62 protein-coding genes, 1 tRNA gene and 1 pseudogene (2 of these 64 only partly in view) are annotated in these 54,433 nt (G+C 60.1%); 40 read left to right on the top strand and 24 right to left on the bottom strand.

What is annotated here, in order from left to right; translation table 11 throughout:
* From HX875_RS04050 to HX875_RS04095, 10 genes are all read left to right on the top strand, one after another.
* Positions 1–75, top strand: the 3' end of a protein-coding gene (locus tag HX875_RS04050; RefSeq protein ID WP_177041849.1) for a phage tail sheath subtilisin-like domain-containing protein. It extends 1,089 nt beyond the left edge of the window; the window shows 75 of its 1,164 coding nt (coding positions 1,090–1,164); the start codon falls outside the window, past its left edge; it ends in the stop codon at positions 73–75.
* A gap of 18 nt (positions 76–93) precedes the next feature.
* Positions 94–597: a phage major tail tube protein gene (locus HX875_RS04055; protein WP_177041966.1), complete on the top strand. Its 504-nt coding sequence runs from the start codon at positions 94–96 to the stop codon at positions 595–597.
* Positions 598–608: 11 nt separating this feature from the next.
* Positions 609–914, top strand: a complete 306-nt coding sequence (locus tag HX875_RS04060; protein ID WP_177041850.1) for a phage tail assembly protein — start codon at positions 609–611, stop codon at positions 912–914.
* A gap of 142 nt (positions 915–1,056) precedes the next feature.
* The gene (locus tag HX875_RS04065) at positions 1,057–3,558 is read left to right on the top strand and encodes a phage tail tape measure protein (protein ID WP_177041852.1); all 2,502 of its coding nucleotides are present in this window, start codon (positions 1,057–1,059) and stop codon (positions 3,556–3,558) included.
* A 12-nt stretch (positions 3,559–3,570) separates the two neighbouring features.
* Positions 3,571–4,416 (top strand): phage tail protein, encoded by an 846-nt coding sequence (locus HX875_RS04070; RefSeq protein WP_177041854.1) that lies wholly within the window; start codon positions 3,571–3,573, stop codon positions 4,414–4,416.
* The gene (locus HX875_RS04075) at positions 4,391–4,597 is read left to right on the top strand and encodes a tail protein X (RefSeq protein ID WP_177041855.1); all 207 of its coding nucleotides are present in this window, start codon (positions 4,391–4,393) and stop codon (positions 4,595–4,597) included. Before HX875_RS04070 ends, HX875_RS04075 begins: the two co-directional genes overlap by 26 nt.
* Before the next feature lie 82 nt (positions 4,598–4,679).
* Positions 4,680–5,723 (top strand): phage late control D family protein, encoded by a 1,044-nt coding sequence (locus HX875_RS04080; RefSeq protein WP_177041856.1) that lies wholly within the window; start codon positions 4,680–4,682, stop codon positions 5,721–5,723.
* 73 nt (positions 5,724–5,796) lie between these two features.
* Positions 5,797–6,444 (top strand): glycoside hydrolase family 19 protein, encoded by a 648-nt coding sequence (locus HX875_RS04085; protein WP_177041857.1) that lies wholly within the window; start codon positions 5,797–5,799, stop codon positions 6,442–6,444.
* Positions 6,441–6,959, top strand: a complete 519-nt coding sequence (locus HX875_RS04090; RefSeq protein WP_177041858.1) for a lysis system i-spanin subunit Rz — start codon at positions 6,441–6,443, stop codon at positions 6,957–6,959. The genes HX875_RS04085 and HX875_RS04090 overlap by 4 nt, the downstream gene beginning before the upstream one ends.
* A gap of 67 nt (positions 6,960–7,026) precedes the next feature.
* Positions 7,027–7,821 (top strand): DNA adenine methylase, encoded by a 795-nt coding sequence (locus HX875_RS04095; RefSeq protein ID WP_177041859.1) that lies wholly within the window; start codon positions 7,027–7,029, stop codon positions 7,819–7,821.
* On the opposite strand, the gene HX875_RS04100 is transcribed toward HX875_RS04095, so the two are convergent.
* From HX875_RS04100 to HX875_RS04130, 7 genes are all read right to left on the bottom strand, one after another.
* Positions 7,818–8,498 carry an SOS response-associated peptidase family protein gene (locus tag HX875_RS04100; protein WP_177041860.1) on the bottom strand — a complete coding sequence of 227 codons (681 nt, stop codon included), beginning with the start codon at positions 8,496–8,498 and terminating at the stop codon, positions 7,818–7,820. The genes HX875_RS04095 and HX875_RS04100 overlap by 4 nt on opposite strands.
* A gap of 27 nt (positions 8,499–8,525) precedes the next feature.
* Entirely contained in the window at positions 8,526–8,864 is a 339-nt protein-coding gene (locus tag HX875_RS04105) for a hypothetical protein (RefSeq protein ID WP_177041861.1), read from the bottom strand.
* Between the two features lie 92 nt (positions 8,865–8,956).
* The gene (locus HX875_RS04110) at positions 8,957–9,166 is read right to left on the bottom strand and encodes a hypothetical protein (RefSeq protein ID WP_177041863.1); all 210 of its coding nucleotides are present in this window, start codon (positions 9,164–9,166) and stop codon (positions 8,957–8,959) included.
* Positions 9,167–9,260: 94 nt separating this feature from the next.
* A complete protein-coding gene (locus HX875_RS04115; protein WP_177041865.1) occupies positions 9,261–9,806 on the bottom strand; it encodes an arsinothricin resistance N-acetyltransferase ArsN1 family B in 546 nt (181 codons plus the stop codon).
* Between the two features lie 259 nt (positions 9,807–10,065).
* Positions 10,066–11,556 carry a DUF1254 domain-containing protein gene (locus tag HX875_RS04120; protein ID WP_177041867.1) on the bottom strand — a complete coding sequence of 497 codons (1,491 nt, stop codon included), beginning with the start codon at positions 11,554–11,556 and terminating at the stop codon, positions 10,066–10,068.
* A gap of 19 nt (positions 11,557–11,575) precedes the next feature.
* Positions 11,576–13,039 (bottom strand): DUF1254 domain-containing protein, encoded by a 1,464-nt coding sequence (locus HX875_RS04125; RefSeq protein ID WP_177041869.1) that lies wholly within the window; start codon positions 13,037–13,039, stop codon positions 11,576–11,578.
* Positions 13,040–13,258: 219 nt separating this feature from the next.
* Positions 13,259–14,800, bottom strand: a complete 1,542-nt coding sequence (locus tag HX875_RS04130; protein ID WP_177041871.1) for an AAA family ATPase — start codon at positions 14,798–14,800, stop codon at positions 13,259–13,261.
* Between the two features lie 587 nt (positions 14,801–15,387).
* Between HX875_RS04130 and HX875_RS04135 the strand changes: the two genes are divergently transcribed.
* The gene (locus HX875_RS04135) at positions 15,388–15,567 is read left to right on the top strand and encodes a hypothetical protein (protein WP_177041873.1); all 180 of its coding nucleotides are present in this window, start codon (positions 15,388–15,390) and stop codon (positions 15,565–15,567) included.
* 269 nt (positions 15,568–15,836) lie between these two features.
* On the opposite strand, the gene HX875_RS04140 is transcribed toward HX875_RS04135, so the two are convergent.
* The 4 genes from HX875_RS04140 to HX875_RS04155 form a co-directional block, all read right to left on the bottom strand.
* Entirely contained in the window at positions 15,837–16,217 is a 381-nt protein-coding gene (locus HX875_RS04140) for a DUF1090 family protein (RefSeq protein ID WP_177041875.1), read from the bottom strand.
* A 248-nt stretch (positions 16,218–16,465) separates the two neighbouring features.
* A complete protein-coding gene (locus HX875_RS04145; RefSeq protein ID WP_177041877.1) occupies positions 16,466–16,771 on the bottom strand; it encodes a DUF6124 family protein in 306 nt (101 codons plus the stop codon).
* Between the two features lie 326 nt (positions 16,772–17,097).
* On the bottom strand, positions 17,098–17,418 hold the full coding sequence (locus tag HX875_RS04150; protein WP_177041879.1) for a hypothetical protein: 321 nt from the start codon (positions 17,416–17,418) through the stop codon (positions 17,098–17,100).
* A gap of 6 nt (positions 17,419–17,424) precedes the next feature.
* A complete protein-coding gene (locus HX875_RS04155; RefSeq protein WP_218171866.1) occupies positions 17,425–18,336 on the bottom strand; it encodes a glycoside hydrolase family 6 protein in 912 nt (303 codons plus the stop codon).
* A 144-nt stretch (positions 18,337–18,480) separates the two neighbouring features.
* On the opposite strand from HX875_RS04155, the pseudogene HX875_RS04160 reads away from it, so the two are divergent.
* From HX875_RS04160 to HX875_RS04190, 7 genes and pseudogenes are all read left to right on the top strand, one after another.
* A pseudogene (locus tag HX875_RS04160) lies at positions 18,481–18,600 on the top strand (DUF1993 family protein); the annotation flags it as partial.
* Between the two features lie 133 nt (positions 18,601–18,733).
* Positions 18,734–19,342 carry a LysE family translocator gene (locus HX875_RS04165; protein WP_177041883.1) on the top strand — a complete coding sequence of 203 codons (609 nt, stop codon included), beginning with the start codon at positions 18,734–18,736 and terminating at the stop codon, positions 19,340–19,342.
* 844 nt (positions 19,343–20,186) lie between these two features.
* Positions 20,187–20,273, top strand: a tRNA-Leu gene (locus HX875_RS04170).
* A gap of 314 nt (positions 20,274–20,587) precedes the next feature.
* Positions 20,588–22,690, top strand: a complete 2,103-nt coding sequence (locus tag HX875_RS04175) for a TonB-dependent siderophore receptor (protein WP_256348031.1) — start codon at positions 20,588–20,590, stop codon at positions 22,688–22,690.
* Between the two features lie 94 nt (positions 22,691–22,784).
* Positions 22,785–23,936, top strand: coding sequence for a PepSY-associated TM helix domain-containing protein (locus HX875_RS04180; RefSeq protein ID WP_177041885.1), 1,152 nt, complete (start codon positions 22,785–22,787; stop codon positions 23,934–23,936).
* Positions 23,933–24,109, top strand: coding sequence for a hypothetical protein (locus HX875_RS04185; protein ID WP_177041887.1), 177 nt, complete (start codon positions 23,933–23,935; stop codon positions 24,107–24,109). The genes HX875_RS04180 and HX875_RS04185 overlap by 4 nt, the downstream gene beginning before the upstream one ends.
* A gap of 52 nt (positions 24,110–24,161) precedes the next feature.
* Positions 24,162–24,623 (top strand): anti-virulence regulator CigR family protein, encoded by a 462-nt coding sequence (locus HX875_RS04190; protein WP_177041889.1) that lies wholly within the window; start codon positions 24,162–24,164, stop codon positions 24,621–24,623.
* Positions 24,624–24,718: 95 nt separating this feature from the next.
* Here the strand turns inward: HX875_RS04190 and HX875_RS04195 are convergent, their stop codons facing one another.
* On the bottom strand, positions 24,719–25,729 hold the full coding sequence (locus HX875_RS04195) for a zinc-dependent alcohol dehydrogenase family protein (protein ID WP_177041891.1): 1,011 nt from the start codon (positions 25,727–25,729) through the stop codon (positions 24,719–24,721).
* Positions 25,730–25,912: 183 nt separating this feature from the next.
* Between HX875_RS04195 and HX875_RS04200 the strand changes: the two genes are divergently transcribed.
* The 4 genes from HX875_RS04200 (at position 25,913) to HX875_RS04215 (ending at position 28,442) form a co-directional block, all read left to right on the top strand.
* Positions 25,913–26,812, top strand: a complete 900-nt coding sequence (locus HX875_RS04200; RefSeq protein ID WP_177041972.1) for a LysR family transcriptional regulator — start codon at positions 25,913–25,915, stop codon at positions 26,810–26,812.
* A gap of 278 nt (positions 26,813–27,090) precedes the next feature.
* The gene (locus tag HX875_RS04205; RefSeq protein ID WP_177041974.1) at positions 27,091–27,408 is read left to right on the top strand and encodes a hypothetical protein; all 318 of its coding nucleotides are present in this window, start codon (positions 27,091–27,093) and stop codon (positions 27,406–27,408) included.
* A gap of 344 nt (positions 27,409–27,752) precedes the next feature.
* Positions 27,753–28,169, top strand: coding sequence for an NAD(+)--rifampin ADP-ribosyltransferase (arr, locus tag HX875_RS04210; protein WP_177041892.1), 417 nt, complete (start codon positions 27,753–27,755; stop codon positions 28,167–28,169).
* Positions 28,170–28,241: 72 nt separating this feature from the next.
* Positions 28,242–28,442, top strand: coding sequence for a DUF1737 domain-containing protein (locus tag HX875_RS04215; protein WP_177041894.1), 201 nt, complete (start codon positions 28,242–28,244; stop codon positions 28,440–28,442).
* On the opposite strand, the gene HX875_RS04220 is transcribed toward HX875_RS04215, so the two are convergent.
* From HX875_RS04220 to HX875_RS04235, 4 genes are all read right to left on the bottom strand, one after another.
* Positions 28,426–28,959, bottom strand: coding sequence for a DUF2569 domain-containing protein (locus HX875_RS04220; RefSeq protein WP_371321470.1), 534 nt, complete (start codon positions 28,957–28,959; stop codon positions 28,426–28,428). The genes HX875_RS04215 and HX875_RS04220 overlap by 17 nt on opposite strands.
* Before the next feature lie 154 nt (positions 28,960–29,113).
* Positions 29,114–30,040, bottom strand: a complete 927-nt coding sequence (locus HX875_RS04225; RefSeq protein ID WP_177041896.1) for a sugar ABC transporter substrate-binding protein — start codon at positions 30,038–30,040, stop codon at positions 29,114–29,116.
* Positions 30,041–30,076: 36 nt separating this feature from the next.
* Entirely contained in the window at positions 30,077–30,865 is a 789-nt protein-coding gene (locus tag HX875_RS04230) for a TIM barrel protein (RefSeq protein ID WP_177041898.1), read from the bottom strand.
* Positions 30,862–31,884 (bottom strand): Gfo/Idh/MocA family oxidoreductase, encoded by a 1,023-nt coding sequence (locus HX875_RS04235; RefSeq protein WP_177041900.1) that lies wholly within the window; start codon positions 31,882–31,884, stop codon positions 30,862–30,864. The genes HX875_RS04230 and HX875_RS04235 overlap by 4 nt, the downstream gene beginning before the upstream one ends.
* A 199-nt stretch (positions 31,885–32,083) precedes the next feature.
* Here HX875_RS04235 and HX875_RS04240 point away from each other — a divergent pair, with 199 nt between their 5' ends.
* The gene (locus HX875_RS04240; RefSeq protein WP_177041977.1) at positions 32,084–34,075 is read left to right on the top strand and encodes a sigma-54 interaction domain-containing protein; all 1,992 of its coding nucleotides are present in this window, start codon (positions 32,084–32,086) and stop codon (positions 34,073–34,075) included.
* On the opposite strand, the gene HX875_RS04245 is transcribed toward HX875_RS04240, so the two are convergent.
* Positions 34,055–35,104 (bottom strand): LacI family DNA-binding transcriptional regulator, encoded by a 1,050-nt coding sequence (locus tag HX875_RS04245; RefSeq protein ID WP_177041902.1) that lies wholly within the window; start codon positions 35,102–35,104, stop codon positions 34,055–34,057. The genes HX875_RS04240 and HX875_RS04245 overlap by 21 nt on opposite strands.
* A 184-nt stretch (positions 35,105–35,288) precedes the next feature.
* Between HX875_RS04245 and HX875_RS04250 the strand changes: the two genes are divergently transcribed.
* From HX875_RS04250 to HX875_RS04275, 6 genes are all read left to right on the top strand, one after another.
* A complete protein-coding gene (locus HX875_RS04250; protein ID WP_177041904.1) occupies positions 35,289–36,389 on the top strand; it encodes a fatty acid desaturase family protein in 1,101 nt (366 codons plus the stop codon).
* Positions 36,390–36,430: 41 nt separating this feature from the next.
* The gene (locus HX875_RS04255) at positions 36,431–36,751 is read left to right on the top strand and encodes a MocE family 2Fe-2S type ferredoxin (RefSeq protein ID WP_177041907.1); all 321 of its coding nucleotides are present in this window, start codon (positions 36,431–36,433) and stop codon (positions 36,749–36,751) included.
* Between the two features lie 18 nt (positions 36,752–36,769).
* The gene (locus HX875_RS04260) at positions 36,770–38,011 is read left to right on the top strand and encodes an NAD(P)/FAD-dependent oxidoreductase (protein WP_177041909.1); all 1,242 of its coding nucleotides are present in this window, start codon (positions 36,770–36,772) and stop codon (positions 38,009–38,011) included.
* Between the two features lies 1 nt (position 38,012).
* The gene (locus tag HX875_RS04265; RefSeq protein ID WP_177041911.1) at positions 38,013–38,861 is read left to right on the top strand and encodes a sugar phosphate isomerase/epimerase family protein; all 849 of its coding nucleotides are present in this window, start codon (positions 38,013–38,015) and stop codon (positions 38,859–38,861) included.
* A gap of 103 nt (positions 38,862–38,964) precedes the next feature.
* Entirely contained in the window at positions 38,965–39,387 is a 423-nt protein-coding gene (locus HX875_RS04270) for a hypothetical protein (protein ID WP_177041913.1), read from the top strand.
* Positions 39,388–39,450: 63 nt separating this feature from the next.
* Positions 39,451–39,870, top strand: coding sequence for a TonB family protein (locus HX875_RS04275; RefSeq protein WP_177041916.1), 420 nt, complete (start codon positions 39,451–39,453; stop codon positions 39,868–39,870).
* 129 nt (positions 39,871–39,999) lie between these two features.
* On the opposite strand, the gene deoC is transcribed toward HX875_RS04275, so the two are convergent.
* Positions 40,000–40,680, bottom strand: coding sequence for a deoxyribose-phosphate aldolase (deoC, locus tag HX875_RS04280; RefSeq protein WP_177041918.1), 681 nt, complete (start codon positions 40,678–40,680; stop codon positions 40,000–40,002).
* A gap of 143 nt (positions 40,681–40,823) precedes the next feature.
* Here deoC and deoR point away from each other — a divergent pair, with 143 nt between their 5' ends.
* From deoR to HX875_RS04325, 9 genes are all read left to right on the top strand, one after another.
* On the top strand, positions 40,824–41,582 hold the full coding sequence (gene deoR / locus HX875_RS04285; RefSeq protein WP_177041920.1) for a DNA-binding transcriptional repressor DeoR: 759 nt from the start codon (positions 40,824–40,826) through the stop codon (positions 41,580–41,582).
* Between the two features lie 171 nt (positions 41,583–41,753).
* Entirely contained in the window at positions 41,754–42,728 is a 975-nt protein-coding gene (locus HX875_RS04290; protein WP_177041922.1) for a substrate-binding domain-containing protein, read from the top strand.
* Positions 42,729–42,823: 95 nt separating this feature from the next.
* Positions 42,824–43,840: a galactitol-1-phosphate 5-dehydrogenase gene (locus tag HX875_RS04295; RefSeq protein ID WP_371321471.1), complete on the top strand. Its 1,017-nt coding sequence runs from the start codon at positions 42,824–42,826 to the stop codon at positions 43,838–43,840.
* A gap of 99 nt (positions 43,841–43,939) precedes the next feature.
* Positions 43,940–45,460: an FGGY-family carbohydrate kinase gene (locus HX875_RS04300; RefSeq protein ID WP_177041925.1), complete on the top strand. Its 1,521-nt coding sequence runs from the start codon at positions 43,940–43,942 to the stop codon at positions 45,458–45,460.
* A complete protein-coding gene (locus tag HX875_RS04305; protein WP_177041927.1) occupies positions 45,457–46,443 on the top strand; it encodes a sugar-binding transcriptional regulator in 987 nt (328 codons plus the stop codon). Before HX875_RS04300 ends, HX875_RS04305 begins: the two co-directional genes overlap by 4 nt.
* Positions 46,436–47,932: a sugar ABC transporter ATP-binding protein gene (locus HX875_RS04310; protein ID WP_177041928.1), complete on the top strand. Its 1,497-nt coding sequence runs from the start codon at positions 46,436–46,438 to the stop codon at positions 47,930–47,932. Before HX875_RS04305 ends, HX875_RS04310 begins: the two co-directional genes overlap by 8 nt.
* Positions 47,929–48,957: an ABC transporter permease gene (locus HX875_RS04315; RefSeq protein ID WP_177041930.1), complete on the top strand. Its 1,029-nt coding sequence runs from the start codon at positions 47,929–47,931 to the stop codon at positions 48,955–48,957. The genes HX875_RS04310 and HX875_RS04315 overlap by 4 nt, the downstream gene beginning before the upstream one ends.
* 10 nt (positions 48,958–48,967) lie before the next feature.
* Entirely contained in the window at positions 48,968–49,651 is a 684-nt protein-coding gene (locus tag HX875_RS04320) for an HAD-IA family hydrolase (protein ID WP_177041932.1), read from the top strand.
* Between the two features lie 87 nt (positions 49,652–49,738).
* Positions 49,739–49,930, top strand: coding sequence for a DUF2188 domain-containing protein (locus HX875_RS04325; RefSeq protein WP_177041934.1), 192 nt, complete (start codon positions 49,739–49,741; stop codon positions 49,928–49,930).
* Positions 49,931–50,083: 153 nt separating this feature from the next.
* Here HX875_RS04325 and HX875_RS04330 read toward each other — a convergent pair whose 3' ends face one another.
* Entirely contained in the window at positions 50,084–50,368 is a 285-nt protein-coding gene (locus tag HX875_RS04330; RefSeq protein WP_177041935.1) for a hypothetical protein, read from the bottom strand.
* 232 nt (positions 50,369–50,600) lie between these two features.
* Between HX875_RS04330 and HX875_RS04335 the strand changes: the two genes are divergently transcribed.
* Positions 50,601–51,056 carry a GFA family protein gene (locus HX875_RS04335; protein WP_177041937.1) on the top strand — a complete coding sequence of 152 codons (456 nt, stop codon included), beginning with the start codon at positions 50,601–50,603 and terminating at the stop codon, positions 51,054–51,056.
* A 1-nt stretch (position 51,057) separates the two neighbouring features.
* On the opposite strand, the gene HX875_RS04340 is transcribed toward HX875_RS04335, so the two are convergent.
* A complete protein-coding gene (locus HX875_RS04340; protein ID WP_177041939.1) occupies positions 51,058–51,585 on the bottom strand; it encodes a DinB family protein in 528 nt (175 codons plus the stop codon).
* 124 nt (positions 51,586–51,709) lie between these two features.
* Between HX875_RS04340 and HX875_RS04345 the strand changes: the two genes are divergently transcribed.
* On the top strand, positions 51,710–52,429 hold the full coding sequence (locus HX875_RS04345; protein ID WP_177041941.1) for a tellurite resistance TerB family protein: 720 nt from the start codon (positions 51,710–51,712) through the stop codon (positions 52,427–52,429).
* Positions 52,430–52,606: 177 nt separating this feature from the next.
* On the opposite strand, the gene HX875_RS04350 is transcribed toward HX875_RS04345, so the two are convergent.
* The 4 genes from HX875_RS04350 to mgtA all read right to left on the bottom strand — a co-directional run.
* Positions 52,607–53,410: a hypothetical protein gene (locus HX875_RS04350; RefSeq protein WP_177041943.1), complete on the bottom strand. Its 804-nt coding sequence runs from the start codon at positions 53,408–53,410 to the stop codon at positions 52,607–52,609.
* Between the two features lie 144 nt (positions 53,411–53,554).
* Entirely contained in the window at positions 53,555–53,902 is a 348-nt protein-coding gene (locus HX875_RS04355; protein WP_177041945.1) for a DUF2493 domain-containing protein, read from the bottom strand.
* Between the two features lie 31 nt (positions 53,903–53,933).
* A complete protein-coding gene (locus HX875_RS04360) occupies positions 53,934–54,137 on the bottom strand; it encodes a hypothetical protein (RefSeq protein ID WP_256348032.1) in 204 nt (67 codons plus the stop codon).
* Between the two features lie 59 nt (positions 54,138–54,196).
* Positions 54,197–54,433, bottom strand: the 3' portion of a protein-coding gene (mgtA, locus tag HX875_RS04365; protein ID WP_177041946.1) for a magnesium-translocating P-type ATPase. It continues 2,478 nt past the right edge of the window; only the last 237 of its 2,715 coding nucleotides appear in the window; the start codon falls outside the window, past its right edge — the gene reads right to left on this strand; the stop codon is at positions 54,197–54,199.

Raw genomic sequence — 54,433 nt, forward strand, 5'->3', positions numbered from 1 at the left:
CCGGCAGAAAACCCGACATTCCTCGTTGAAGTCACTAACCAGTGGCTCACCGAAGTCCTGGAAAACAAAGCCTAAGGAGGCTTCGCAATGTCCATGATTCCCCAAACGCTGTTCATGATGAACATGTTTATTGACGGCATGAACTTCGCCGGTGACGTGCCTACCTTGAGCTTGCCCAAGCTGAAAATCAAAACCGCCGAGTACCAGGCCGGCGGCATGGATGCCCCGATTGATATGGACCAGGGCATGGAAAAACTGGAGGCGTCCTTCAGCACCAAGGGCGTGCGCCGCGACGCGATGAAGTTCTTTGGCCTGGCTGATCAGACCGCGTTCAACTCGGTGTTCCGTGGCTCGTTCAAAGGCCAGAAAGGGGCCACCACTGCGGTGGTCGCCACCCTTCGCGGCATGCTCTCCGAGCTGGATCCGGGGGAATGGAAGCCGGGCGGCGATGCTGAGTTCAAGTATGCCGTCAGCGTCAGCTACTACAAGCTGGAAGTCGGCGGTGTGCTGATGTTCGAAATCGATCCGGTCAACGCAGTACGCGTCATCAACGGCGTTGACCAACTCGCTGGTGTTCGCCGCGACCTCGGCCTTTAAGGAAATTACCCATGGCTCAAGACGTAAACAAAATCCCTGAATGGCTGACCGTCAGCGCTGACTCGGCAACCATCAAGCTGTCCAAGATCGTCAAGGTCAATCAGGTCGAAACTGATCAGTTGACCATGCGCTCCCCAACGGTCCGTGAGGTTCGCCATGCAACCAAAGCGGCCCCGGATGATGAAGAACAAAGCGAAATGATCCTGTTCGCCAGCCTCACGGATGCGGGCACCAACGATCTGGGGGAACTGAGCGTGCGTGACTACAAACGCCTTCAGGCTGCCTATTTTCGCCTGGTGCGCGAGGACCGGGTTTAACGAAGAAATACAGAGAAAGCTGGCTCAGCGGCTGGCCCGGGAAATGTCTTTCTCGGCCAGCGAGATTGAGGCCATGTCTTTCTCAACGATGATCTGGTGGCTCAAGGAGTGAGCCGCCTGGACCTTTTCGGAGTGACCCCCCATGGCGAACAACCTGGCGCTTGGCGTAGTCATCGGCGGCGCTATCAGTTCAACCGTTGGCGCGGCCTTCAAGGACGTTGAAGGGCGCATCAAGAAACTCAGTGATCAGGGCACGAAAGCCCGGGTACTGCAAAACACCATTGGCGACACCATCCGCTTGCGGGATGAGTGGAAAAAAGCCCATGACACCGGATCTGCCTCGGCAGACGGTCTGCTCAAGAAACTGGAATCCAACCTCAGAACCTTGAAGGATCAGGGCGTTGAGGTCAGCAAGCTGCGCAACGAGTACCAGAAACTTGGCCAGGTGGCCCGTGGTGCTGAGCTGAAGGCCCTGGGTCATACGCAAATCAAGCAAGGCAAGGATGGACTAAAGGGCTCGCTTGGCCAGGCTACGGCGCTGTCAGCGGCGATTGCCATTCCCACCAAGATATCCGGTGACTATCAGGCGCAAATGCGCCAGATGTCGCTGTGGGCGCATACGGCCGGCACCGAAGACGAAGGCAAGATGGCCGAGATGGTTTCGACCATCGCGGACGACAAGGGTATGAGTCGGCAACTGCTGGCCCAGGCGGTCGGTGGGCTGATCGAAAAGGGCGTTGAGTGGCAGGAGGCCAGCGAATACGCCGGGCAAATTGCCGACCTGATCGACGGCCAGGGTATGGAAGCCGAGACCATCGCGACTTTGATTAACTCGTTCAAGGAGGCCGGGGTTAAGAAAGAGGACATGGCCGGCATGCTGGGCCAGGTGGCGGCAGCGGGGGATATCGGGGCCTTCGGTCCGAAGGACATGGCACGGTACCTGCCCGCCATGCTCGGCAACATCAAGCGCCTGGGCATGGAAGGCCCGGAGGCGGTGCGGTTCCTCGGTGCCAGCTTGCAGTCGCAGTACTCGCAAACGCAGGATTCGGCGGCCGCTGCGACCAACATGAACAACCTGCTGAGTGCGGTGATCAGCAGCACCAGCCAGGAACGTTTTGCCAAGGAAGGGTACGACCTGGCCGGCTCGATCATCGCCGCGACCAAAAGCGGTAAGGCGGCCAACCCGGTCGACGCATTCATCATGCTCAGCCAGGAAATGATTAAGCGTCAGGATCCAGCGAAGGCCAAAAAGATCGAAGCCCTCAAGGCCAAGATCAAGGCAGCAGCCGACGGCAGCGCCGAGGAACAGCAGGCCATGGTGGCCCTGACTGAAGCGGCGGGCCTGGCCAACATCGTCAGCGATCAGAGCGCCAGTGCGGGCTTGCTCGCGCAAATCAAATACGGCGACAAGATCAAGGCCGACATGGTCGCGATCAAGGAAACGGACGGTAAGACCAAGATCGAGGCGGACGCCGCCAAGGCTCGCGAAACGTCCAACCGCAAATGGTCGGCGGCAACGGCGGGCATGGAGGCATCCATGATCAGCCTCGGGGATGGACTGCGGCCGTTGACCGATAAGGTCGCGGATGGCTTGGGCAAGGTTGGCTATGCGCTGGCTGAGTTGGCCAACAAGTACCAGCCGGTGACGGCGGTGATTGCCGGCGTAGCGGCCGGCGCTGTCACATTGGGTGCCGCGCTGAGTGCGCTGAAGATCGGCAAAGGCCTGCTGAACGTTGGCCGTGGTTCGCTGATGGGCAATCCGAACATCCCTCAAAAGGTGATCGTGACCAACCTGCCTGCCGGCGGCCTGGGCGGCATCGATGGCGGTGGTGCAGACGGCGGAAAGGGACGGAAGGGCGGCAAGTCGGATGGCAAAGGCGGGACGATGCTGAAGGGCATCGGCGCCTTGGCGGTCGTTGAGGCAGGTTTCAAGGTCAAAGACACCTACGACAACGCCACGACCCGGGATGAAAAGGCAGAAGGCTACGGCGAAGCCGCCGGGGGCTTGGCGGGCACGCTCGCGGGTGCTGCGGCAGGTGCGGCCATTGGCTCGGTGATACCGGTGATCGGTACTGTGGTCGGCGGGTTGCTGGGCGCTTACCTGGGCGGAATGGGCGGTGATGCGCTCGGCGGGTACCTGGGGAAAGCGGCATTTGGTGGTGACGACGGGCTGAAGAAAATGCCCGACGCGGGTCCGCTGATGATGGCCAATGCTGGGCAGGATATCCCGCCGGTGCTGGGCGATATCGCGGCATCGTTTGCGCCGAAGGACAAGGGGCTTGGGCCGCTCAAGATGGCGGCTGATAGCAGCGGCGCCGGCGCGGCACCCTCGGGGCCGTTGTTGATGCCCGCGGCCGTCAAGGCGCCGGGGCCGGTTGGTGGTGATGTGGTGCGTTCGCTGGCTTCGCCGCCGGCATCGAGCGCGCCCGCTGCGGTTTCGCTCATGGCGGTACCGGTCAAGCCGCCGGCGCCGAAGATTGAGCAGAAGGTCGATATCAGCGCGCCTATTCAGGTGACGGTGCAAGGGGATGTGAAGGATCCGGCGCAACTGGCCCGCGAGCTTCGACCGTACATCGAGCAGCAACAGCGGGAAATCACCCAGCAACTGGAGAGCCGCAAGCTCTACGACGACGCGCATCTTTGACCAGGGGGAACTATGGGCTACATGGAGCAGTTGCAATCAAGCGTGAAGTCCTTGGCGGCGGCGGGTGAGACCGGCCGCCGTAGCCTGGATGGGATGATTGCGCCGGTGGACGGTGCAATCAGTGAACTCAGCGGTGCGGCCTCGGAGCTGGAGGGCTTGCCCTTTGTGGGGCCGGCCGTTGGCGAAAAGCTGCAGCGTGTTATGCGTGGCGTAACGGCGGCCCAGGCGAAGGTTGGCCAGGTGGTGTCGGTGTACAGCTCGGCAACCCGGGCAGCGTCTCAGATTGATGAGCGCTTGGGTGCGCTGAAGGAGCAGGCCGGCCGGGCGGCAACGGCAATCAACAACATCGCCGGCAAGGTCAGCCCCTCGCTGTCGGGCATCGTTCCAACCGGGGCCTTTGCTGCGGATGCCACACCGGCGCCGGAGGCGGTGAAACCCTTCCCGCACCTGATGATCATGCAGCCGCGTGATCCTAAGCAGCAGCCGTACTTCTTCAATCTGGACACGGCGGCCTTTGATGAGCTGCGGCGTTCGTCTGCCTTTCGCTGGGCCTCCCAGGAGCGGCTGACGCGTCGACCGGCGCAACAGGCTGTCGGTATGGGTGACGAGAAGCTGACGCTGAAGGGCGCCATCTTTCCGGGCTTCAGGGGTGGCATCAAGCAACTGGATACCCTGCGCAGTCTGGGCGCCAAGTTGCAGCCCCTGACACTGACCACCGGTTACGGCGACGTGCTGGGCACCTGGTGCATGACCAGCGTTGAAGAAGAACAAAGCGCGCTGCTGGCAGGCGGTATCCCGCGTAAGCAAGGCTTTACCCTGGAGTTTGTACGCTATGGCGACGACATGCAGAACGTCTGACGGGGATCTGTTGGACACCATCTGTCACAACTACTACGGGCACCTGGGCGGCACGGTGGAGGCCGTGCTCGATGCCAATCAGGGCCTGGCTGATGAGGCCCAGCCGTACCGGGCAGGCGTAGTGATTGTCCTGCCGGACATGCCGGCACCGACTGAAGAACTTGTGATGCTTTGGGATTAGCCAGGCCTGGCTGTCCTTTCTTTCCGTTACGCGTAACGGCCGCCAACATTCCCCCGCGTTGGCGGGGTAACCGGGTGAACCTATGACCCCTCGCTTTCGCGTCGTTGCAGACGGTAAAGACATTACCGCGCTGATCAATGACCGCCTGTTGCTGCTGAAAACCACTGACAAGCCCGGCATGGAGTCGGACGACTTTGAGTTGCGCATCGATGACCGTGACAGCGCCGTGGCGCTGCCCAAGCGCGGGGCCGGCATTGAGATTTACATGGGCTACGCCGAAACGTCCATGGTGCGCCTGGGCCGTTACATGGTGGATGAGGTCGAGATATCCGGCCCGCCTGACACCATCGTAATTCGCGGCAAGGCCGGCGATATGCGCGGCTCAGGTAAGACGGTGCGCAGCGGTAGCTGGGAAGACGTGCCGCTGTCCAGGATCGTGGCCGACGTGGCTGCCCGCAACGGCTGGACGCCGGTATGCAACGTGTCCACGAACGTGCCCCGGGCTGACCAGCTCAGCGAGTCGGACTTTAACTTCATCACGCGCATTGCCAGGCAGCACGACTGCACGGCCAAGGTGGCTGATGGGAAGTTGATCGTGATGACGCGCGACGGCGGTACCAGCGCGAGCGGCAAGGCCTTTGGCGCCGTCACCATCACGCGCGCGGACGTCAGCCGGTGGCAGTTCCGTTTAGGCGATCGCAACACGCACAAGGCGGTGGCCACCAAGCATCAGGACAAGAAAACCGGTGAGCTGAAGCTGATCAGCCTGGACAACACCGATGCGCCCGACGGGCTGCCGGCGGTGCACACCGATCGCCATATCTACCCCAACAAAACCGCAGCGGAACAGGCCGCCAAGGCTCGCTTGACCGCCTTTAATCGATCCTCGGCGGGCGTTCGTCTGGAAATGCCCGGGCGTACCGACCTTTTTGCCGAGCGGTCGGTAAACGCCACGGGCTTCAAGGCGGGCATTGATGGTGAGTACCTGGTCGACTCGGTGGAGCAGGTATTCACCCAGGCGGGTTGGTCGACCACCGTTGAGTGCAATGGCGGCAAGAAAGGCAAGGCCAAAGCCAAAAGCAAGAAGACGAAGCAAACCAAGGAGGTCAAGGTTCTAGAGCTTTGACGTCACTCCCAGGAACACCCGTTTAACCACTCTGACCGCCGCCGATTGGCGGCTTTTTTTGCCTGGAGAAAACATGTCTATCACCCTGCAACAGTTGCTGTTGATCCTCCCGAACGCTGGCCGTCAAGCCGGACTTTTTGTCGCTGTGTTGAATACTGCAATGAGCAAGTACGGCATCGTTACGCCCAAGCGTATCGCGGCCTTCATCGCCCAAATCGGGCACGAATCCGGCCATTTGACGCGCCTGGTCGAGAGCCTGAACTACAGGGCGGACCGGATCATTGCCTTGGGTAATGCCGCAAGCCCGGGTTCCCGCTGGCGGTCCCTGGTACCGCGTGCCGCTGAGCTGGCGGGAAGCTCCGCGCGTATGGGGAATGCCGTCTATGGCGGCCGTATGGGCAACGGCCCGGAGGCGTCTGGAGAGGGCTATATCTATCGGGGGCGCGGCCTGATCCAAATCACCGGCAAGGTCAACTATCGTGCGTGCGGTGAAGCCCTGGGCATCGACCTGATCAATCACCCCGAGCTGTTGGAACAGCCGCAATACGCCGCGCTGTCGGCGGCCTGGTACTGGTCCGTAAACGGGCTCAACACCCTGGCCGACGCTGGCGAGATCCAGAACATCGGCAGCCTCATTAACACGGGCAGCAAGGGCAAAATGCCGAATGGCGCAGCCGATCGCCTGGCGCTGTATCAGGCGGCATTGCGGGTGCTGGCATGACGCCCGTGCAAAAGCTTGCCGGGCTGGCTGCCTTGATCCTGCTTGCCATGGCCACGAGCTTCGGCGCTGCCTGGCAGGTGCAGGACTGGCGCCTTGGAAAGGTGCTGGTAGAGCAGGGCGCCCAGTTCCAGACGGACCTGACCGCGATCGGCAATGCCGCTGCAGCTCAGGCCCATAGCGAGCAAGACAAGCGCTTGGCCACCGAGCAGCAACTGGCAACCTCCGACCAACAACACACCAAGGAATTATTCGATGCCCAGCGCAACCAGGCTCTGCTGCGTGACCGCCTTGCTACTGCTGATGTGCGGCTGTCAGTCCTTCTCGACGCCACGGATTCAGGCAGTGGCTGCGACGTGCCTGACACCGCCAGTACCGTCGGCGTGGTTCATGCACTCCGTAGAGCCCAACTTGACCCAGCGCATGCTCAACGAATTATCGCCATCACCGACGCCGGCGACCAAGGATTGATCGCACTGCGGGCGTGCCAGGCGTATGTCAGGACCATTGCGCCCTGACCTACATTTCAGGTCGCAAAAATTAGCACCACCCCAATGAACACTCACCTTGCAAAGGATTGCAAAAATGACAAACCCAATCGTTCCATGGATGGGTGGCAAGCGCCGCCTGGCCGACCGTCTGATTCCTCTCTTCCCTCCACATGAATGCTACGTTGAAGTTTTCGCTGGCGGCGCGGCGCTCTACTTCATGCGGCCCCAGGCTGCACCAGTTGAAGTCCTCAACGATATCAATGGCGACCTAGTGACGTTGTATCGGGTGGTGCAAAACCACCTGGAAGAATTCGTGCGCCAGTTCAAATGGGCGCTTAGTTCCCGACAGGTGTTCGAGTGGCAAAAGATGACCCGCCCCGAAACCCTCACCGACATCCAGCGCGCCGCCCGGTTTTTCTACCTGCAGCACCACGCCTTTGCCGGCAAGGTTACGGGGCAGACGTTTGGCACCGCGACCACTGGCCCGGCAATCAATCTGCTGCGGATTGAAGAGAACCTTTCCGCAGCGTGGCAACGCCTGTCCGGCACCTACGTTGAAAACCTGCCTTGGTTGGACTGTGCCGAGCGCTACGACCGTGCGCACACCTTTCACTATATGGATCCGCCTTACTGGCAGACCGCTGGCTATGGAGTCGACTTCCCTTTTGAAAACTATGAGCGGATGGCCGATTTCATGCGCAGATGCAAAGGGAGGGTTATGGTAAGCATCAACGACCACCCTGACATTCGGCGGGTGTTTGAAGGGTTTCACTTCGAAACGCTGGATATTCGGTACAGCACCACCAATCAGCGCCAGGGAAAAGCCGAGGTCAGCGGAGAGCTTGTGATTATGAATTGGAAACCCTCTGACCTCGGCGGCCTGTTCTAGGGCGCAGGCTGTATCAGGTTGGCCCCCTTGTTCCGCACATTGCCCACGGCCGTATCGACCTTGAACCATTCGAAGGCCTCTGCCGGCTCGCCCTGGTGCAGCACCATCTGCTCGGCGCGCTCCTTTGGCGTGGCCGGATCTAGCCATTCCCGGGCCAGGTCCGGCATCAGCACCACGGGGCGCCGGTCGTGAATGTCCACCATGCCGCCAGCGCTGTCGGCTGTAATGATCACGAAGCCGTCATGCTCGCCCGGGCCTTCATCGCTGTCGGGCAGTTGGCCAATGGCGGCGCACAGCACCGGTGCGCCATCCCGCCGGCGGATCAGATAGGGCTGCCTCTTCGGGCCGCCTTCGTCCACCCACTCAAACCAATTATCGATGGGCGTGATTGCCCTGTGTGGCCAGATCGACCGGAAGAAAGGGCCGTGGGCCACCTTCTCAACGCGGGCATTGATCGGCGCGGCGCGGTCCTTTGCCCAGTGCGGCCGCCATCCCCAGCGCACTAGGTCGGCGTGCAGCAGGTCGCCCTGCAGGTGGAGCAGGGCAACCTGGGTGGACGGTGCCACGTTGTAGCGTTCCAGCGGCAGTTCACCTACGGAGTTCGCCAGGGCATTGGGCATGCTCAGCGCTGCAACAAAGTCGTGGATGCCGCTGTACTGGGAAAGTCTTCCGCACATGGTTCGCCCTCGATCTGAAACCTGAGCTTAGACGATGGTTTTTGGTCGAGTGACGAGCCCATCGAGCAGCTCTTTCAACTGATCAGCGCGTTTCTTGTCAGCTCTTGATGAGGTCGTCAGGTCGTTGATCTGTTTGCGCATGGAGGCGGCTTCAGTACTTCTCTCGGCGAGGTATCCCCGGAACTGCGTCTTGACCGCCTCGGCCTCAGCCAGCATTTGCACCAAGCCATGAATGTCCTCCCTCGCTTTACGCAACTGCAGGTTCAGTTCCTGGATCTCATTCTCCAGTAGGCGGGCGTGCTGTTTGTGCATTTCGAGAGGCGTGGGGATACCAAGCCACCCGCAGGTGTCTTCGTCGATGTTCATAGGATGTAATCCGAATGCTGTATGTGCGTACAGTATTCGAGATTTGGTAAGGCGGAAGGTTTGAGGCGACGAAATGCAGGCTTACCCGACGATCAGTCAGGCGCTAGGAGGACAGCCAGGGTCAGCTTGATGAACTCTTCGTTCTCATCAATGGTGTGTAAAGCACCACGGATGTTCTCGGCCACGTCGGCGGAGCCGCGTTGCTCCACCCAGTTCGATAGCTCCATGATCGAGGCTTCGAGGGCCAACTGGTTTTCGTACAACTTGGAGAGTAGGGAAGGGAGCAGGTCTGAGTTGGGCATCGGCGTTCCTCTGGTGGAGTGAACAGCGTAGCAGTTGATGCTTGGGATCCCATTTTAAGGTCATGAGTGGCCGCTCTCGACCCTACGAAGACGCTCATTCCAATAGTTCCGGATACGGACAGATTTCACTCGGCGGACAAGTCCTCGCTCCCAACTCAAGATGCCAGTAGCCCACATCGTGCCACTGACCTAGCTTGTAACCGACCTTCGGATAGGTGCCGATGTGTCCGAAACCAAGCCGCTCATGCAGCCCGACGCTGCCCGAATTAGGCTGAGAGATGCCAGCATAGGCCGATCGATAGCCCTGTCGAGCTAGGATTGGCAGTAACACGTTATAAAGGCCACGGCCAACACCGGTACGGCGCTCATTCTTTGCAATGTAGACGGTGACATCGACTGCCCAACGGTACGCGGCTCGAGCTCTGTGCTGGCTGGCATAGGCATAGCCGACCACTCGGCCTTCACGAACTGCGACTAGGTACGGGTAGGTCTGCAGCGTCATTGCGATGCGCTGCTGTATCTCTTCAGCGGTGGGTGGTACCTCTTCGAAAGAAATTGCGGTTTCAGTTACAACCTGAGCGTAGATAGCCTGGATAGCCAAAGCATCTTCAAACTGTGCAATTCTGATTTCGATAGACATTGATGACCTCAGATTTAACGCGTGATTTACACGCGCCATGAGTTATTCGGCGCTTTTCCTGCGCTCTGAGTAGAGGTTTACCGGGAACGCTGGACGGTCACGCAGAATGCCATGACCGGCGACTTGGTTCGAAAGAAATCATGCATAGCAGTGGCAATTCTGGCAATTGCTGCTGACTGGCAGCAATCGACCCAAAGCAGTCAGTCACGAATACCGAAGACATGAACGCAGTAATACATTCATGCCGTTTGGACGCAGATCATTGCTTGACCAAGTCCCCCGGTTTCCACGCCTTGTCGAAGAACTCTTTGGTGGGACCGTATAACCGCAGAATCACGAAGTATCCCTCGCCCGGAAGGGTTTTGATCCAGTTTTTACCGATGCCTGGTGAATTCGGGCCGAAATGCACATCAATTGAACCGTCGCTGTTGGTGACGGGTTTATCCATGGTGTTCAGCGACGGGAACGGCTGGCCGTTATCCAGGCCTGAGGCAGTGATCGAGTCATACGCCGTCACAGACCAGAACAATGCCGCCGGAATACCTTTGGGCAGGTTCAGCGAGTAGCTATTGCTGCCGGACAGGAATCGGCCTTTGGCATCGACGAAGGTGGCTGGGTACTTGGCGCCGACGTTTTCCATGTTCACCGCCATGCCCGGGCTGGCCGAGTAGGCATTGGTGAAGAATCCGGTGCGAGGGTCGATGTAATTGAAGGTGTCGGCGGTGAAGGTCGCATTGCCGGGGAACACGTTCAACCACTTGCGATCCGGATACCAGGTGCCATTGGCGACAATGGTCTGCGGTGTGTAGGAAATGGCATGGCCGATCTTACTTGCGGTTTTCGCTGCCTTGTCGAGCAAGTCACGGGTGACAGACTCCGGTTTGAACGGTTCGCCCTTGACGATACCCAAGGCGGCGAGCATGCCGCGCATTTCCATATCTTGCGGGTCAACGTACTCGTAGTCGATGAACCGCGACAGCATGTCAAACGCGCTACCGTCGGTTGGGTAGAGCATGTTGACCGGCGTTTTTGATGCGTTGGGAAACTCCATCGTTTTGGCCGTTGCCTGTTTGCTCAGCGGATAGATTCGCGTCTGCTCCATGACCGCAACCGGTGCCTCCAGTTGTTTCGGGTCCTTGAAGAATCCGCGCCAGAACACGAACACTCCGTAAGTGCGCGAGCGGTAAGTCAGATAGCCCGGCGGTACTTCGCCCTTGTAGTCCGGTGGCAGCACCAGATACTTGGCACCCTTGCCTTTGTCCGGCCCTGGCAGCCCTACATCACCACACCACAGGCGACCTTCGATCTGGCCCTCGGAGCAAATCGGCCGTTGGAAGAAGTCATCGAGAATGCCCTGCAAGCCTGGCGGGACTTCGATCACCATCGGGCCGTCCTGCTTGAGATCCAGATAGCCCATGGCATAGATCACGTCGGAATTGGGCGTGGTGACGCGGGTCTTGGCGTTGAGGCGGTCCTTCCAGATCGGCAGCACGTTGTAGCCGGCACCGAAGGCTTTTTCCGAACCTTCTTTCATGGCGTACATGTTCAACGCCGGCAGTGCCCAGATGTACGACTGCACGGCACGCTGGAAAAGCAATTCGTTTTGCAGTTGCGCCACGCCCTCCAGTGTTGGATAGCCGCCGGCAAAAGGCAGATCGGCCAACTGTTCATAGTGCGTGGCCGCCTGGGCGCTGAGGCTGATCGAGATGGCCAGGCCCGTTGCAGTCAGTGATTTTGCAAATGTGCTCATTGCGAACGTCCTGTTCTGGTCAAATGGTTTTCAGTACGGCTGGGGGCACCCACCGGCCATTCAGCGCGGCCGGTTCAGGCCAGTAGGCGCGGATGTACAGCGAGAAATCAGCACCTTGGGGCGTCGGCAGCCAATTGCTTTCCTTGTCCTTGCCCGGTGATTCGCTCTGCACGTAAATCGTCAACGAACCATCGGCATTAGCCTGCAGTGATTTGTTCTTGGTGCCGATCGAATAGCGCTTAAGGTCATTCGGGGAAAAGAAGTGCTGCTCGCTGTACAGGGTCAGCGACCAGAAGCCTTTAACCGGAGGCAGTTGCCCCTTAGCAAAGGTCACGGAGTAGCTGTTCAGCCCATTGAGACGCGTACCGGACTTGTCCAAGTCCTGATAGAAGTATTTGGTCTCTTTCTGTTGGTTGACGAAAATATTCGAGCGCGCCACGGCGGTACGGCTGAAGTAGTCGGTGCCAAACGCTGCGCCGTTGCTGATGGTGCTCCAGTGATCCGGCAGTTGCAGGCCATAGTTGCGGAACTGCAACAGCGGATCGATCACTTCGCTGTCGGCTTTTTTCGCTTCATCGATCATCGCCGCCTTCAGTTGCGGATCAGCCTTGGCGATGGCCGCGAGGGTGGCCATCTGCGCGTAGCGGGCTTCTTCGCCCGGCAACGGTTTGGCGTCCTTGAGTAGCGCCGGCAACTCGTCGAAGAATTTCTCCGGCATCACCCATTTGGTTTCGCCGCTGCCCGCCGCCTGCGCCGGGAATTTTGGTAGTTTCGCCCAGTCCCGGTGTTTGACCTTGCCGTCGTATTGCGACAACGGGTACATGTCCACGCCCGACAGCGACGCTTGAATGGCTGTGCGGTCGGCTGCGGTATCGTCCTGGAACACTCGGGGAATCACGAAGCCGGTGCTGGTACGTGCCCGAAAGACTTTGGTGATGCCCGCAGGCACCTTGCCATTCCAGTCAGGGCCAACCAGCAGATAGAAGCCGGGTTTGCTGCCGTACATCTTGCCGAGTTCGGCAAAGCTATCGGAGCGGAGATCCACCACCTGATACACCCAAAAACGGCTGCCGAAGTCCGGCACTTGCAGCACGACCGGTTCCAGATCCAGCGCGATGCTGCCCGCGCCGTACACCACATCCTGATTCGGGCATGCGACCAGCCGTTCCGCCGGATCAATGTAATCACTGAGCATCGACAGTCGATTGATCGGCGCGACCGGAACGATGCCCCCCATCAAGCCCGGTTCGGGCAGGTCTTTGAAGGCCTGACGACGGTTGAAAATATTGGCCATCGGCCAACCCCAGAAATACGCTTCGCGCGCCATCATGCGCACATAGGGTTCGGTGACCTTGGTGCCGGCGACAGGCCCGGCAACGGAAGCTTCGCTAGCGTAGCTGGGTGGCACCAGCAGGGATGTGGTTGCCAGTGCACCGAGCAGCGTCAGTGCGAACAGGTTCAGGCGATGGGGCGATTGATTCATAAAAGTATCCTTACTTGCGGGATCACCTTTTTGCTGGTGAGTCGCAGGAAAGATAGCTCAAGTTTGGTGGGGTGACGCTTGATCGGCTTGAACGTCAGCTTTTGGCCGATTGCTGCCTTTCGCGAAGGGCGGCAATCGGCCAGGAGCGGACAACGTCAAGCGAACGCTAGCGGCCAAAGCGGACGTATTGGCAATCGACTTTTTTCGAGCTCCGAGAAGTTAAGGCAACATGCTTGATATCGTATTTTTTAAGTCGTCGAATTCTTCAGGGAAGTTTTTATAAACGATACTACACACAAGTATTAAACACCGCTCAGGATCCAGGTTTACTTGCTCACCCACTTCGACAAATTCTTCATGTTTGCCTGCCTGTAATGCGTATTCGACGATTTCGGTAGCGCGCTGAGGTTCAACGCCCAGCTCAACTCCTAGTTCGTGCGGAATTTCGCTGCACTTTTGTAAAAGCCAGGCTTCGGGCCATGTGTCGCCTGGAAGGTAACTTGAGCGTGCAAGTAACCAATTATTAATTTCAACATCTTTCCTCTCTGCCATGTTTTTGGCGTGTTCTATATTCTTCGCCTGCAGTTTTCTCTGATCAGCATCGTATACAGCTAATATATTCGCATGCTCATCTCTCAAAAAATTTGCTGCTAACTGGCGAGCCACTGCGGCGGCGGAGCCTATTCGAGTGATATTTATCCGACTTCGCACACTCCCATTTAGAACAGTTTCAATGATAACTTTTGCGACTGGATCCTCAACGAATATCTCAAGTTCCTTCTCGCCAATAGCTCCCATTTTTGAGAACGCAAACTCTGCTGACACACCTGGAGTTATTTTAGTCTTAGGTCCGGTTCTCTCAATAAAAAACCTTGCGTCGTCAGGCAAGCATTGAAATATTTGTTTTGAGTGTGTCGTGCATATAACCTGAGTCCCCGTATTCATACATACTTCTTTAAGGCGCTCCATAAATAACCTTTGAGCTCTTGCATGCAGACCAAGCTCAATTTCATCGAGAACCAACAAAGCTCCCTCGCCAGAAGCATATATGGTAGAGAAAATATCAAATAACGCGTTTTCACCTGCACCCATATTGAAACCAGAGTAAATTACATCACCAACTTTAACAATCGGAAGACCGTACTTTCTGTATTCCAGTTGCCGATAATCATCGTATCGTTTACCAAGGACATAACCAACAGCGTCTTTAACCTTCTGCTCCCAGCCGTGAACTCTCAAATCCTTGAAAGCTCGTGAATAAGATCTTGATTGACTGCGTTCAGCGTGAGGGACAATACGCTCAATACCCAAAAAAACCACCGTCCGTTTTATTCTGGTGTCATAGTCATTCCACTTCCCACCTGCCTTTTTTTTCCTTACTTGCGACGCGATTCCTTCAGGTGCACTTTTCCAGTTATTGTGAGCAAAACTATACCAAATCTCTATTCCAGGAGGAGCGATTTCCTCCGAGTGCTGCATAAAAAAATCAGAAAAAGTGTAATAACTCCGAGTACGCTTTGGAAGCTTGAATCCATTCAACTTGTTATGATAGGCACACGCGGCGAGCGCCAGCATAGTTGACTTTCCGGACCCATTAACTCCAGCAAACGCAGTTATCGGATAGTTGAGATTCACCTTGAATGAAGTTAGCCCACGAATGCCGCCCGTTGAGATTTGGATGCTCCGAAGTAAGGCTTTGGTGTTATCCTTGCAAAACCAATTTCGTAACTTTTTATCTAAATTACTTTCCCTGTACTTCATTGGTTCTCCCCATAATTAATTCACAACGGCTTAAGTGTTACGTGGCCATTTGCTATTCCTAGCACAAATTGTGGAGACTATCGAGCCAGCGACGAAAATTTCCTATGACGTATCTGGGGTGGCAAAGGTAGACATATCGAATGCCCGCTATTGGGCAGCAGTATTCTCAGATGAGCGTCGGCTATTGGCCGATAGCTGCCTGTCGTTACTTTTGTGCGGTGGGCCAGTGTGTGAAGCGACTGCGACGATGCTGCCCAACAAAGATTGGATCGAAAATCAGTTCCGCAATGTAAAATGAGCGTCGCGCAAACAAAGGTCTCCAGCCGTTTTGGCACATTACAAATGCGGAAAGGTATTTGTTTTAAATTGTTGATTCATATGGCTTTATGCGTGGATTGCAAATCCGCCTACGCCGGTTCGATTCCGACCTCGGCCTCCACTCTTAAAAACCCCGTAGATTAACGTCTACGGGGTTTTTTATTGCCTCTGGGAAAGGCGTCGTAGTGGTGCGCTTCAAACCGCCCTCGCAACGTTGGCTTCCACTCCAAACCCGACTACCATCGCGCTTTTACTCTAGGGATGGACAGATGTTTCCAAGGTATTTGCGATGGGTGTTTCTTGTTTGCGTGATCTGCAACGTCTTGCAGTTGCTGTTGCTCGGCTTCCAGGCCTATTCGGGCTCGGTGCCTCCCACCAAGATGATCATGCCGATTGTGATGATCGTCGTATTCGGCTGGATGGCCACCCAATCGACCAAAACGAAGTAAGCCTCAATCTGCCATCCCCGGCTCCCGAATCATGCCTTTGCGACCACCGCGCTATCATCTGGCGCGGGAGAGCATTTTCACGGTAGCAGTGACGATCATGTAGGTGGTGAACATCCAGAACACAACTGACACCGTGTAAACCGGTATCGACAGGGTTGTGTGTAGCCAACCTGGGGCTTTATTCATCAGCGGGTACGTCAGCAACTATCGATAGGCGTGGCAGAAAAAAAGGCCCGCGAGTACGGGCCTTTCTCACAGCGTATAGCGAGTTACTTGAACAGGCCGCCAATTGCGTTGATCGCATCCGCAGCCTTGTTCACGTTTTGCTGGTTTTGGGGGTTGTTGCTCACTTGCGCCTGGGCGTTGTAGTTGCTGTTACTGCAACTTTTGTTGGTTTGTGTCAGTGCCGCTTGGAACGCCGTCGCGCGCAAGGTATCGCCCTTGGCATTGGCAGCATTGATATTCGCCTGCAGGTCACGGACCTGTTGCTGGCAGGAGGCGTTATTGGCGTTGACAGTGTTGTTGCTGTTGCTGGCGCCACCCAAGGCAGACGACAGGGCGCCTGTGAGGGCGGACAGGTCGGCAGCATGGACGGGCAGGGTGAGCAGGCTGAACAGGGCGGCGGCAGGTGCGAGTTTGGAAAGACGCATGGCAAACCTCAATGTTTTATTGCCTGCGCACAGAGGGGAACCCGAGCCGGCGCAGAACAATATCCGTATAGAGGTGGCGCCCGGGTGCAGCGAAATATAGGGGGGCGACTTTTGACCTTCAACGCCGGGATTCGATAAGTGTGCGTTGTTTCACGTTGTTTGTCAGACGTTGCTCATGACTGGCTGGTCGCCCAGGCTGCGACGTCGTGCACATTGTGGGTGCCTGACGCCACGCCTGAGGGAGTGGGTTAGTGCGGTTTCAAGCAATCCAGCGCCTGATCCGCCAAGGTCCTGGCCATGCCGATCAGGTGCAGGGTGGAGCGCGCCATGTCGCGGCTTTCCTCAGTTGCATTCTGAGCGGTGCCCTCAGCCGTTGCGGCTGCGCAGCGCAGTAGTTCGGAGAGTTGGGCAATGGCGTCTTCAAAGCTGACGTCCTGGTGAACGGTGAATATTGGATGGGTAACGGGATCGGGTTGCAGGTAATGACTCAGGGCGCGCTCAAAGGCTTCGCGGTCACGGGTGACGCGGGGCGGGTCGGGGACGATCTTGTTCATGCATAAGCTCCTACTGATGGGGAGCCATCCTCGTGTCGGTCTCACTCGACAAAAGGTGGCAGCTATGTGCAGGGTGAGAAAACCGGACAGTAGGACTCCGGCCAGACCGAAGTCTGCCCGCACACAGCCGCCATAGAACATGCTACAGACGGTAGTGGCGCTTGGCGCCTACTGGTTCCAGGTTCTCACACCCGATCGCTGATATGCAGCGACGGAGCGAAGACTAGCCAGTGATTCCAGCGGGCACAAGGCCGAAAGATTCTCTAGGAAACGTCCCGCAAGTTAAAGCGATTTGCCTTGCTGGCCTTTAAAAAATCGGGTGGTGTTCAACGGTGTTTGGCGACGCCCGACAGTCTCGCCAGCAGCGTCAATGCCACGATTGCCCAGCCAAAGTTGAGTGCCACAAACATCCACTCAGCTGGGTTTGTGCCCAGGAATATCATCGAGGTTGTCGTTAAAAAAACAATCAAAAACCCAATAGGGAGCCAGAACCAGAGGGGCCTCTGACGCTGGCACGCCTCTACCTCCAACGGATTTTGTTCATGGAGCGTCATCTGGGGTCGGCCTCGGTAACCTGCTGCTTCCTTGCCGGTGTTGAGCTCAAGAGCGTTATCCTGAGCAATGAGGCCGGGCGATGCAAGGCTCATTCGCCCTTAGTTCCCATCAATCAATCGAAGCGCGAGATCGGCGCTGAAAGTGCCTGCTATTGGCCCGCCATGACACTCTGTTTTTGGCGACGATGCGCCGTCTGAATTACCGGGCAGTTTGATCCACAAGGCAACCAACTGAGGCGAAAGCACTTGCGGCGCAATGCCGAGCCTGCGGCCTGGCGGGTTGCACCAGTCGCCAGGAATCGCACCATTGCCGTTGCGGCTGGTGTCCACCGCGATGGCCTTTGTATAGCTGAATTCGCTTAACAACCTGCTGTTGATTGCATCCCCGTAACTGCGCACCTGGGCGAGGGTGTAGAAGTTGGCAATATCCAGGGCAAACCCGCGGGCCTGTTTTACACCGGCTGCATTCAACGCCTCGGCCATGGCGGCTGGGGATTTCCAGCCTGGATTGCCGGCGTCCAGATAAACATCGGTGTGTGGCGCGCGCTGCTTGAGCCCCGACACGGCATAGTTGAGCAGCGTCAGCCGTTCGGCGCGTTTGTCGCTGCCCAGGCACTGTATGTCGGCCAGCGCATCCGGCTCCAGAATAACCACGGCCGGGTGGTCTCCTATGCCGTTGATCAAGTGGTCGATCCAGGTTTGGTACTCGGCCCTCGTTGGCGCGCCACCGGCAGACGCGCCGCCACTGCAGTCACGGTGTGGAAGGTTGTAGGCCACCAGGATCGGGACTTTATCTGTGCTGGCGGCGGCCAAGACGTAGCGACTGACTCGGTCTGTCAGTCTGTCGGCAGCCTGGCTGGTGCCGGTCAACCACAGGGCGCTGGGGACGTCGGCAATAGCGGAACGGATCCTCGCTGTGGCCGGTGTATCGGGGTTGTGTTGCACCCACTGTGCCGCGCTGGACTGCGGATTGACATAGAAGCCATCGCCCGCGTGGGCAGCAGGCAGCATTAACAGGTAGAAAACACCGGCGGCAAGGGTAGCGATCTTTATCACGCTCTACACCAGAAAGGGCATGGGCCGCCAAGTTAGATCTACTCCTCGTCCACGTCACGTGAAGCTGGATGAAGCTTGCAGGGTGCCTGCTTAATCGTGGCCATTCCACAGTTCTACTTTCACCTGATGACCGCTCACAGCACACTTCGCCATAACGGCGCGCCGCTCGGAAAGGCCGATTATGTGCCGCCTATGTTTGGCTTCGTGCGCCAGCGATAGGCAGGTTGTAACGCTCTTCGCGGCACGCTATCGCGATGAAGTGTATGCCTGCATCTCCCCGCAGCTGTACGGGGCGCACGACGGCATAACGTTCTACTGTCGTGGCCACAGTACTTCGTTCGGATCTCGCGCCATGCTCATGTCTTCAAGCCTCTTGTCAGCCTTCGCGCTGTTCGCCTTTGTGTCCTCGATCACCCCCGGCCCCAATAACACGATGTTGCTGGCGTCCGGGGTGAACTTCGGTTTTATCCGTTCGATTCCCCACGCACTGGGCATCAGCATTGGCTTTATGTTGTTGGTGATCGCCGTGGGCCTGGGGCTCGGCGAGGTGTTCAAGGCGCTGCCGTGGGCTTACACCGTATTGCGTTATGTGGGGGCGGCGTATTTGCTGTACCTGGCCTGGAAGATCGCAACGTCCAGCGGGATGTCCGATGACACCGATGGCAAGCGCAAACCCATGACCTTCCTCGGCGCGGCGGCGTTCCAGTGGGTGAATCCCAAGGCCTGGGTCATGGCGCTGGGCGCGATCACCACCTACACGCCTGCGCAAGGGTATGTCGCCAATGTGCTGTTGATTGCGGCGGTGTTTGCCCTGGTGAATCTGCCCAGCGTTTGCGTATGGGTGGGCTGCGGCAGCAGCTTGCGCAATGTGCTGCGCGAGCCGCGCTGGTTGCGGGTGTTCAACTGGTCGATGGCGGGGTTGTTGGTGCTGTCGTTGTATCCGATGTTTTTCGTGGGCTGAAACGCCCCCCTGAGCGCAGGCGCCGGGGGCGTCAGCGGGCTGTGAACCCTAGACCGGTGAGATGGTGGCAAGCAGACCAATCGCGATGGTCAGCGCAAGAAAACCGAACAGGAAAAATGCCATCTTAGCCATAAGGCCTCCGAAATGAACGGGCCGGCAGGACGTTTCCTGTCGGGCTCCCCGGGCGTGTCGGGAGTGGCTGTATTGTCAGGGCCGGGCGGGTTTCGATACAGGGGCAGATGCAAAAGAAAAAAGCGTATCAGATGTCCTCGGGTGCCGCAGGAGCCGTAAAACCGGGGATGATGATTTTCGGGTATCAGGCAATAAACAGCAGCTCAGTGGCGTTTCCAGCGCAATGGTGAGCGCCCCAAGGCCCGGTCAAGGAACTAACCTTTTGCGCTGAGTATCGTATCCACGATTTTGCAGCGCAATTGAAGGCAAAGCGCAGTGGGGATGGCTATTCTCAAGCGGCGCTGGAGTGGGTTCCTTGACGTGTTTTCATCGGGGCGAATAGGCAAATGGGCAAAACGTTGGCTGCGCTGTCGTTTTTGATGACCCTGGTTTGGGTATCAGTGGTGATTGCGGTAATGACTTATTTTTCTTAGTGCGCCCGGGGGCAGGGGTCGTGCCTGCCGACGGGGCGTGCCTGGTCGTGACTCACGACCGCCGTCGAAATCTGTAGATCACTGATCTGGCGAGCTTTTTTGTTGGCCGGCGCATCGCTTGTTTGTTTGAAAAAGCCCGTTCTCGACCTTGCATCGAGGGGGCTGGATCTATATATTCCCTAGCCTGCTGCAACGCTCAAGGGCTTATAACGCTGCCTGGCTTGCTGCATAGCGCTACCGCCCGAATGGCGAAACTGGTAGACGCATGGGACTTAAAATCCCCCGCTCGTAAGGGCGTGCCGGTTCGATTCCGGCTTCGGGCACCATCATATTCAAGGACCTGCATGATTTATCATGCAGGTCCTTTTTGTTTGCGCTCCGCAATTTCAACTCCTGCGCCGGCGGCTTTCCGCGCTGCGTCAAATCTCCCTCGTACCCGGCTGAAATCTGCTCAAGGGCAAATTTTTGCACCTTGCGCATCTCCCCCTCTCGAACCACCAGAATGTAGCCAAATGTACACGAGGGTAAATGTTTCGAAATGTGAAAAAAATGTCCAACTCAATTTGGTAATTGAGTTAGATTCCTATTAGCGTTCTCAAATACTGACGCGCTTGACTCACTTGTCGTAGGAATTCCCGTTTTGAAACATCACCTTTCCGCCAGTCTGTTGCTTGCGGGCGCTTGCAGCGCTGCGTCCCTGGTTTATGCCGCCGAAGACTTGACGTTGCCGACTACCCAGATCGAAGCGAGTAGTGAACCTATTGACGGTCCAACCGTGGGCTACAAGAGCAACCCGTCGTCCAGCACTACTCGTCTGGGGCTGACAGACAAGCAAACCCCGCAAGCCGTGACCACCATCACCCGGCAAGCCATGGACGACTTCAAGATCACTGGCATCAAGGACGCGCTGCGCTCCGCGCCCTCGGTGACCGTGGAGCAAACCGAAACCGATCGCACGGAATTCACCTCGCGGGGCTTCGATATCAACAACTTTGAATACGACGGCGTGGGCATGCCATTCGTGGGAACTGTGTTGGTCGGTGATCAGGACTTGGCCGAGTTCGAACAGATCGACGTCCTGCATGGTGCCAATGGCTTGATGAGTGGCGCTGGCAACCCGTCGGCCACGGTCAATTTCGTACGCAAGCGCCCGACCGAGACCTTCCAGGCGCAAATCGATACCAGCGTCAGCTCCTGGGATGGTCGTCGTGTGGCCGTGGACGTTTCCGGCCCGTTGACGGATACCGGCAACGTACGTGGGCGCTTTATTTACTCCCACGACAAGGGCAACTCATGGATGGATCGATACAGCCATGAGCGCAACGTCGCTGCCGGTCTGTTGGCGTTCGATGTGTCAGATGCCGACACCGTGACCGTGGGCTTCTCCCAGCACGACAGCGATTCAAACGGTAGCACTTGGGGCAACTTGCCGCTGGTGGATAACGACGGCAACGCCATTCACTATGGCAGCCGCAGCTCCAGCATCGGCCAGCCGTGGACCTATTGGAACCTGCGTACCCAGCGCACATTCGCTGAGCTCAAGCATGATTTTGGCAACGGCTGGAACGCTACAGTCACCGCCACGGGCATCACCGAAAAGCAAGACACCAACATGATGTATGTCGCCGGGGTCAGCGGTGATGACGCCTCAGTATTTGCCGCCAACACCACCAGCGAGGCTCATCAATTGCTGGGCGAGGCCAAGGTCTCCGGCCCGTTCAGCCTGTTTGGCCGAGAGCATGAATTGACCTTCGGCGCCGCCTATGGCCGCACCCATCAAAAAGCCCGCGAATACGATGCGGCTGCAGATGGCTATTACGACGCGTCATTCTCGGATGTGCTGGCGGGTAATTTGGCGCATCCATCGTTCCTGTTTACCAGCGACGCCAATACTCAGAATTTTACGGACACCCAGAAGAGCGTGTACGCCGGTGCACGATTCAGTCTGGCCGATGATCTGCACTGGATCGCCGGCGCGCGGATGATCAGCCTGGACGCTTCCGGCGACAGCTATGGTTCCGACTACTACACCCGTGCCCATGGCAAGGTGACGCCTTACACCGGCCTGGTCTACGATCTGGACAAGCAGTGGAGCGTGTACGGCAGTTGGACGAAAATCTATAGCGCACAGTACAACCTGGGCAGAGACGGTAAATTGCTGGCTCCGCTTGAAGGCAAAAGCATGGAAGCGGGTGTGAAGGGCAGCTTGCTGGATGAGCGCCTCAACGTCACTGCGGCGGCGTTCAAGACCGAACAGCATAATGTCGCGGAGTATGTCGGCCTGGTCGATGGCCGGTCCGTCTACGACCCCATGGATTACAAGAGTCACGGCGTAGAGCTGCAAGCCTCCGGCGAGGCGCTACCTGGGCTGGACCTGCTCGCCGGCTATACCTACGTGCGCATCGACAACGACGACGGCGACAAGGCACGTAAATATGTGCCGACCCACAGCGTGCGCGGCATGCTCACCTATCGCTTGCCGAGCTTGCCCCAAGCCAGGGTGGGTACACGGGTAAGCTGGCAGAGTGCAGTGGAAAACGACACCAACAGTGCTATCCACCAGAACGCCTACGCCTTGCTCGATTTCATGGCCAGCTATGACATCGACAGCAACTGGAGCACGTCGCTGAACCTGAACAACGTCACCGATCGCAAATACCTGCTTTCGCTTTACAACAGTGCCACGACCGCCAGCTACGGTGCCCCACGTAACCTGGTCGCTTCCGTTACCTGGAAATACTGATACCGCCCGAGGGCTCGGTGTGTTTACCCCTCACACCGTCACCGGGCCCCCGTAGCGCACTGCAAGCTTGGTTCTTTAAGGAAAATTTCTGCGCATGACTGCACGAACCCTGCGTATCTGGTTTCTGGTCCACAAATGGACCAGCCTGATCGCTACCGTTTTCCTGTTGCTGCTGTGCCTGACGGGGCTGCCACTGATCTTTCATGAGGAGATTGAGCACTACGTCGAACCGCCTCCGCCCCTGCGTGTGCTGACCGCCGATACGCCACGAATCAACTACGACACAGTCATTGCCAGGGCACTGGCGGCACAACCGGGCGAGGTCGCGCGTTTTGTCGGCTTCGATCCGGAAAGTCCGCTCGGCACGGTGTACACGGCAACCAGCATTATGCCGCCACCGATCGAGGGTCATTCGCAATCGTTCGATACGCGCACCGGGGAGTTATTTCCTTCGGCGCCGCCGGACGATGGGTTCATGAACCTGATGTTGCGGCTGCATACCGATTTGTTCATGGGGTTGCCGGGTTATCTGTTCCTCGGCTTCATGGGTTTACTAATGGTCGCGGCGCTGGTGTCCGGCGTGGTGGTGTACACACCGTTCATGCGCAAGCTGGACTTCGCCACCGTGCGCAGCGGGCGCAGTTCGCGCTTGAAATGGCTGGACCTGCACAACGTGCTCGGCATTGCCACGCTGGCCTGGGTGTTGGTGGTGGGCGCGACAGGCGTGATCAATACGCTGGCACTGCCCATTTTTGACTTCTGGCAGAGTGACCAGTTGGCGCAGATGACCGCGCCCTACAAGGATGCGCCGCCGCTGGAACGCCTGGGGTCGTTGCAAAAGGCGCTGGATACCGCGCGCAAGGCGGCGCCAGACATGGAACCCAGCTTTATCGCCTTTCCCGGTACTCAGTTCAGCAGCCAGCACCATTACGCAGTGTTCATGCGCGGCACCACACCGCTCACCGCGCGATTGCTCAAGCCGGCCCTGGTGGATGCGAGTACCGGCGAGCTGACCGACATGCGTGAGATGCCGCTCTACGTAAAAACCTTGCTGGTTTCGCAGCCGCTGCATTTTGGTGATTACGGCGGCTTGCCGCTGAAGATCATCTGGACACTGCTCGATCTCATCAGCATCGTAATCCTTGGCAGCGGGCTCTACCTCTGGCTGAGCCGTCGCAAGGTACCGTTGCAAAAGCGTTTGGATGAGTTGAATGCCAGTGGGCTGCAAATGGAGGGCCGATCATGAGGCGCGGACTATGGATGATCTTTCGCTGGCCGCTGTTGCTGTTTTTTTTGAGCCTGTTCGGATTGCTCTCGGCACTGATCGGTGATGGCGTCTATGACCTGCTGTCATGGCTAAGCCTGGGGGTGCCGTTGGGGCTGGTCGGGGTGGTTTGGCTACGTTTGCATCGGCGCTAAAGCCGCCAATACCGTCTACATTTCAAGGGCAACCCCTTTGGAGAAGACAGTGATGTTTAAATCTCGCTCGCTTGTAGCGGCTGTTACCTGCCTTGCTTTGGCAATGAGCTCAATCACAGCCTTGGCCGACCCCGGTAACGGGAAGGGGCAGGGCAATGGAAAAGACAACTCCCAAGGCGACCAGGGCCACGGCAACAAGGGCAACAAGGGCAAAGGTTCCAGCGCAGATGATTGGCAGCGCGGGCCCAGCATTGACCGGGGCGGCGTATTGGGCGTGGTTGGCGGCTACCGTGACTATTGGCGTCCAGGCCCCTCACTGCCACCCGGAATACAAAAGAATCTGGCCAGGGGGAAACCGCTTCCTCCAGGCATCGCCAAGAAGCTGGATGGCCGGTTGCTGGGCAGGCTGCCCCATTACGACGGTTATGAATGGCAACAGGCAGGCACTGATCTGATACTGGTCGCAATCGCTTCCGGCATTATTTATGAGGTTCTCAATGGCGCCTTTGATTAAGGCGCCCAGGGGATCAGTGTTTTCGCCGCCCGGATCACACTCAACGCGCTCAAGCGTTGAGTGTGAAACTCCCGTGTGGCACCACCATCGCCATCTTACGCAATCTTGATCACCACCTTGCCAAACGCGCCCCTGGCCAGGTGTTCGTACGCCTGGCGCGCTTGGTCGAAGGGGTACACACGGTCGATCACCGGGCGAATCCTGTGCTCATTCAAGAATGCGTTCATGCGGTCAAACGACGAGCGCGGCGCTACGGCAATGCCGCGAATCGTGGTTTGGCGGAAGATCATCGGCATCAGGTTCAGCGCAGAGGTCTGGCCGGTCAGGAAGCCGATCTGGGCGATACGCCCTCCGGCTTTTGTCGCGGCGATGGATTGGTTGATGCCGTCGCCGCCTGCCACATCCAGCAGCAGGTCCACGCCCTTGCCGTCGGTGAGTTTCAATACTTCTTCTGCCCAAGCGGGATGCTTGCGGTAATTCACACCGGCAACCGCTCCCAGTTTTTTCATCGCATCCAGGTTCTCATCGCGACTGGAGGTGACAATGACCTTGGCGCCAAGGGCCGTTGCGATTTGCGCAGCGAAAACAGACACCCCGCCAGTGCCCTGGACCAGAACCGTCTGGCCGGGCTCGACCTGGCCGAAATCAACCAGCGCGTACCAGGCTGTCAACGCGGCAATCGGAAGGGTCGCGGCCTCTTCATCGGACATGTTGTCGGGGGCACGTACTGCGCTGTCTTCGTGGATGATCATGTATTGCGCCAGGCCGCCCGGTAATGGCGAGCCGAAGCAGTAGTCGGGTTCATCCGGGCCAGGCATGCCGTCCAGCCAGCGGGAGTAGAGGTGCGAGTTGACCCGGTCGCCGATGGCGAAGCGGCTGACGCCGTCACCCACCGCAACCACAGTACCGGCTGCATCGCTGACGGGAATCAGCGGCTTGGGCACCTTGTGGGGCTCGTAGATGCCGTCAACGATGGCCTTGTCCCGGAAGTTGAGGGATACGGCCCCCACCTTTACCAGCAGCTCTCCGGCCTTGGGTACGGGAGTCTCGGTATCGCCTTGCACCAGGTTGTCCAAACCGAAATCTTTCAGAAGCCACGCTTTCATTTTCTGTCTCCAGCAACGGTGAAGGGGTAGGGGAGGCAAGCGCCTCCTGTGTGCCTGGGCCATTATTTAGTTTTCACCACGCAGCATAAATGGGCAGAACCCAACAGGATTGTTATCCTGAGTGGTAACAATCATCCCTTCGCAGGCTTCCCGAGGAACAGACGCATGGCGCTTCTACAGTCGATGCAGGTATTCGCCAAACTGGCGGAGTTGGGGAGCTTCACCAAAGTCGCGGAAGCGATGCAGACAGGCCGCCCGTATGTCACTCGCACGATTCAGGAACTAGAGGCTTCGCTGGGTGTGAGGCTGTTCCAGCGCACCACGCGCAAAGTCAGACTGACGGCTGAGGGCGAGCGATTTTACGAGCGCGTCAAAGAGATTTTGGCCACCATCGCGCAAACCACCTCCATGTTCGACCGCAGTGGTTCGACGTTGCGGGGACGGTTGCGGATCGATATTCCCACGGCCTTTTCCCAGCACGGGTTCATGGAAAGCCTCAGGCGATTTACCCAGGCATATCCCGAGATCGAGCTGGCACTCGGCGTGACCGACCGTACCGTAGACCTCGTGGCCGAAGGCATCGATTGTGTATTGCGAATCGGTGATCTCCCGGACTCCAGCCTGGTGGCCAGGGACATTGGCAGCGCGACCATGGTGACCTGTGCATCGGCAGGTTATCTCCAGGCCTGCGGGGTACCGCAAACCCTGCAAGCGCTTGCAGGCCACCGATGTGTTGGCTTCCTGTCCGGCCAAAACAACCGGCCGCTGCCCTGGCACTTCTCGGTGGAGGACGAAAATCGTCCCCACACGCCACGTGGCGGTATCACCGTGAACGAGTCCAATGCCTACGTTCAATGCGGTGTTGCAGGCTTCGGCATCATCCAGGCGCCGGGCATTACCGTCGGTGCATTTCTCGACAGCGGAGAACTGGTTGAAGTCCTCGGCGCATTTCGTCCAAAGCCGCGCCGGGTTTCTGTGCTGTATCCAAGCAGAACCCATCTTGCACCCCAGGTAGATGCATTCGTGGATTGGCTGAAAAAGCATTTTCCGGTTCTGCACCCCGACTGGTTCAAGGCTCATTAACCCTCGATGAGGCGCGATTGCGCGGGTTGTTCGCCAGGGGCAGCGGCACGTATGATCGCACCCAGCACCTTATTCGGGCGCTGAGACTCACCCCCTTTGAAGGACATGAGCATGGAAAAGCACTTCGGTAATTCAGGCTTGTTCAAGGCTGCTTCGTATCACTGCAACGCACTCCTGGGCCGCAGCATCGCGCGCTGGGAGCTGAAAAATATTGCGCTGAATACGAAGGAGTTTTTGATATGTCCAAAGAATTACTCGGAGTTTCTGCTCTAGGGTTGATGGTGGTCGGTGAGTTTTGTGCAATCTACAGTGAGGTGGTCGCCGCCAGGCTTGCCCAGACAGGGCATGGTTCATGGGAGGCGTTCGTACTGCCCGTTGTGCTGATGTGTTTTGCAGGGCTTTGCCTGCTGGGAGCGTATTGGCTGGGGTATATGGCTGTCGGTGATATCTGGGTTGTCACCGTGGTCTCGGTTACCTCTTTGCTGCTGCTTGAGCCGGTGGTGGTCTGGTCTCTGTTTCATGAAGCACCAGGACGTGGCGCACTGATTGGGTTCGTCCTGGGCGCCCTGGGCATGCTGTCCACTGTATTGCTTTAACTCAGCGCTCTGGCCCGGCAATCATGTGCCGGGCCAGCGCCGCCCCATTTTCGGCAGCAAGAATCGGGGTGCGAGCCTGTTACGGATACCGTTATTTTTGCCTGAATAATGGGGAGTAATGTTCCTGGGGGAAAGCCTTTCGATTGCACATGTGTACGGTGGCGGACTGATTTGTTTAGCCGTGTGGTTTGTTCTCAGCCAGGGCAAGCCAAAGCAGGAACTCTCAAGGTAGAACTCAGGTTGGAAGGTCAGTCACGACGTTCTCCTTGGGCGCGTGGTAAAAGTGTCACTCGGGCAAACACACGCCCACCGAACAGCACATTTATCCACGGAGCAGCGAGCCCATGTCAAAGACCGCTGGCATGTTTACCCGTCAGTTCTTTCACGGTACCCGGGCCGATCTGGAGCCGGGTGATCTGATCCGCGTCGGCTACCCGTCCAACTTCACAGAAGGTAGACCACTGTCGTGGGTTTACTTCGCGGGCACGCTGGATGCGGCCATCTGGGGCGCTGAACTGGCGCTTGGCAGTGGGCGGGAACGGATCTATGTGGTGGAGCCAACGGGGTCAATCATCGATGACCCCAACGTGACGGATAAGAAATTCCCCGGCAACCCCACGCTTTCCTATCGTTCAACCGACCCGTTGCGGGTCGTGGCCGAAGTGACGAAGTGGCAAGGGCATCCGCCTGAGCGGTTGCAGCAGATGAGGGACAACCTCGCCCGTTTGAAGGCCGAGGGGCGCGATGTCATCATCGATTGATATGATCAGGAACCAACGGGCGTCGCCAGATAGCCAAGTGGTTTTTTCCAACCTTTCCAGCAGGTGCCCCGTATGCAAAGTTCTCCTCCTGACGGCTTGCCTGTCTATCGGATTCTGACCGGCAAGGACGATGCCTCCTTCTGTCACCGAGTCTCAGAAGCCCTCGCACTGGGCTACCAGCTTTATGGCTCGCCAGCGGCCACTTTCAACGGTGAGTATGTCGTGGTGGCGCAGGCTATCATTTGGAACCCGGCAATCAGCCCGGCTCAATAAGCGAAGCGCGCGGCTTCGGTTCTGCGTCAGGCCTGTGTTCGACAAACGTTGCCTTTACTCTTTTGGACACCAGAATGTAAGGCACCCATACGACAACGGAAATCAATCCCCGTACAAATTCCTTTGTAGTGCTGGGGTCGAATATTGGTTCGTCAGGGACGATAAGCGAGACAATCCACGAGTCCACAGGCACAAAAGCAAAAGAGACAATAAGTGTGGCTATATACACTTTCGGGAATAGATAGTGCCTGGAGAAAAACAGATAGATCAGGTAGATGAACGTCAGGATCAACAGGGAGTTGAAGAGCGCCTCAAACACCACCAGTGCGGCCCATGCCGGGTTATACAGCTCTGAACCCGGGGTTATGACATGCGTGAAGGTGCCGTCTGTGAAGATGCCGTAATACAAGGGCCCGAAGGCGACTGCCACGCGCAGGGGAGTAACAATCAAACCCAGCCCAATTAATATCAGCCAGCCACCCAGCCCCTTCAGATCTTTATTTGTTTGCATATTCATTCCGTGATTTCCCGGCATCCATAGGCCACAAACAGCGCACGACTTTTCGCGCGGGATTTGTGGGTAACGTCGGGTGTAATAGTACGCTCCTTCAATCGCCGCCGTCTTCGTGCAAGCGCCGCTGTTCCCCGATTGGCAACAGCGGCGGTCGACGCTACTTGTAATGCTGCTCAAACACGGCGACTTGCTCCGGTTTAATCAGCTGAAACGGAACCCACACATCCGTCTCGACCGGCTCGCCCTTGATCATTTTCAGGGCGGCCTGCAGGGCGGCAGTGGCCTGGGCCTTGGGGTCCTGGAAGACCGATGCCACCAGCATTCCGCGCTTGATCGCGGCCAGCCCGTCGGGCAGGCCGTCGATGCCGACGATTGCGATTTCGCCCTTGGCTTTGCCAGCTTGCTGCAACGCCATCGCGGCACCAATCGCCATTTCGTCGTTGTTGGCCACGATCGCATCGAAGTGGGTGCCCGCCAGCAGCCAGTTGCTGGTCAGGTCCATGCCTTTGCTGCGCTGCCATTCCGCCGATTGCTGTTCGACGATCTTGATCTCGGGAAAGTCCTTGAGTACTTGTTTGACGCCTTCGGTGCGGTCGTGCGTGGCGTTTTGCGCCAGGTCGCCCATGATGATCGCGACGCTACCTTTGCCGTGTAGCTTCTCGGCGAGGTAGCGCATCTGCAATTGCCCGGCCTCGATGTCGTTGGACGCCACGGTGACGACGCCCTTGGGGAGTACGCGCTCGTCGGGGTGGCGGTTGACGTAGACCAGCGGCGTCTTCGCCTCGACGGCGGCGCGGGTCATGTTGGCGGTGGCGGCGGTGTCCACCGGCAAGACGATGACTGCGTCGACCTTCTGATTGATAAACCCCTGGACCTGATTGAGCTGGCGCACCACGTCGCCCTGGGCGTCTTCGAACTGGATCTGGACGCCTGCCTGTTTGGCCGCGTCTTCCAGGCCGCTGCGCACGTAGGTCATGAAGTTGTCGTCAACCCTGGCAATGCTCACGCCGATGCGATAACTGGCGGTAGCCCACTGGCTGAAAACGAGTAACAACGTGGCAAAAAGTAATGTGCTGCGACGCATGATGGTTTTCCTTTTGTTGTTATGAGTTGAAATTCATCAAGACAGGGTGAAGGCTTGCCGAAAGCGCGTGAGTGCCAGTTCGCTGTCGCCGCTGGCCCAGCCTTCAAGGCCCACGACACCGGTGTAACCCATGTCGTACAAGGCCCTGGCAATGGCGGGGTAGTGGATCTCGCCCGTGCCCGGTTCCTTGCGTCCCGGCACGTCGGCCACCTGGATTTCACCGATGGCGCTGCCGGCACGCTGGATCAGTTCGATCAGGTTTCCTTCGCCGATCTGCGCGTGGTAGAGGTCCAGGTTCATCTTCAAATGAGGGCTGCCCACTGCTTCGATCAGTGCCAGGGTGTCGTCGGCGCGGGCGAAGGGCGTGCCGGGGTGGTCCACCTCGGTATTGAGGTTTTCCAGCAGGAACACCCGGCCGGCGTCTTCGCCCAGGCGCGCGATTTTTTCCAGGGTCTTGCAGGCGCTCAGCCACATGCGTCCGCTGGTGTGGGCCACCGGTTTTACCGGCAACCCCCGGTCACCCAGGCCGGTGCCATGCAGGTTGAGACTCGGGCAATTGAGCTGGGCGGCGATGGCCAGGGATTCCCGGGCGCTGTCGAGCAGCTGCGCAATCTCGTCGGGGTCGGTCAGGTTGCCCGAGATGTAGCCCGTCATCGAGGTGAAGTCTGCACCGGTGGCGGCCAGGGCCGGGATGTCTTTGGTGGTCCAGCCCCAGATTTCGGCGCTGAAACCCAGCGCATGAATGCGTTTGACGCGTTCGGTGAAGGGCAGGTCGAGGAAGACCATTTCGGCGCTGACGGCCAGTTTGAAGGGCACGAAGCTCATGGGCGACCACCTTGCACACGCACGACTTTGCCTTGCTGGAACGACTCGATGCAGGCACGGGCAATGGCCAGTGCGGCGCGGGCATCTTCGCCGCTGGCGAGGGGTTTTTCGCCGCTGCGCAGGCACTCGACGAAGTGATTGAGTTCGGCCACGTAGGCGTCCCGCAGCAGATCGGTGTCCAGGCGCTGGGTATCGGCCTGGATGCCGCCGGCCACGTAGCGGACCAGGTCAGAGTCATGGACGCCGCCCATGGTCAACATTCCCGCGCTGCCGAACACTTCCCCGCGAACATCGTAGCCATACACTGCCTGGAAGTTCGCCTCGGCGGCGGCGATGGCGCCGTTGTCGAAGCGTATCGTGACCACGGCAGTGTCCAGGAAGCCTTTGCTTTTGTAGTCCGGTGCAATCAGCGCATCGGCCATGACAAACACGTCGACGGCTTCGGCGCCGGGGTTCAGGTAGCGCAGGGTGTCGAAGTCATGGATCAGGGTTTCGAGGAAGATCACCCATTGCGGTGAGGCGGCGGGATTGTTCAGTGCCGGGTCGCGCGTCAGCGAGCGCAGCAACTGCGGCGTGCCGATACGGCCGGCCACCACGTCCAGGTGGGCGGTGCGAAAGCTTTTGGCGAAGCGGCGGTTGAAGCCCACTTGCAGCGTCACCCGCGCATCTGCAGCGGCGGCGATGGCGCGATCGGCCTCGTCGAGGGTGATGGCCATGGGTTTTTCGCAGAACACCCCTTTGCCGGCGCGGGCGGCGCTGATTACCAGTTCGGCGTGGCTGCGAGCCGGGGCGGCGATCAGCACGCCGTCGATGTCCGGGTCGTCGAGCAGTTGCTGGGGATCGGTGTAGACCCGTTGCACGTCCAGCTCTGCCGCCAGGCGCGCGGCCTGACCGGGTGTGGGGTCGGCAATCGCGGCCAGGCAGGCACCGGGAATATGCCGGGCGGCCGTCAGGCCGTGAAAGCTGCCCATGCGGCCGGCGCCGATGAGGCCGAGGCGAATAGTCTTGGATGTGTTCATGAGGTGACTCCCTTTTATTGTTGTTGCGCAGGGGTTTCCTGCGGGTGCAAGTCAGGGAGCAAAGGCTGTGCCAATATTTAAGCGTTTGATATATAACGATTTAATATGATTTGTTTAAAAATACTGTTCATGTTTTAAACATGTCTATGCTTACATGTCTAAAACCTGAACACAGGAGCGGCGCGTGATCCCCCAGCCAATGGCCTTCAGCGAACAAGACCTCGACTACATCACCGCGCTTGGCCCGGCGCAGTTGAGCGAGGGACCGATTGCGCAACTGGAGCAGGCCTGGCAAGCGTGCCTGAAGGGCGGTGTCGATCGGCCCGCCGGGGTCAGGCAGGTGATTTGGGATTCCTGGCGGCGCAGTGTCAGCGCCGGGATCGATCCCGCCGACGGTGACTACCGGTTCGTCGCCCCCGACGATCTGGCCGCGACGCTGGCGGCCAACCGGGTGTTGATCGCGGCGGCGGCGCAGGTCATGCGCGGATTGCTGGCCTACAACCCCCGGGGTCATATCAACCTCACCGACGCTCACGGCACCACCCTGTATTTTTGCGGCCTGGACCTCACGCCGGTGGGCAGCCGGTTGCTGGAATCGGTGCAGGGCACCAATTGCACCGGGCTGGCGTTGGCCGAAGACCGACTGGTGTACGTGCTGGCCGAAGAGAATTTCGCGCGCGGCCTGCGTCAACGGCGCATGCATTGCGCCGCCGCCCCGATCCGGGATGCCCAGGGCCGCACGCTGGCGATGCTGACGCTGACCGCAGAGCCGGGCTGGTTCCACTTTCATACACTGGGCACCGTGCAGGCAGCGGCGGAAGCGGTCTCGCGGCAGATGGCGCTGCAGGCCTTGCTGGAAGAACAGCAAACCGTGCTGGAAGTCCTCAACGAAGGGCTGGTAGTGCTGGATGAGCGCGGCTGCATCAAGGCGCTCAACCGCTATGCCCGGCAATTGTTTCGCGTGGGCCGCGACCTGCTGGGCAGCCCGTTCCAGCGCCTGGGCCAAAGCGAACTGACCGATGAGATTTTGCTGCGTGGTGGGGAAGGGCTGCGGGACCTGGATTGCACCTTTGAGCTGCATGATCGCAGCCACCTGGCCTGCCTGGTTTCCGTGTGCCCGCTGGAGCAGGGCGGGCGAGTGGTATCGTTGCGCGAGAACCGGCGCATCCGGGAAATTACCCGGCGCATCATCGGTACCCAGGCCAGCTACACCTTCGACACCATCCAGGGCAGTTCCCGGGCGATTCAGGACGCTTTGCACCTGGGGCGGATCGCCAGTCGCAGTGATTCGACGACCCTGGTCCTGGGGGAAAGCGGCACCGGCAAGGAGCTGTTTGCCCAGGCGATCCACAACGCCAGTGACCGCTGCAACGGCCCGTTTGTCGCGGTCAATTGCGGTGCCATTCCGCGGGACCTGGTGCAGAGTGAATTGTTCGGGCACGTTGAGGGGGCCTTCACCGGATCGGCCCGCGGCGGGTCGGCCGGCAAGTTCGAACTGGCCGATGGCGGTACGATCTTCCTCGATGAGATCGGTGACATGTCATTCGACGCCCAGGTCAGCCTGTTGCGGGTCTTGCAAGAGGGCGAGGTGACGCGGGTCGGCGCCAAGCAGTCCCGGCAGGTGAACGTGCGCATCATTGCCGCGACCCACCGGAACCTGAGCCAGGCGGTGGCCGATGGCGCGTTCCGCGAGGACCTTTACTACCGGCTCAATGTATTGAACTTGACGGTGCCGCCGCTGCGGATGCGACGTGAAGATATACCGCTGCTGGCGCTTCACTTTCTCGGCCGTTGCGCGCGGTCGCTACGCAAGTCGGTACAGGGTATCTCGCCCGAGGCGCTGAATATTCTGTCGGCACACCAGTGGCCCGGTAACGTTCGTGAACTGGAAAACGCCATTGAGCGAGCCACCAACCTGGCCGTGAGCGACCAGCTTTTGCCGGGTGATCTGCCACTGGAAATCCAGCCGCGACAGCCGGCCGGCACCTCGGCAACTGCCCCAGAGCCCCGAACGACCCTCGACCTCGGTGCCCATGAAATGAACGCGATCATTGCCGCCCTCAAAGGCACGCGGGGCAACATCCGGCTGGCCGCACAACAGCTCAACGTTTCCCGTGGCGGGCTGTACAACAAGATGAACCGGTTCGGGCTGAGTGCCGATGCGTTTCGCTCAGGGCCGGGCGTTCTCTGAGGTCAGGATCTGCAAGGGAATGTAGTGGCGATGCCGGGCCGGATCGAAGTCTGGAGACGACTGCAATTCGATCAGCAAGTCGACGATGGCGGTGCCCAGCAGTCGTGGCTGGGAATCGATGACCAGGCTGACCAACCCTTCGGCCAGCGCCTTGCGCGACAGCTCGGTTGACTCCTGGAGGATGCAGCACAGTGACGGGCGTTTCGGCAGCTGTGACAGGGCGCTGATGACGCCGTCGCCGCCACCGCCGACCACGCACAAAGCGCGCAAGTCTTCATGGCGGGCCAACAGTTCCAGGGTCGCCTCTTCGGTGATGTCGCAATTGTCCAGGTTGATCACCGCTTCCAGCAATCGCAGCCCCGGGGCGTGCTCCTCCAGATAGCCGCGCAGCCCCTCGAGCCGCGCCTGATGCCCCAGAAAACGGTGCCCGCCCAGCAGCACGCCAATGCTGCCCTTGCGGGCGCTGGCCGTGTGCGCCACCAGCCAGCCCATGGTGCGGCCGACCTCATGGTTGTCCTGGCCCACGTAAGGTTCCTGCGCCGCCTCATCGATGTCCGACAGCAGGGCGATCACCGGCACACCGGCGTGCCTGATCTGGGCGATGGCGGCATTGATCAGCGGGTGGGCAAAGCTGACCACGGCGAGGCCGTCGCACTGCACGGCCAACTGTTCGATCTGGGCAATGATGGCGGTGGGGGAGCGGTCAAGCACGTAGTCGAATTGAACGCTCAGGTTGGCGCCCGACTCACGCTGCGCCGCCTCGGTGATGGCGGTGGCAACGTTGCCATAGAACGCCTGGGCGGTACCGAGCAGGAGGATGCCGAAGCGGTAGCTGGGGCGCCGCTCGCGGATCCGCTGGCCGATCAGCCGTGCGGCAAAATACCCGACGGCTTCGGCCGCCTGGAACACCTGCTCGGCGGTGTCCGGGTTGACCGGCGCCCGGGCGTTGAGCACCCGGTCTACGGTGGCGACACTCAAGCCGGCGTGCGCGGCAACGGTGGCAATGGTTGGGCGTTTATTGTTGTTCATGGCGAGCCCCTGCGAATGCCTTGATAGAAAACTATCAAGCTTCAATGGGGCTGGATGATAGCTTGATAGGGAATGTATTCAAGGGCTTGAGGGCAATCAGTGGGCTCTCTATCGTTTCTCTCAACGATGCGACCTCGCATCGAAGCAAGTGCCTGAAACCACCCAGCTTGCGGAGAACAATAAAATGCCTGAACAACACGCAGCCTATGAACATCCCGGTAGCCCCGCGCCTCGGGATTATCGGTTGACCGGCCCGGAAGCTGCCCGTGCGGTGCAAAAGGGGCTGGCCTCGGCCACCTGGTATCAATCTCCCATCCCGCGTAAACGCCTGAAAGAATTGATGCAGCGCCGTGATGGCCCAGCCTTGGTGGACACCGCCCTCTGGTTGCTGGCATTGGTCGTTACCGGGTTTGGTGGTTATTGGTTCTGGCGTTCCTGGGCCTGTGTGCCGTTCTTCTTTGTCTACGGCTTGCTGTATGGCACGGCCTCCAATGCCAGGTGGCACGAGACCGGCCATGGCACGGCGTTCAAAACCCGTTGGCTGAATGACGGGATCTACCAGCTGTCGAGCTTCATGTTCATGTTCGAGCCTCATGTGTGGCGCTGGAGCCACGCCCGGCACCACACCGACACCATCATCGTCGGGCGTGATCCGGAGATCGTCGAGCCGCGTCCACCGAGGCTGGTCAACATGGTGCTGAGCCTGTTCAGGATGCCCTATGTGTTCACCACGATGTGGTCGGTCTGCCGGCACGCCACTGGGCGGATGGCGGAAGAAGAGAGCACGTTTATCCCGGAGTCCGAGTGGCCGAAGATCTTCACGGCGGCGCGTATCTGGCTGTTGATCTACGGGCTGACGGTGGGCGCCGCGCTGTACTTGCACAGCTGGTTGCCGCTGATGTTTATCGGCCTGCCGACGCTCTACGGCGGCTGGCTTTCGTACCTGTTCGGCCTGACGCAGCATGTGGGCCTGGCCGAGGACGTGCTCGACCACCGCAGTAACTGCCGCACTATCTACATGAGTCCGCTGCTGCGTTTTCTGTACCTCGACATGAACTATCACCTCGAACATCACATGTACCCGATGGTGCCGTTCCATGCCCTGGCGCAGCTGCATGAGGAGATTCGTGATGACTGCCCGCCGCCCTATAACGGCCTGTTCGAGGCCTTGAAGGAAATCTTTCCGGCGATCTGGAAGCAGCGTAAAGACCCGACGTACTTCATCCGTCGCCCTCTGCCCGAGCGCGCAGAAACTGCCGCTGCCACTCAGGCAGAACCCGCCTGACGGCTTTCGGTTTCAACCCCCCTACAAGAGAGAAAACTGCCATGACCGATCAATGGATCGATGTCTGTGCCGTGGGCGATATAGACGAAGAAGACGTCATTCGTTTTGACCATGGCCAGCAGACCTACGCTGTCTACCGCTCTGCCGAGGACCGGTTTTTTGCCACGGCGGGCCTGTGCACGCACGAGTCCATCCACCTCGCCGATGGCCTGGTGATGGACCATGTGATCGAGTGTCCCAAGCACAACGGGCGGTTCGATTTCCGCACCGGCAAAGCCCTGGGGGCGCCGGTGTGCGTCAACCTCAAGACCTATCCGGTCCGGGTCGAGGCGGGGCGCGTCTTGCTCGCGATTGCGGTTTAACTGCCCGGAGGCTGTGCCATGAACCCTGCCAATGCTCCACTGGTTATTGTGGGCGCCGGACACGCCGGCGGCCGCGCGGCGTTGACCTTGCGTGCCGAAGGCTATTGCGGTCGCGTGATCCTGATCGGCGATGAGCCTCATCTGCCCTACGAGCGCCCGCCACTGTCCAAGGGGCTGTTGCAGGGCACGGTTGAACTGGCGAGTTGCAGTTTGTGCGACCCCGCCCGGCTCGCCGAACTGGAGGTCGAACACCTGGCGGGCAACCCGGTGACAGGCCTCGATCCGCAGCAGCATCGCCTGCGGTTCGCCGATGGCAGCGGGTTGCAGTACGCCCGCCTGTTGCTGGCGACCGGGGGCAGGGCGCGACGGTTACCCGGTGTGCCGGTGCACCTGGCCAATGTGTTTTATTTGCGAACCCATGATGAGGCATTGGCACTGCGTGCGTCGTTGCAACCCGGCGCGCGGGTGGTGATCATCGGCGGTGGCTTCATCGGGCTTGAAGTCGCCGCCACCGCCAGTGCCCTGGGTTGCGTGGTGACGTTGCTGGAAGCCGGGCCACGGCTGGCCGGGCGAGTCCTGCCGGAACGGGTTTCCAGTGCGCTGCTGGAGCTGCATCGCAGGCAGGGCGTGGACGTACGTTTGAACGTGGGCATTGAGTCGGTGCAAGGCGAGTGGGAGGCGGGGTCGGTACAGCTGGTTGACGGTGAAGTGCTGCCTTGCGACCTGCTCGTCGTCGGCATCGGCATGCAACCCAATATCGAGTTGGCCGCGGCGGCCGGTTTGGAGGTGGGGCAGGGCATTCGTGTCGATGCGCAGTTGCGCACCAGCGCGCCGGACATCTTTGCTGCGGGCGATGTGTGCGAGTTTCGGCTGCACCCCGAGGGCGTGTTCCAGCGCCAGGAAACCTGGCGCAACGCAGAAACCCAAGGCCGTCACGCCGCCCTGAACATGCTGGGAGGTGAGTTGCCCTTCGAGGTGATTCCGGGGTTCTGGTCCGATCAGTACGACTGGGGACTGCAAACCGTGGGGGTGATCAACCCCGCAGAACCGTCGGCCGGTCGGGCAACGCCGGGAGGCGGTTTCCTGCTGTTCTACCTTGATGCCGATCAACGCCTGCAAGGTGCGTGCGGCTGGGGGCAGGGCAACAGCATTGCCAAGGACATCAAGCTGTGCGAACGGCTGATCGCCAATCAGAACCCGCTGCCGGTGCACGCCTTGGCAGATGCCGGTGTGCCGCTCAAACAATTATTGAGGAACTGACATGCGCGATTTCCTGGTATTCCAGTCACTGTGGGCGATGCAAGATCACCGCGGCCAGTGCGATCTCACGATTGAAGCGCTGCTTGAGAAAATCGCCGCCGCAGGCTTCGACGGGGTCACCGACCATTTCTGGCTCGCACCCCAGGCCAAGCGGTTGCATGCCGCCGCCAACGCCCGGGGCCTGCATATCGAGGGGCAGGTGTTTCCGCAGACCGTGGACGATCTCGCGATGGCGCTCGACGCTGTCGCCCGCTATGGCTGTCATCACCTTACGCTTCAGGCAGACGTGCGGCCGCGGACGTTGTCCCAAGCGATGACACTGATCGAAGGTTGGCAGCAACTGGCTGAACAGGTGGACTTTCCCATCCTGCTGGAAACCCATCGTTATCGCCTCACCAGCGACCTGCCGTTCACCCTCGACCTGCTCGCAGAAATGCCGGACCTCAAACTCTTGGCCGACTTGTCTCACTATGTCGTTGGGCGCGAATTGCCCGGGTCAGCCGCCATGGAAGACGATGAGCAGATCCATACCGTCCTGCGCCACAGCTGGGGGTTTCATGGCCGGGTCAGCAACGGCGAACAGGTTCAGGTGCCCTTGAGCTTCGCCCAGCATCGCCCTTGGCTGGAGCGTTTCCTGGGCTGGTGGCGCTACGGGATCGAAGACTGGCTGGCCCGCCCCAACACGCCGGCAAGCCTGTCCTTTACCTGCGAACTCGGCCCTCCACCGTATGCCATCACCGGTGCCGACGGCCGCGATATCACTGATCGCTGGGCTGAAGCGTTGATGCTCAAGGCGCTGATGCGCGACATATGGAAAGACTGTCTGGCAAAGTCATCGGGGCCTGCATGAGTGTTGCAGTGGCTCAAGCACGGGCATTTGCGTGGTTAACACGTTAAAGTAACCCGCTCATGCGCCGATGAATTAAGACCTCTACCGCAATTGGAGATTTAACATGATCACTAACGTCAGCAGTCTCGCTTCAGTACCCAGCACTCCAAGCCCCGCCGGCGTTAGTGATGATTCCAAGACGCAAACCTCCACGACCTTGAGCGCAAGCCCGGGCGCAGATGCCAAGAGCGCACCTGCTGCCGGTGGTGGCCAGGCGGCTTCTACCTCGCAGGAGTCCGACACGGTCAAGGCGTTGAAGAAGCAAATCGCAGAATTGCAAAAGCAACTTCAAGAGCAGCAGCAGAACATGCAGAAGGCTCAGGCCAGCAATCAAAACGCCGACGCCAAAGCGGCCGCCGTGGCCGCTGCCCAGACGCAGATTGTCGCAACGTCAGCGGCGTTGCAGACGGCGTCTGCCGCGTTGTTGCAAGCCGTCACTGCCGAAGGTGGAAGCAGTACCGGTTCAATCGTCAGCACCACCGCCTGAGACGCAGCATAGCGTCGGGTGATTAGCCTCACTCAGCAAACGAACGTCAACGGAACTGCGTTTATGAAATACAGCTGGATCGCACTTGTCTTGCTGCTTTGTGCCTGCACAAGTGGCCCCTCCCGGGAACAACTGGCCGAGCAACGCTTATGGGAATACCAGTTGCTCACTCACCTCAACCACTTCAAGTCGTACCCTGAAGAAGCCCGTCTGCAAGGGCTGGCCGGGATGGTCAGGGTTAAATTTGTCGTTGATGCCAAGGGCAACCTGATACGCCACGAAATCGTCAGTCACACAGGCTCGGATCTTTTCGTAGGGGCCGTGGAGAAATTTGTTCCGGCCGCATCGCCAGTGCCTGCGCCTCCACCCTCAATGCTGCTTAAAGGCGAAATTGAGGTGGTGGCGCCCTTTGTATTCTGCCTGGACCAGACATGCACCGGCATGGCGCCACGCAGCTCCAGCAACAACGTCATCGCGCGCTGAGGGCAAATCCCGGGCAAAGAAAAGCCCGCGATGGGGAGCGCGGGCTTAAAGGTTTTCACCAGGAGCTGAGATAACCATAGGCGCCCGACTGTGAAAGGGATGTGAAAGGGCGCCAGCGCTGCACCCGATTCAGTAAGCGCCCGCTGCCGCCTTTGCACCGCTGACGATGGCGATGCCGGAGCTGCTGCCCAGTCGTGTCGCTCCAGCCTCGATCATTGCCCGGGCTGTCTCCAGGTCGCGCACGCCACCGGAAGCCTTCACCCCGATCTCGGCACCCACCACACCGCGCATCAGGCGCACATCCGCCAATGTCGCGCCGCCATGGCCGAAACCGGTGGAGGTCTTGACGAACGCCACGTTCAGCTCGCGGCACAGGGTGCAGGCATTGGTCTTCTGCTGGTCATCGAGCAGGCCGGTTTCGAGGATCACTTTCAGCGGCACCGCGCCGCAGGCCGCCAGCACCTGGGCGATGTCGTCACGTACCTGGTCCAGCAGGCCGTCCTTCAGCCAGCCGATGTTCAGCACCATGTCGATCTCGCCAGCGCCGGCCTCGATCGCAAGCTTTGCTTCATACGCCTTGGCCGCACTCAAGCCCGCACCTAGAGGGAAACCGACTACCGCGCAGACCAAAGGGGCGCCGCCGTGCAGGCATTCGGCGGCAAGCGGTACATTGGCGCTGTTGACGCACACGGACTTGAAGCCATGCTCGCGAGCCTCGGCGCACAGTTGGCGAATGCTCGCCTGGGAAGCATCGGCGGCCAGCAGGGTGTGGTCGATATAGGCCGCGAGCGGCAACGGATCAGTCGGCATGGCAAGTGTCCTGTAAGGAGGAGGTGCTGGGAAAAGCCGGTTTGTGTTAAGTTGGATGCATTAAATGTGAAATAAATAACATTGTAAATGGAATTTGTGACTGTCCTGATCAAGGGCGCGCATTCAACGAGGGTTGGAACGCAGTGGATTCAAAGAAAAGCGAAAGATTTCGGGCCATGCACAAGGCCTTGCAGGGCGAGTCGGCGATTCACCTGCGGGACATGGCCGCGTTGCTCGGCGTATCGGAAATGACCCTGCGCCGCGACCTGGCAGACAGCCCTCAAGGCCTGCGGTTGCTGGGCGGCCACGTGACCCGCAGCGGGCCGCCGGAGCCGGATTACCAGGTGGCCGAACAGGATCAGCGCCACGTCGCCGAGAAGCGTCAGATCGGCGCTCTCGCCGCCAGCCTGGTGCGGCCGGGCGACACGGTGTTTATCGATTGCGGCACCACCACGCCGTTTATCATCGAGGCGTTGCCGGATGACCTGGAGTTCACCGCGCTGTGCAATTCCCTCAACGTATTGCTCAAGCTCCAGCAAAAGCCCCACTGCACCATCATCCTCTGCGGCGGCACCTTTCACCGACGCAACATGGTGTTCGAGAGCCATGCCGAGGCGGGCATCCTCGACGGCATCCGCGTGGCCTGGGCGTTTATTTCTGCGGCCGGCGTCAGCGCGGCCCACGGCGTGACCTGCTACAACCTCAATGAAGTGGAGGTCAAGCGCCGGGTCATGGCGCGGGCGCAGACCTGCGTGCTGGTGGCCGACCACAGCAAGTTCGACGAGGTACGCGCGGCGCACTTTGCCGAGCTGTCGGACTTCCAGCGGGTGATCAGCGATGCCGGCCTTGAGGCGGCACAGCAGCAAGTGATCAAGGACAGCGGGGCGATCCTGCTGATCTGATTCAAGCGGTATTGTGATTTTTATTTCATTTGTTTGGAATTTAACAAATTAGCCTTGACACCCTCGGGAGCAAGGCATAGTTTTTCAAATGTGATCGCGGTTCACATTTGTGAGCGCAACCTCCTTGAAGGTCGCGCCCGAATCCTGACAACAATAAAAATAGGAATCACCATGCTCCAGATAGCCCGTAAACCTGTTCATGTGCTGGCCCTTGCACTGGCTGTCGCGGCCTCGGCGCTGGCGCTGAACGCCCAGGCCAAGGATCTGAAGATCGGTTTCAGCCAGGTCACCCTGCAATCTCCCTTCTATGTGCAACTGCGCGATGGCGCCAAGGCCGCAGCGGCCAAGGGCGGCGACGAGCTGATTTTCCTCGACGCCAACGGCGATATCAGCAAGCAGAACAACGACATCCAGGACCTGCTGACCCGCAAGGTCGACATCCTCATCATCAATGCCGTGAACCCCGACGCCGTAGGCGCTGCCCTCGACGCTGCCAAGCGCGCCAAGGTGCCGGTGATTGCCGTCGACCGCGCCATCAATGCCCCGGTGGCCACCACTATCGGCCGCAACAATGCCGAGATGGGCGAGTTGTCCGGCAAAGCCTTGCTCGCCGCCCTCAAGCAACGCGGCGTGACCAAGGGCAAGATCATCGAGATCCAGGGTGACGCCGGCGGCACCGTGATGAAAGAACGCCGCAAGGGCTTCCACACCGCCCTGGCCGGCACCGATTTCAAGATCATCGACGGCCCCTACAGCGAATACATGCGCGCCAACGCGGTCACGGCGATGCAGGATTTGCTGCAAGCGCACCCCGACTTGAAGGCGGTGATCGCGCATAACGACGACATGGCCATGGGCGCGCTGCAAGTGCTCACCGAAAGCGGCAAGAAAGACGTGCTGGTGGCCGGGATCGACGGCTTGTCCGAAGCCTTGAATGCCATCCAGAACGGCGATCAGTACGTGGCCACTGCCCTCAACGACCCGCGCTACCTGGGCGAGGTCGCCATTGAGGCGGCGCGGGCCCTGGCCGCCGGCAAATCGGTGCCGAACTTTGTCGACGCCGGCACCCAGGTGGTGACCAAGGCCAACGTGGCCGAGGTCAAGCATGACTCTACCTTCGGCGAATACCGCCCTGGCGCGCTCTAACGGATCTGCGTCGCCACCCTAAGGATTTTTTTGCCGGCACCTCTTGCGGGAGGTGCCCGTTCGAACGCACTCGTCATTCAACAGAGGAATTCACTGTGAAAGCTGCCGTCATGTACCAACCGGGCGATATCCGGGTTGAAGATGTTCCAAAACCTGCGGTCAAGGCCGGCCATGCGCTGGTCCGGGTCGCCGCCTGCGGCGTGTGCGGCTCGGATATCCCGCGCATGCTGAGCAAGGGCGCCCACGTGATGCCGCTGATCTGCGGCCATGAATTCGCAGGCTTCATCGAAGAGATCGGCAGCGGCGTCGAAGGCTATGCCATCGGCGAACTGGTGACCGTGCCGCCGATGATCCCGGACGTCAGCAGCGACCAATATGCCCGTGGGTTTCCGTCCCGATCGGAGCGCTACGATTACTTCGGCAGCCGCCGCGACGGCGCGTATGCCGAGTACGTCAACGTGCCGCTGAGCAACCTGATCAAGGTGCCCCAAGGCATGGACCCGATTGCCGCGTCCCTGGTGGACCCTGCGGCGATTGCCCTGCATGCGATCTGGAAAGCCGACTTCAAGGCCGGGCAGAGCGGGGCGGTGGTGGGTTGCGGGCCGATCGGCCTGTTTGCGATTCAATGGCTGAAGATCATGGGCGCCAAGGACATCGTCGCCATCGACATCGCCGAAGAGAAACTCTCCATGGCCCGCCAGGCTGGCGCCACACACACCCTGCTCAGCGGTGCGGCGGATGCCGAGCTGCCGCGTTGCCAACTGGTGATTGAAGCGGCTGGCCATCCAAGCTCGATCAACCAGGCCGTGCAACTGACCAAGGCTGGCGGGCACGTGGTGTTTATTGGTATTCCCACCAGCGACGTGGCCCTCAGTACCGCGACGTTCTCGCACTTCCTGCGCCAGGAAATCTCGCTGCACGGCGCCTGGAACTCTTTCTCGGCACCGTTCCCGGGCGACGAGTGGACGGCCTCCATCGACAAGCTGGCTTCCGGCGAATTGCAGTGGCAGTTCATGATTACCCACGACTTGCCGCTGGACGAATTGCCAGCGATGTTCAAGCGTTATGCCGATCGCAGTGAGGTGGCGGCCAAGGTGATTTTCCGCCCCTGAGCCACGCCGTTGATTGTGTGTCGCCAAGCCCGACAGCGCTGAGCGTTGCCGGGCTTAAAACAAAAAGCGTCGTCGTGACAAGACGCAGGAGGACTACCGATGACCTTGTTGTTGGGACTGGATTTCGGAACAGGTGGGGTGCGGGCCGGGTTGTATGACCTGCACAGCCATAAACTGGTACACGTCGCCGAGGCGCCGTATGCCACGCAATACCCGCAATTGGGCTGGGCCGAACAGGCGCCGGCGGATTGGTGGACGGCATTGGGCAAAGCCTGCCGGCAATTGATGGCCCAGGCCGGGCACCCGCAGGTGGCGGCAGTGTGCGTCGCCACCACGGCCTCCACGGTGGTGGTCGCCCAGGCGGACGGCCAACCCCTGGCCCCGGCATTGTTATGGATGGATTGCCGCGCCGCTGCCGAGTCGTCGCGCACCGCCCACGTCAGCCACCCGATGATGAACCAGGGCGGTGACGCGGTGGAATGGCTGGTGCCCAAGGCCATGTGGCTGGCCGAGCACGAGCCCCAGGTGTACCAGCGTGCCGAGCGTATCTGTGAAGCGGTGGACTGGATCAACTTCCAACTGACCGGGCGCTGGGTCGCCTCCCAATTGAATGCCAGCTGCAAGTGGAACTACGACACCCTGCAGCAGCGTTTTCCGGTGGAACTGTATGCCGAACTGGGCGTGCCGGAACTGGCGCAAAAACTCCCTCAGGAAGTGATCAAGGTCGGCGGGCGCATTGGCCCGTTGAGCGCCGATGCGGCCAACCATCTGGGCCTGGGCCGCGACACACTGGTGGCACAGGGCGGCATCGATGCCCACATGGCAATGCTCAGTGCCGGTACCACCGGCGCCGGCGAGTTGTTGTTCATCGGCGGCACCTCGGTGGTGCAGTTGATGCACACCCCGCAGCGCATTGATGTCCCGGGCATCTGGGGACCGTACCCAGGTGCGTTGCTCGACGGCCAATGGTTGATGGAAGGCGGGCAAGTCTCCGCCGGTTCGATCCTCAACTGGCTGGCACAAAAAATGTTCGGCCTCGACGATGCCGGGCACCAGCGCCTGATCCGTCAGGCCGCAGAACTCAAACCAGGCTCCACCGGCTTGCTGGTGCTCGATTACTGGATGGGTAACCGCACGCCATATCGTTCCCCGGACATGCGCGGGGCGATCATGGGCCTGTCGCTGAACCATGACCGGCATGACCTGTACCGTGCCTCGGTAGAAGCGATTGCCCTGGGCTCGGCGAACATCTTTCACACCTGGCGCTCCGAAGGTATCGAGATCACCCGTGTGGTCGCCGCCGGTGGTTTCCAGAAGAACCCGTTGTGGTTGCAGGCCACGGTGGACGCCACCGGTGTGCCGTTCGAAATGGTGCCCCACGACAACCTCACCCTGATCGGCACTGCCGCCGCTGCCGCCTGCGCCCTGGGCGAGTTCGGCACCTTGCAGGAAGCCGCTACCGACTTCACCACCATCGGCCGGCTGATCGAACCGGACCCTTACGCCCACGAGCAATACATCGAGCTGCTGGGCCGCTACCGCGCCGCCACCGACAGTGTCGCGCCCATCAGCTGCAAGCCGCCGGCGAACCGCACGCTCGGCGTAAGGCCAGCCGCATGAGCGCCCATCCTGAAGAGTCGTTCGCCACGCGGTTGTCGGCGGATTCCCAGCGCGATGACCTGATGGTCCAGGTGGCCAAGCTGTATTACGACCTGGAAAAGACCCAAAGCGATATCTCCCGGGAAACCGGGCTGACCCGCTGGCAAGTCAGCCGCCTGCTGCGCGAAGCACGGGATTGCGGGGTGGTGCGCATCGATATCGTCGCCCGCTCGGCGCGCCTGCCGCAGCTGGAAGTGGCCTTGCAACGGCGTTTCGGCCTGCGTGAAGCGCTGGTGCTGGATGTGGAGGATGCCGACACCGCACTGAACGTCGTGACCCAGGCCGCCGCCCGCTACCTGTGCAATTTGCAGCCGATGCCGGCGCTGATTGGTGTGTCGTGGGGCCGCACCCTGACCAAGATGGCCCAGTGGCTGGTGCCGCGCTGGAACGAAGGGGTCAACGTGGTGTTGCTGAACGGCGCGATCAATACGCGCTCGATGGGCGAGCCCAGTCATAACGTCGCGGAGCGCTTCGCCCAGGCTGCCCGTGGACAGGCCACGTTGCTGCCGGTACCGGCGATTCTCGGGCATGCCCATACCCGCGAAGCGCTGGAGCAGGACCCGGTGATCGCCCAGGTCTTGCGCCTCGGCCAACAGGCGCCGGTGGCGTGTTTCAGCCTGGGTGAGTTGTCTGATCATTCGGTGTTGATGGAGTCGGGTTACATCGACCGGCCATTGCTCGAAGAGTTGGAGCGCCTGGGGGCCGTCGGCGACATCATGGGGCGCTTTATCGGCATGGACGGCGAGCCGGTGATGCCCGAACTCGACGCCCGCACCCTGGGCCTGCCGTTGGCCGCGTTGCGCGACAAGGCCTGGTCCATTGCCGTGTGCGTCGGCGCGCAGAAGCACCGCATCGTGCACGCCAGCGTCAAGGCCGGCTACGTCAATGTGCTGGCCACCGACGCGGCCACCGCCCGCTATTTGCTGGAGCAGGATCATGAGTGAGTTGGCCCTGGATATCCGTCATGTCAGCAAGCGTTTTCCGCCCAATGTGGTGGCGCTGACCGACGCGTCCCTCGACGTTCGGCCGGGGGAGGTGCATTGCCTGCTGGGCGCCAATGGCGCGGGCAAAAGTACCTTGTTGAAAATCGTCGCCGGTGCCCATCGTCCGGATGGCGGCGAGATGTCGGTGGCGGGCCGGCGCGTGGAGTTGAAGAACCCGCAACAGGCACGCCAGGCCGGGATCGCGATGATCTATCAGGAACTCGACCTGATCCCGCAGATGACCGTCGAAGAGAACCTGATGCTCGGTTACGCGCCCCAGCGCTTCGGGATTATTTCCCGGGGCAAGCGCAGTGCCTTGGCCAAGGCCGCGCTGTTGCGGGTAGGGGCGAATTTTTCGAGTACGGATCGGGTGGGCAGCCTGTCGATTGCCAACCAGCAATTGGCGGCCATCGCTCGGGCGCTGACCTGTGAGGCCCGGCTGGTGGTGATGGATGAGCCTTCGGCGGCGCTGAACGAGACCGAACTCAAGCGGGTGTTCCAGGTGATCCGCGAGATCACCTCGGCCGGGGTGGCGGTTCTGTATGTCAGCCATCGCCTGAATGAAATCCGTGAGATCGGCGACCGGGTCACGGTGCTGCGTGCCGGGCGTACGTTGCAAACCCATGAGCTGGCGCAGATCGATGATCAGGCGCTGATCGCCGCCGTGGTCGGCGAACACCGCGACCTGCTGGAGCGCAGCCCGCGCCAGGCGCCCCGGGAAAACCTGGCGCTGAACATTCGTCGCCTGCAGGGCGAGCAGGGGCTGGACGTGCAGGGACTGGAAGTGCGCCAGGGCGAAATTGTCGGGCTTGCCGGGCTGAACGGAGCGGGGCGCAGCACCTTGCTCAAGGCCTTGTTTGGCGTGGGCCGCAACGACAGCGATGTCGAGCTGTTCGGCCAGCCCTATCACCCGCAAACCTCGCGCCAGGCCATCCGCCAGGGCGTGGGTTTGGTGCCGGAAAACCGCAAGACCGAAGGCCTGCTGCTGGATGCGCCGATCTACCGCAACGCCTGCCTGGTGCACACGCGGCACCTGAACTGGTTTTCCCATCGCCAGGCCAAGGACCGCGCCGGCCCAGTGCTGCAACGCTTGCAGACCAAGCTCGACAACCTGGAGCAACCGGTGCGCCAGCTCTCCGGCGGCAATCAGCAGAAAGTGGTCATGGCCAAGTGGGTGATCGACGGCGCGCGCCTGTTGCTGCTGGACGAGCCCAGCCGTGGCCTGGATGTCGGCGCCAAGGCCGACCTCTACGCCCTGGCCCGCAGCCTGGCGCAGGAAGGGGCTGCGGTGCTGGTGGCCAGCAGCGAGCTGGATGAGTTGTACGTCAATTGCGACCGCATCTGGGTGATGCATGAGGGGCGCAATGCGCTGTGCTTCGACCCCTTGAGTGCCAGCCGCGACCAGATCGACCAGGCCATCCTTATCGGTAAAACGAGTGTAGAACCATGACTATTGCGAGCAATCCAAGCCCGGTTTTCGATAAGCCTGTCGCCCTCGCCAGCCGCCGTCGCAGTGCGGTGCTGGAGTGGGTGATGCGCTACAACTTCGTGTTCATTTTCCTGTTTGCCGTGGGGGTGGCGACGTTCCTGTCGGATGACTTCCTGACCTTCGGCAACATCGCCAACCTGTTCCAGCAAGGGGCGATTGTCGGGATCATCGCCATCGGCATGACCTTCGTCATCCTCACGGCCAATATCGATCTTTCAGTGGGCAGCCTGTGTGCCTTCGGCGGGATCCTGGTGGCGGTGCTGCTGCAACAGCAGGTCAGCGGCTGGCTGGCGGTGCCGGCCACCTTGCTGGTGGGCCTGGCCATCGGCACCTTGATGGGCAGCCTGACGGTGTTTGGCAAGGTGCCGAGTTTTATCATCACCCTGGCCGGCTTGGTTTCGCTGCGCGGGGCCACGTTCCTGGCGTCCGACGGTGCGCCGATTGGCGGGCTGCCGGCCAGCTTTACGTCGTTCGGCTCGGCCATGATCGACATCTTGCCCAGCGCCGGCATTGCGTTCCCGGTGCTGGGGCTGATCTTTATCCTGATCACCGTCATCGCCTGGCTGGTGCTGCGCTACACGGTGTTTGGCGAGTACGTGCTGGCCACCGGCGGCAACCTGGAGGCCGCGCGGCTGTCCGGAGTACCGGTGCGTGCGGTGACGATTGCAGTGTTCGCCATCTGCGGCGGCCTGGCAGCGTTTGCCGGTTTGTTGATGACCTCACGCCTGCACGTCGGCCAACCGACCGCCGCCCAGGGCCTGGAGCTGGATGCGATTGCCGCCGTGGTGCTGGGTGGCACCAGCCTGTTCGGCGGGCGCGGCAGTGTGGTGGGCACGGCGGTGGCGGTGATGCTGCTGCAGGTGCTGCGCAATATCTTCAACCTGCTGGGGCTGGGCTCGTTCTACCAGATGGCGATCACCGGGGTGATCATCGTGCTGGCGATCCTGCTCAACCGGTTGATCGACCATTACGCCGGGCGTACCTGAGGACACCTTGATGAATGCACCGCTACCCGCGCCGATCAAGGCTGTGATCTTCGACATGGACGGCCTGCTGCTCGACACCGAAGGCATCTACACCGAAGTCACCCAGTTGATTGCCGACCGCTACGGCCGCACGTTTGACTGGAGCATGAAGCAGAACACTATTGGCCTGGGGGCCTATGAGCTGGCGAGCTACATCGTGCAGGCCGTGGGTTTGCCGATGAGCCCCGAGGCGTTCTTGCAGGAACGCACACCGTTGATGAATGCACGATTTCCCCAGGCGGCGGCGATGGCCGGGGCCCAGGCGCTGGTGCGGCACTTGTCGGTCCACGGTGTGCCGATTGCGGTGGGCACCAGTTCGTCGCGGCATTATTTCGAGCTGAAAACCACCTTGCACCGTGAGTGGTTCGCCTTGTTCGATGCGATCGTCACCGCCGATGACCCACAGGTAGGCGCTGCCAAGCCGGCGCCGGATATCTTCCTGGTGGCCGCCGAGCGGCTGGGGGTGGCGCCTGCGGACTGTCTGGTGTTCGAGGATTCGCCATTCGGCATCACGGCGGCCAAGGCGGCAGGGATGTACGCCGTGGCGATCCCGGACCCTGCGATGCCGCAAGAGAAGTTCCTGCATGCAGACGGTCGGCTGCTTAGCCTGGAGGCGTTTGACTTGCAGAGATGGGGGTTGCCGGCTTACCGCTGACTCGACGTTCGGTAGGTTGCCTCGTTGTTGGTGGGTGTATGGTAGACCGGGCAAACACCTGGATTATCTCTGGAGAGAGAGGTGACTATGAGCACTCCCATGCTGAACAAGCTGCATCTCAACGGCTACGACATCGTGCAGGTCAACAGCGGGCCGTGGCGGGTCTGTACCAAAGCTGATCGGCTGGCATCCTTCGGCTCCCGTGAGCAGGCACTGGCGTATGCTGCTGCACTGCCGGGGTACAAGGCGCGGTCGAGGCCTGCTGCCAATATTGGGTGAGAGCTTACGGTGGCGAGGGAGCTTGCTCCCGCTGGGCTGCGTAGCGGCCCCAAAATCCGGGGAGCGCTTCGCACTCCAGCGGGAGCAAGCTCCCTCGCCACAGCAAGCTCCCTCTGCCACAGCAAGCTCCTGGCAATAGTCTGGTGCGGCAGCCTAGACGAATGGCTGGCCGTGGAACCCGCGTGGCAGGCGCTGACGGCCTGGCAGGTCGGTCAGGCGCTGGGTCCAGGCACTGCGCCAGTCACCGGCGGCATGGGCGGCTTTGGACCTGCGCGCGGCGCGCCGGGCGGCGTTGCGTTGGGTGCGGCGGGCTTCCTTGAAGACTTCGGTGTTACGGCAGGTACGGCACTTGACCCGTTTCAGCTCGGTGCTGGAAGGGAGGTTGGTGCCGTGATGACCGCAGGCAAGATGGCCGGCGACCTTGAAGTGAATGACCATGTAAGCGTCTCCTTCTTGGGGGATGCGTCGCACCGGTAATCTGCTGATGCGCGCGGGCAGGGCGGCCAGCCATGGGCTGATTTCACCGCTCTGTCTTTTATGACAGTTCGCTGTCCCATGCGTTCGTTTGAGGGTATTTCACGCCCGCCGACACCCATAGCGCCTGCTGCTGTTCGCGACGCACCCGCTCGTTTATCCTCCGGTCACACACACAATGTGACTGGAGTGGAAGATGAGCAATCAAGAGTCCCAGGAAGGCGGCTGCCGTTGCGATCGGGTACGTTTTATCGTGACGGAAAAACCACTGATCACCATGGCGTGCCACTGCATCGGCTGCCAGAAGATGTCATCCAGCGCGTTCTCCCTGAGCGCGCTGATCCCCAGCAGCGGCTTCACCATCACCCAGGGCAACCCGGTGATCGGCGGGCTGCACGGCGTAGACCGCCATTACTGCTGCCCCCACTGCATGAGCTGGATGTTTTCCCGCCCCAATGGCGTGGAAGACTTGATCAACCTGCGGCCGACGATGCTGGATGACGTGAGCGATTACGTGCCGTTCATTGAAACCTGGACCAGTGAAAAGCTGCCATGGGCGACGACCCCGGCCCAGCACAGCTTTGCGCAGCTCCCGGAGCGGGAGAATTTCCCGGCATTGATACAGGCGTACGCTGAACTCAACGCCGGTTGAATCAACCTATCAGGGCCAGCAGGTCGGTATCGCCCACGTCGCGCCCGGCCTGTGTCAGCAGCGTCGTCACCTGGCCCCGGTGGTGGGTCTGGTGATTGAAGAAGTGCACGAGCAGTGCATGAAAATTCTTGTTCATGGCTGTGCCTGACATGTTGCGGTACTGCAAGGGCTGATCCAGATCCGCTTCAGTGATCGTTTGCACCCAGTCGATCATGAGCTGGTCGAGCCAGGCGCGGTGGGCCGACAGTTCGCGAATGTCGGCGAAGGCCAGTTGATTCAGGCGTGGCGGCAACTCCAAAGCGCTTAACGGCGCCAGTGCGGTAAATCCCGCCGGATGCTCGGCGAAGCGCTTGAGCCAGACCCGGTCGCCCAGGGCGAGGTGGTTCAGCGTGCCCAGGATCGAGCCGAAAAACGCGCCACGGTCGGCAAGCAAATCCTCATCGCTCAGGCCGCCGGCCGCCTCGTACACCTTGCGGTTCATCCACTGGTTGTAGGTCGCCATCAGGGCGATATGCTCGGTACGGGTCATGTCGGGGCTTCCTCCGTGGGCGGTGGTGCCATGATAAAGCGTGCCTGCCGGGCGGTCATGGTGTTCTGGCGCAGCGGGTCTATTGTTGTTGATCTGGAACTCTGCGCCCTGGGAGGGTGACACCATGAATACTGGCGATCTACTGGAACAATTGCTGCGCGCTGGCCAGGCCTCGACGAGCCAGCAGGGCGGCTCTGCACCGGGGGCTCAGGGTGGGCTCGGTGGCTTGGGCGGGCTGCTCGGTGGTTTACTGGGCGGCAGTGGTACTTCTGCCTCCGGCGGTGGCGGCCTGGGCGGTTTGCTCGGCGGCCTGGGCGGCATGCTGGGTGGAACCCGGGCGGCGCCCCAGGGGCGTACTGGCGGCACCAATTACGCGGCGCTGGCGTCGTTGGGCATGATGGCGTTCCAGGCGTATCAGGCCTGGCAGCGCCAACAGGCATCGGCGCCGCAGCAGGCGTTGCAAACGGTGGATCAACTGTCTGGCGCGCAAGTCGAAGAGCACAGCCACGCCGTGTTGCGCGCGTTGATCGCGGCGGCGAAGGCCGATGGCGAGATTGATCAGCGGGAGCAGCAGATGATCTCGGCCGAGATCGGCAAGCACACCGATGACCCGCAATTGCAGGCGTGGCTGGATGCCGAGGTGGCCAAGCCGCTGAATGCGGCGGATTTTGCCGAGTTTGCCGGCGACCCGGCGGTGGCGTCCGAGGTGTACCTGGTCAGCGTGCTGATGGTGGATGACCAGCAGGAGGCGGAGCGCAATTATCTGGATGAACTGGCGGCGCAGTTGAAGATTGATCCCGCCTTGCAAGTGCATCTGGAGCAGCAGGCCAAGGGGCAGGTTTAAATCGCTATTTACGGTCATACCAAACCTGTGGCGAGGGAGCTTGCTCCCGCTGGGCTGCGCAGCAGACCCAAAACAATCGACCGTGTGCTTTCAGATAGAAATCGGTCGTAGGTTTAGGGCCGCTTCGCGCCCCAGCGGGAGCAAGCTCCCTCGCCACAGGTGATTATCGTCTGCGGATTAGAACCGCAGTGTGGCCCCCGTCGTGAGCCATTGATGCTGATCCCCGATCAAACTGCGTCCTACCACCAGGTCTACATCCACATTCTTGCCAACGTGTACCCTCGGCCCGGCTTGCCACGCTTGGTCACCGCCTTGCTGGCCGTAGCGTTCGGCGATCAGTGTCAGTGAGTCCATCAGGGTGTATTCAAACCCGGTGCCCCAGGTCGGTCGATGGGTCTGGTCGCCGTCGTTATAGGCATGGCTCCAACCCGCATTGAAATTCAACCGCAGGGCTTCCATCGGTTGCCAGGTAAACGGCACATTCAAGTCCGCACCATCAAACGAATGCTGACGGTTCAGCGCGTAATGCACACCGGCCGACGCGGCCAGTTCCAGGCCCAGGTCTTCCCTGGCCCACAACTGCGCCTTGAGCTGCGGGTTAACCTGGGTTTCACCCTCGCCATCATGGCTGGCCCGCGACAGGGCGGCGGTCCATTGGAGCCAGGGAATCGCGGTGAACGTGCAAGCGGGCGAGAGGGTTTCACTGTGGGTGGAGCCGTCGTGCCGATTGGCGGTGTACCAGGCGTCGACATTGCATTCGCCCGGGGCGTTGATCGCGCCGTCGTCGACCACATAGGAACCGCCGGCCGCAAAGGCATTCGACATCAGGCTCAACACCAGCACCACGCTCAGCGTGACGCCGACGAAGATCAGGTTGCGCCGCACCGCGCGTCGCTTGGAGGCGGGCAGGGGATGGAAAGTAATGTGAGTGCTGCGGTTGCGGTATTTGGTGAAACCGTCAGGGGTGTGTTTCTTGTACATGGTGAACCTCGATCAACAGCCGGTGGCGCGTCCCGGTCGGATTTGGCAGGGACGCGCCGTGATTCAGATAAAAAAGGGTGTGCAGTTGGGTACCGCTACAACTGGGTTCTTCTTTCATGTGTGGATGCTCCAATAAGGGTTGATTCAGCTGTCTACGCTCAGCACATGGATACCGCTGGCCTTGGCCTGGCTCACCAGTTCCGAGGTGTCGTCGCCACCGGGCAGCGCGATGATCACGTCGGGACGGCTGTCGGTGAGCATGAACTGGTTGCGGTGACGCTCGGCCTGCTTGCCATGGCGTTGCCAGTTGGGTGGGTAACGCACCACGTCCACTCCCGTTTCCCGGGCCCAGTCCTCCACGTCGCTGCCCAGGAATTGACTGCCGCCGTGGATCAATACCTGCACGGGGCGCAGGCGGTGGTAGGCATCCAGCACCTGGCGGGACATTTTTGTATCGGCGTAATGACGACCTGCACAGATCAAGACGCGCATGGTGAGGGTTCCTTGTATTGCGTATTGCGATTTATCGACGCGGGCGCAGCAAGCGAATGCAGGTGCTGTTCAAGGTGCTGGAGAACCCCAGCATGAAGCGCATTTCCACGGCGCTGAGCACGTTGCGTGCGTAAAGCCGCACGCCCAGCACCATCACCGTCTTGGCGGCCTGGGCAAGGCCGAACACCAGCGCCGCGCGTGCGGCGTTGTCGAGGTAGCTCATGAGTGTTTTCATTGTCTGTCTCCGCGAGCGCTGGCTATCCACCGATAGCCAGCGTTTTCAGGGGCGGTTGATCAGTACCACTGCTTGAAGCGGCGGATGTAGATAGTCTTCATCAGTTGTGCCACGCAGCAGTAGGCGACCAGGGTGCCCACCAGCCATGGGAAGTACGCCAGTGGCAGCGGCTCCAGGCCCACCAGCGCGCCCAGCGGCGAGAACGGCACGTAGATGCCCAGCCCGATCACGATGCAGGTCATCATCATCACTGGCCATGCGGCGTTGCTCTGGAAGAACGGGATCTTGCGGGTGCG

Origin of the sequence: Pseudomonas yamanorum, assembly GCF_013386765.1 — a bacterium.
GTDB lineage: Bacteria > Pseudomonadota > Gammaproteobacteria > Pseudomonadales > Pseudomonadaceae > Aquipseudomonas > Aquipseudomonas yamanorum_A.

Excerpts from the sequence above, each read along its gene's own strand:
- HX875_RS04055 (WP_177041966.1), top strand. The coding sequence starts at position 94 with ATGATTCCCCAAACGCTGTTCATGATGAACATGTTTATTGACGGCATG.
- HX875_RS04060 (WP_177041850.1), top strand. The coding sequence starts at position 609 with ATGGCTCAAGACGTAAACAAAATCCCTGAATGGCTGACCGTCAGCGCT.
- HX875_RS04065 (WP_177041852.1), top strand. The coding sequence starts at position 1,057 with ATGGCGAACAACCTGGCGCTTGGCGTAGTCATCGGCGGCGCTATCAGT.
- HX875_RS04070 (WP_177041854.1), top strand. The coding sequence starts at position 3,571 with ATGGGCTACATGGAGCAGTTGCAATCAAGCGTGAAGTCCTTGGCGGCG.
- HX875_RS04075 (WP_177041855.1), top strand. The coding sequence starts at position 4,391 with ATGGCGACGACATGCAGAACGTCTGACGGGGATCTGTTGGACACCATC.
- HX875_RS04080 (WP_177041856.1), top strand. The coding sequence starts at position 4,680 with ATGACCCCTCGCTTTCGCGTCGTTGCAGACGGTAAAGACATTACCGCG.
- HX875_RS04085 (WP_177041857.1), top strand. The coding sequence starts at position 5,797 with ATGTCTATCACCCTGCAACAGTTGCTGTTGATCCTCCCGAACGCTGGC.
- HX875_RS04090 (WP_177041858.1), top strand. The coding sequence starts at position 6,441 with ATGACGCCCGTGCAAAAGCTTGCCGGGCTGGCTGCCTTGATCCTGCTT.
- HX875_RS04095 (WP_177041859.1), top strand. The coding sequence starts at position 7,027 with ATGACAAACCCAATCGTTCCATGGATGGGTGGCAAGCGCCGCCTGGCC.
- HX875_RS04100 (WP_177041860.1), bottom strand. The coding sequence starts at position 8,498 with ATGTGCGGAAGACTTTCCCAGTACAGCGGCATCCACGACTTTGTTGCA.
- HX875_RS04105 (WP_177041861.1), bottom strand. The coding sequence starts at position 8,864 with ATGAACATCGACGAAGACACCTGCGGGTGGCTTGGTATCCCCACGCCT.
- HX875_RS04110 (WP_177041863.1), bottom strand. The coding sequence starts at position 9,166 with ATGCCCAACTCAGACCTGCTCCCTTCCCTACTCTCCAAGTTGTACGAA.
- HX875_RS04115 (WP_177041865.1), bottom strand. The coding sequence starts at position 9,806 with ATGTCTATCGAAATCAGAATTGCACAGTTTGAAGATGCTTTGGCTATC.
- HX875_RS04120 (WP_177041867.1), bottom strand. The coding sequence starts at position 11,556 with ATGAGCACATTTGCAAAATCACTGACTGCAACGGGCCTGGCCATCTCG.
- HX875_RS04125 (WP_177041869.1), bottom strand. The coding sequence starts at position 13,039 with ATGAATCAATCGCCCCATCGCCTGAACCTGTTCGCACTGACGCTGCTC.
- HX875_RS04130 (WP_177041871.1), bottom strand. The coding sequence starts at position 14,800 with ATGAAGTACAGGGAAAGTAATTTAGATAAAAAGTTACGAAATTGGTTT.
- HX875_RS04135 (WP_177041873.1), top strand. The coding sequence starts at position 15,388 with ATGTTTCCAAGGTATTTGCGATGGGTGTTTCTTGTTTGCGTGATCTGC.
- HX875_RS04140 (WP_177041875.1), bottom strand. The coding sequence starts at position 16,217 with ATGCGTCTTTCCAAACTCGCACCTGCCGCCGCCCTGTTCAGCCTGCTC.
- HX875_RS04145 (WP_177041877.1), bottom strand. The coding sequence starts at position 16,771 with ATGAACAAGATCGTCCCCGACCCGCCCCGCGTCACCCGTGACCGCGAA.
- HX875_RS04150 (WP_177041879.1), bottom strand. The coding sequence starts at position 17,418 with ATGAGCCTTGCATCGCCCGGCCTCATTGCTCAGGATAACGCTCTTGAG.
- HX875_RS04155 (WP_218171866.1), bottom strand. The coding sequence starts at position 18,336 with ATGCTGCCTGCTGCCCACGCGGGCGATGGCTTCTATGTCAATCCGCAG.
- HX875_RS04165 (WP_177041883.1), top strand. The coding sequence starts at position 18,734 with ATGCTCATGTCTTCAAGCCTCTTGTCAGCCTTCGCGCTGTTCGCCTTT.
- HX875_RS04180 (WP_177041885.1), top strand. The coding sequence starts at position 22,785 with ATGACTGCACGAACCCTGCGTATCTGGTTTCTGGTCCACAAATGGACC.
- HX875_RS04185 (WP_177041887.1), top strand. The coding sequence starts at position 23,933 with ATGAGGCGCGGACTATGGATGATCTTTCGCTGGCCGCTGTTGCTGTTT.
- HX875_RS04190 (WP_177041889.1), top strand. The coding sequence starts at position 24,162 with ATGTTTAAATCTCGCTCGCTTGTAGCGGCTGTTACCTGCCTTGCTTTG.
- HX875_RS04195 (WP_177041891.1), bottom strand. The coding sequence starts at position 25,729 with ATGAAAGCGTGGCTTCTGAAAGATTTCGGTTTGGACAACCTGGTGCAA.
- HX875_RS04200 (WP_177041972.1), top strand. The coding sequence starts at position 25,913 with ATGCAGGTATTCGCCAAACTGGCGGAGTTGGGGAGCTTCACCAAAGTC.
- HX875_RS04205 (WP_177041974.1), top strand. The coding sequence starts at position 27,091 with ATGGTGGTCGGTGAGTTTTGTGCAATCTACAGTGAGGTGGTCGCCGCC.
- arr (WP_177041892.1), top strand. The coding sequence starts at position 27,753 with ATGTCAAAGACCGCTGGCATGTTTACCCGTCAGTTCTTTCACGGTACC.
- HX875_RS04215 (WP_177041894.1), top strand. The coding sequence starts at position 28,242 with ATGCAAAGTTCTCCTCCTGACGGCTTGCCTGTCTATCGGATTCTGACC.
- HX875_RS04220 (WP_371321470.1), bottom strand. The coding sequence starts at position 28,959 with ATGAATATGCAAACAAATAAAGATCTGAAGGGGCTGGGTGGCTGGCTG.
- HX875_RS04225 (WP_177041896.1), bottom strand. The coding sequence starts at position 30,040 with ATGCGTCGCAGCACATTACTTTTTGCCACGTTGTTACTCGTTTTCAGC.
- HX875_RS04230 (WP_177041898.1), bottom strand. The coding sequence starts at position 30,865 with ATGAGCTTCGTGCCCTTCAAACTGGCCGTCAGCGCCGAAATGGTCTTC.
- HX875_RS04235 (WP_177041900.1), bottom strand. The coding sequence starts at position 31,884 with ATGAACACATCCAAGACTATTCGCCTCGGCCTCATCGGCGCCGGCCGC.
- HX875_RS04240 (WP_177041977.1), top strand. The coding sequence starts at position 32,084 with ATGGCCTTCAGCGAACAAGACCTCGACTACATCACCGCGCTTGGCCCG.
- HX875_RS04245 (WP_177041902.1), bottom strand. The coding sequence starts at position 35,104 with ATGAACAACAATAAACGCCCAACCATTGCCACCGTTGCCGCGCACGCC.
- HX875_RS04250 (WP_177041904.1), top strand. The coding sequence starts at position 35,289 with ATGCCTGAACAACACGCAGCCTATGAACATCCCGGTAGCCCCGCGCCT.
- HX875_RS04255 (WP_177041907.1), top strand. The coding sequence starts at position 36,431 with ATGACCGATCAATGGATCGATGTCTGTGCCGTGGGCGATATAGACGAA.
- HX875_RS04260 (WP_177041909.1), top strand. The coding sequence starts at position 36,770 with ATGAACCCTGCCAATGCTCCACTGGTTATTGTGGGCGCCGGACACGCC.
- HX875_RS04265 (WP_177041911.1), top strand. The coding sequence starts at position 38,013 with ATGCGCGATTTCCTGGTATTCCAGTCACTGTGGGCGATGCAAGATCAC.
- HX875_RS04270 (WP_177041913.1), top strand. The coding sequence starts at position 38,965 with ATGATCACTAACGTCAGCAGTCTCGCTTCAGTACCCAGCACTCCAAGC.
- HX875_RS04275 (WP_177041916.1), top strand. The coding sequence starts at position 39,451 with ATGAAATACAGCTGGATCGCACTTGTCTTGCTGCTTTGTGCCTGCACA.
- deoC (WP_177041918.1), bottom strand. The coding sequence starts at position 40,680 with ATGCCGACTGATCCGTTGCCGCTCGCGGCCTATATCGACCACACCCTG.
- HX875_RS04290 (WP_177041922.1), top strand. The coding sequence starts at position 41,754 with ATGCTCCAGATAGCCCGTAAACCTGTTCATGTGCTGGCCCTTGCACTG.
- HX875_RS04300 (WP_177041925.1), top strand. The coding sequence starts at position 43,940 with ATGACCTTGTTGTTGGGACTGGATTTCGGAACAGGTGGGGTGCGGGCC.
- HX875_RS04305 (WP_177041927.1), top strand. The coding sequence starts at position 45,457 with ATGAGCGCCCATCCTGAAGAGTCGTTCGCCACGCGGTTGTCGGCGGAT.
- HX875_RS04310 (WP_177041928.1), top strand. The coding sequence starts at position 46,436 with ATGAGTGAGTTGGCCCTGGATATCCGTCATGTCAGCAAGCGTTTTCCG.
- HX875_RS04315 (WP_177041930.1), top strand. The coding sequence starts at position 47,929 with ATGACTATTGCGAGCAATCCAAGCCCGGTTTTCGATAAGCCTGTCGCC.
- HX875_RS04320 (WP_177041932.1), top strand. The coding sequence starts at position 48,968 with ATGAATGCACCGCTACCCGCGCCGATCAAGGCTGTGATCTTCGACATG.
- HX875_RS04325 (WP_177041934.1), top strand. The coding sequence starts at position 49,739 with ATGAGCACTCCCATGCTGAACAAGCTGCATCTCAACGGCTACGACATC.
- HX875_RS04330 (WP_177041935.1), bottom strand. The coding sequence starts at position 50,368 with ATGGTCATTCACTTCAAGGTCGCCGGCCATCTTGCCTGCGGTCATCAC.
- HX875_RS04335 (WP_177041937.1), top strand. The coding sequence starts at position 50,601 with ATGAGCAATCAAGAGTCCCAGGAAGGCGGCTGCCGTTGCGATCGGGTA.
- HX875_RS04340 (WP_177041939.1), bottom strand. The coding sequence starts at position 51,585 with ATGACCCGTACCGAGCATATCGCCCTGATGGCGACCTACAACCAGTGG.
- HX875_RS04345 (WP_177041941.1), top strand. The coding sequence starts at position 51,710 with ATGAATACTGGCGATCTACTGGAACAATTGCTGCGCGCTGGCCAGGCC.
- HX875_RS04350 (WP_177041943.1), bottom strand. The coding sequence starts at position 53,410 with ATGTACAAGAAACACACCCCTGACGGTTTCACCAAATACCGCAACCGC.
- HX875_RS04355 (WP_177041945.1), bottom strand. The coding sequence starts at position 53,902 with ATGCGCGTCTTGATCTGTGCAGGTCGTCATTACGCCGATACAAAAATG.
- HX875_RS04360 (WP_256348032.1), bottom strand. The coding sequence starts at position 54,137 with ATGAAAACACTCATGAGCTACCTCGACAACGCCGCACGCGCGGCGCTG.